We start from the raw sequence: 54,626 nt of genomic DNA on the forward strand, positions 1-54,626 counted from the left end.
GCGCCCTACCATGTGTGGGCGGGGCCCCCCCCCCCCCCGGCCCGGGGGGGGGGCCCCGGCCCCCGGGGGGGGGGGCCCCCCGGGGGGGGGCCCCCCCCGCCGCTAACCGCCCGCCAAAGAGCGCTGGACGATTCGATTGCTGCCCTAGGCGAGGACGCGCAGCTTCGAGCCGCTGCGGCCGAAGAGGGCCTTGTCCACGGAGAGGGTGCCCGCGCCGACAAGCGCCACAGCCAGCGCCGCGGCCGCCAGGATCAGGACGAGCTCATAGCCGCCGGTTGCCACAAAAACGCCGGCGGAGGCATGCACCAGAAACAGGGCGCCGAGCATGTCCAGCGCCAGGAGGGCAGCGAACACGCGGGTAAGCACGCCCAGGATCAACGCGACGCCGCCGACGAGTTCGAGAGTGGCGACGATCGGGGCCACTGCCTGGGCCGCGGGGACGCCCATCTGCGTGAAGGCCGCCTGGGTTCCGGCAATGGTGAATTCGCTGAACTTCTGCCAGCCGTGGGCAGCGAACAGGAAGCCTACAATGACGCGCAGGATGGTCCGGGCGGAGGTGGTCAGTGTCGGCTGGTTCATGGGTTGCCCTTTCGGGGTAGGGGCGCTTGGCGGTGCCGCCGAAGCGTTGGAAAGTTGTACCTTCAACTTCTACAGTGACGCCTTTTGGTTGAAATGTCAACCAATGGCAGGCGGTGACGTGGGGGCGCCCGCTAGGGTTAAGTCGTGCCTGCCTCCCCTCCGATCCCCAAGACCCTGCCGCCGTCCGCAGGGCACCGGCGGGAAATCCTCCGCCTCGCCGTTCCTGCTTTCGGCGCCCTGATCGCCGAGCCGCTGTTCCTGCTTGCCGATTCCGCAATCGTTGGCCACCTCGGAGTGGCGGAGCTGGCCGGCGTCGGTCTGGCCTCGGCGGTGCTCCACACGGCGGTGGGTCTCATGGTGTTCCTCGCATATTCCACGACGCCGGCTGTGGCGCGGGCCATCGGCAACGGCCAACTCGCCAAGGCCCTCGCCGCCGGGCGTGACGGCATCTGGCTGGCGCTCCTGCTGGGGATCCTCCTGGCGGTCGTCGGATTCCTGGCGGCCGGGCCGCTTTTGGACCTGATGGGCGCCCGCGGTGAGGTGCACGGATTTGCCGTCGACTACCTGCAGTGGTCCATGCCCGGCCTCGTGGCCATGCTGCTCATCTTTGCCGGCACCGGAGTACTCCGGGGGCTGCAGGACACCCGCACGCCCCTGGCCGTGGCGGCGGCGGGCTTCACGCTTAATATCGTGCTGAACCTGGTCCTCGTCTACGGTCTGGGCTGGTCGGTGACCGGCTCGGCCGCGGGCACGAGCATTGCGCAGTGGGCAATGGCCGCCGTCTACGTGCTGATCGTCCGGCGCAACGCCCGCCGCCAGGGCGTGTCCCTGCTGCCGGACTGGCGCGGCATCCGGGCCCTGACCCGGGTGGGGTCCTGGCTGATGCTGCGCACGCTGAGCCTGCGCATTGCGATTCTTGCCACGGTAGTCGCGGCCACGGCCCAAGGTCCGGTCAATCTTGCCGCGCACCAGCTGGCCATGACCATCTTCACGTTCTTCGCCTTCGCCCTGGACGCCCTCGCCATCGCGGCGCAGGCCCTGATTGGCAAGGAACTCGGGGCGGGCCGGCCGGAGGCGGCACGGGCGCTGACGGGCACCATGACCCGGTGGGGACTGGGCTTTGGCGTTTTGACTGGGGCGCTGCTCGCCGCGGCGGCGCCGTGGGCGGGCGCCCTCTTCACCCCCGACGCCCACGTCCGGGCGGCGCTCACGCTCGCGCTGTGGGTGCTCGCCGCCGGGCAGCCGATCGCCGGCTACGTCTTCGTCCTCGACGGCGTCCTCATCGGCGCGGGGGACGCCCGCTATCTGGCGATCGCCGGCGTCGTCAATCTTGCCGCCTACCTGCCGCTGCTGCTGGCTGTGTCCTGGTCCGGGGTTGGGGGCGGCGAAGGACTGCTCTGGCTCTGGGCCGCCTTCTCGCTGGGCTACATGGCTGCCCGGGCGCTGACGCTGGGCCTCAGGGCACGGACAGGCCGGTGGATGGTCCTCGGCGCGCGCTGAGCTGACCGTTGCCGGCGCACGTCCCGGGCGGGCACGCGCGGTGGCGGCTTCGCACTAAACTGGTCGGGTGACTCTTCCCGCAGCGCCTGACTCGACCCCTGCCCTCCGCGCCGCCACCGATCTGTGGAAGCCCGTGCTGGTCAGGGCCGCTGTCGCGCTCGTTTTCGGTGCGGTGACAGTGTTCTGGGCCTCGCCGTCCGTGGCTGGCATGGGCTGGGCCGGGGGGCTCTACCTCTTGGCCACCGGGGTGGTGCTGATTAGGACCGTGACGAAGTCCGGATACGGGCCGCAGGAGCGGGCCGGCAGGATCCTCTCCGCTGGCGCAGCCGCCCTTGTCGGAGCCGGCGCCGCCGTTGCCCTGATCCCCAGCTCCCCCGTCTTTGGCACGATCGCGGCCGTGGGCCTGGGCGCCGCCGGTGCCGGGGAGCTGCTCGCGGGCATCCTTGGCCGCGGCCGCTCCGTCCTTGCCCGGGACTGGATCGCCTCCGGCGTGATCGGGCTGGGCACTGCGATTGCGCTTCCGTTCTTCATCGGCCTTGGCCCGCACGCACTCCTCGGCGTTGCCGGCGGCGGCGCCATCATCAGCGGTGTCCTGTGGACGCTGTCCGGGCTGACCCTGCGGCATGATGCTCGAGGCGATTCCGCGGAGGCCGTAAACTAGTACCGACAGGTTCTACCCGGCGTAGAACAATTGCGGTAAAGAGACAGCCACGCATCCGCGCGCAGGCTGCAGGAGGAATACACCTTGGCACAGCAGAAACCCGGAGCGCCCCGCAGCTTGCGGACGTCGGTCAAGGGGCCGCTCATGTTCTCCGCGTTCTGGGCCGTGGTGGTTTTCGTCGGCGTCCTGATCTTCGCCTCGGGCGGCAGCGCCCGCTCGCCCCGCTTCGACCTGGCCCTCACCGGCGCCGGGATCGCCTTCATCGTGATCCTCGTGGTGGCGGCAATGCTCTCGATGAGCTACAAGGAGAACGCGGAGCACTTGGGGAAGGGCTCCGGTGTCAACCTCAGTTCCAAACGGAGCCCCGGCCATGGTGGCCCCTCCGCCCAGAACGGCCACGACGCCGCCGGACCCGCCGAGTCCGGCGGCAACGGGCCGACGGGCTAGTCCGAAGCCCCAAGCCTAGAATGAAGCCCCAAGCCTAGAATGTAGAACCTACGGCCCGGCGGCGGCCGGTCCCCGGCGTCAGGACGCGGCCTTCCGGGCCCGGTAGGCGGCCACATGGGCGCGGTTGGCGCAGTTTCCCGTGTCGCAATAGCGCTTCGAACGGTTGCGACTCAGATCCAGCACGACGGCGTCGCAGTCTTCCGCGGCACACACCAGCAGCCGGTCCATTTCTTTGCTCCGGATCACATCAACGATTGCCATGGCCGCCTCCGTGCTCATCCGGTCGGCCAGCGGAGCCTCCGGCGTGGTCGCGTGCAGATGCCAGTCCCACGGATCGTGCTTGACCAGCTGGGGGAGTGCCCGTGCTTCGCGGAGCAGCCGGTTCACGGTTTCGGCGGCTGAGGCCTCCTCCCCCAGCCAGAGACCGGCGAGCTCGCTGCGCAGCCGCCGCACGCTTGCCAGTTCGGCCTCCTCCCGGGTCCGGAAGCCGGTGAATCCCTCGGCCGCCAGGAAGTCGTCCAGGTCCTTCGCGGTGGCCAGGTGCTCTTCGCCGTTGGCTGCGGTGTTGATCAGGTTGACCACGGAGCGCAGGGCAGCTTCCGTGTCAGGGGCAAAGACCATCTTGACTCCTTACCTAGCCGGGCGTAATGTCATGACCATAACCCTACTTTACTCCTGACAGGAGAATGCCCGTGTCTGCCCGCCGCCCCGTCGCCGCCCCCGTTCGAGACCCCGCCGCCCGGCGTCCCGCCTCGAAACCGGGCGGGGCCACGCCGGACACTCGGCACACCGTGCCGGCCGCAGCCGTGTCCGGTTTCATGGCCTCGGGCCTGGGCGTCGCCCTGTTCTCCTCGGCGGTCTTTGGCCTCTCGGGCTCCTTCGCCAAGGCGCTGCTGGAAAGTGGCTGGACACCGGGTGCCGCCGTCACGGCCCGCCTCACCGGGGCCGCGCTGGTTCTGGCGGTCCCCGCCATCGCTGCGTTGCGCGGACGCTGGCACCAGCTCAGGGACAACTGGCTGACGGTCCTGCTCTTCGGAATTATTGGGGTGGCTGCCTGCCAGCTGTTCTACTTCAACGCCGTGTCCCGGCTGTCCGTCGGCGTCGCCCTCCTGCTGGAGTACCTCGCGCCCGTGATCATTGTGCTTTGGCTGTGGGCCGCGAGCCGGAAGCGCCCCCGCCCGCTGACCGTCGGCGGCACGCTGCTGTCGCTGGGCGGGCTCGTCCTGGTCCTGGACCTCACCGGTGCCGTGAAGATCGATCTCATCGGTGTGCTGTGGGGGGTTGCGGCGGCCGTTTGCCTTGCGATCTATTTCTTCATCACGGCCAAGGAAAATGACACCCTTCCGCCGATTGTCCTGGCCTCCGGCGGCCTGATGGTCGGTGCCGCGGTGATGTGGCTCGCCGCCGCCACCGGGCTGGTGCCGATGGCCTTCAGCGCGGCGGACACCCGGCTGGGGCCCTGGATCACCCCGTGGTGGGTCTGCCTGGGCGGCCTGGTGGTCCTGGCCACCGTCGTGGCGTATGTGTCCGGCATCGTCGCCGCGCGGGCACTTGGATCCAAGGTGGCGTCCTTCGTCTCGCTGACCGAAGTGCTCTTCGCCGTCCTTTGGGCGTGGCTGCTGCTCGGCGAGCTGCCCGGGACCATCCAGCTGCTGGGCGGCCTCCTGATCGTCGGAGGCGTCGTTTTGGTCCGCGTGGACGAACTCCGGGCGGACGGGATGCCGGCCGATGGGCTCCGCGCCGCCCCACTCCCGGCACCCCTGCAGGTTCCGCTGCAGCCGCTCGAGCACGCGAACGACGTCGAACGCGTCCCCTAGGAGCCAGCCCGGCCGGCGTTCCGGCGTCGCGGCCGCGGGCCTTCATCCACAGCGGCGAAAAGCCTACAGTGGAGCTATGTGCCGCAACATCCGGACCCTGCATAATTTCGAACCGCACGCCACGTCGGCGGAGGTGGAGGCCGCAGCGCTGCAGTACGTGCGCAAGATCAGCGGCTCCACCAAGCCATCCAAGGCGAACGAGGAAGCCTTCAACCGGGCCGTGCACGAGATTGCGCACGTAACCGAGCACCTGCTCGATTCCCTGGTGACGCATGCCCCGGCCAAGGATCGGGCGGAGGAAGCTGCCAAGGCGCGTGCCAGGGCGGCCGTCCGGTATGGCACCGCCTAGCTGGCAATGCTGGACCGGGCAACCCTGACCGGTAGGCGGGTTGGCGGGCCCTATTTGCCGAAGCTGCGCAGGCGCAGCGAGTTGGCCACCACCAACACGGAGCTGGCCGCCATCGCGGCCCCGGCGATCATCGGGTTCAGCAGGCCCAGGGCCGCCACGGGGATGCCCACGGCATTGTAGAAGAAGGCCCAGAAGAGGTTGGTCTTGATGGTGGCCAGGGTCCGCCGGGAGAGCTCAATTGCCAGTGCCACCTGCCCCAGATCGTTGCCCATGACCGTCAGGTCGGCGGCTTCGATGGCGACGTCGGTCCCGGACCCCATGGCCACGCCAAGGTCCGCTTGGGCAAGGGCCGCGGCGTCGTTGACGCCGTCCCCGGCCATCGCCACGGTGGCGCCGGCCGCCTGCAGGGAACGCACAGCCTGAACCTTGCCCTCCGGCAGCACGCCGGCGAAGACGTCCTCGGGGCGGATCCCGACGGCGGCAGCCACCTGCGCGGCCACCGGGGCGTTGTCCCCGGTCAGGAGCATGGGCCGTAGCCCGAGCCGGCGGAGCCGGTGCACGGCGGCCTTGGAGCCGGGCTTGAGGGAATCGCGCAGGCAGATGATCCCGGCGGGTTCGCCGTCCACGGCAACCCAGATCACGGTGGCGCCGGTCTCCTCGGCGGCGGCCAGCGCCTCCCGCTGCGCGGGGGTCGGGGTGATTCCGTTCTCGTGCAGCCAGCCGGTGCGCCCGGCGGCCACCACCCGGCCGTCGACGGTGCCCAGCACTCCGCCGCCGGGTGCGGAACGGAAGCCGGTGACGGCGTCGATGCCCGCGCTGGTGTTCCCCTGCCCTCCGCCCCTATGCCCTGCGCCCACCACTGCCGTCTCGGCTGCCGCCGCGGCGATCGCGCGGGCGATCGGGTGCTCGGAGGCGTTTTCCACGGCCCCGGCGAGGCGCAGAATGTCAGCCTCGCTGTATGTTCCGAAGCCCTGGATGCGGTCCACGGCAAGCCTGCCTGTGGTGACTGTGCCGGTCTTGTCCAGCAGGATCGTGTCCACGGTCCGGGTGTCTTCGAGGATCTGCGGTCCCTTGATGAGGATGCCGAGCTGGGCGCCGCGGCCGGTTCCCGTCAGCAGCCCTACCGGCGTGGCCAGGCCCAGGGCGCAGGGGCACGCAATGACCAACACGGCGACGGAGGCGGTGAATGCCGCCCGGAGCCCGTCGGGCCCGGGGGCAGGGCCGACGGCCAGCAGCCAGGCCCCGAAGGTGAGGGCCGCGACCGCCAGGACCACCGGGACGAAGACGGCGCTAATTCGGTCCGCGAGCCGGGCAATGGGGGCTTTCCCGGTCTGCGCCGCGGCGACGAGCCGGCCCATCTGGGCCAGGGTCGTTTCCGAACCCACGCGCGTGGCCCGGACCAGGAGCCGGCCCGAGGTGTTGATGGTGGCACCCGTGACCGGGCTGCCCGGACCAACCTCCACCGGCACGGATTCTCCGGTAACGAGCGAGGCGTCCACGGCCGAGGAGCCGTCCAGGACCACGCCGTCCGCGCCGATCTTTTCGCCGGGCCGAACGACGATCTCGTCCCCGATGACCAGCTGCCCGGCGGGGATCTGCTGCTCCCGGCCGTTGCGCACCACGGTGGCGTCCTTGGCGCCAAGGCTGAGCAGGGCCGTGAGGGCATCGCCAGCCTTGCGCTTGGCACTGGCCTCCAGATAGCGGCCCAGCAGCAGGAAAGTGGTGACTACGGACGCAACCTCGAAGTAGAGGCTGCTGGACCTCATGCCCTCCATGGCCGGGGACGCCGTCAGGCCCGGGTCCGCCAGGAGCTGCCCGCTGGAGTACGCATAGGCCGCGATTACGCCTAGGGAAACCAACGTGTCCATGGTTGAGGCCCCATGCCGCGCGTTGATGGCGGCGGCCCGGTGGAACGGCCAGGCCGCCCAGCCGACCACCGGCAGGGCGAGAATGGCCGCCACCCAGCCCCAGTGGGCGAACTGGAAGGCCGGGAACATGGAGATCGCCACTACCGGAACGGTGAGGGTGGCGGCCACGATGAGCCGCGGCCGGAGGGTGCCCTCTGCGGCAACACTCGGGGACATGCCACGGATCATGGCCGTGTAGCCTGCCGCCGCGACGGTGGCGGTGATTTGTTCGTCGCTGATGTTCGCCGGGACGGTGACTCGTGCGGACTCAAGAGGCAGGTTGACGCTGGCGTCGACGCCGTCGAGCTTCCGGAGTTTGCGTTCGATCCGGTTGACGCAGGAGGCGCAGGTCATGCCCTCGATATCGAGGTCGAGGACGCGGCTTCCGGCCTGGCCCAGCGATTGCTCGTTACTCACGGTTCCTTCCTGCCTCACAACGCCTTCCCGTCCCGGCTCTTCTTCGCTGCGCGCCGTCCGCTCGGTGGGGTGCTCAGGCTTCGGTGGCGACCACGAGGTAGCCGGCCTCGGCGACTGCCTCGCCGATCTCGGAGGATGACAGTGCTTCGCTGGACGTGATCGTGACGGTGGAGATGCCGCCGGCGTTGAGGTCCACGTCGACCGTTTCGACACCGGAGAGCGCCTCAAGTTCTTCGCTGACGGAGGACACGCAGTGGCCGCAGGTCATGCCGGATACGTTGACGGTGGTGGAAACGGTGTTCATGGCGTGCTCCTTGTCGGTGGGCGCTGGGTGGTTCCCGGCCCGGGGTGTGGGGGAGGTGCAGGTCCTAGCGCAGGAGACGGCCGATGGCTTCGGTGGCCTCTTTGACTTTGAAATCGATGGCGTCGGCCCGTAATCCGGGATCCGGCTCCGCGGCGGCGCCGACCACGCAGTGGCCGATATGCTCCTCCACAAGTCCCAGGCTTACGGCGTGCAGGGCCTTGGTGACCGCCGCGACCTGGGTGAGGATGTCGATGCAGTATTTGTCCTCGTCGACCATCCTGGCAATGCCGCGCACCTGGCCTTCAATCCGCTTGAGCCGGCGCAGATACGCCTCTTTGTTGGCTGCGTAGCCGTGCTGCTCGTGGGGCGCCAGACCGGCCGCGCGGGGAAGTTCGGACTCGCTCATGCCCCTAACTTATACCCCCTAGGGGTATGGCGCAACCGGCGGAAAATAAAACAGCTCCGGAGTGCGTTATTGGGGGATACGCACTCCGGAGCAGCTAAGGGGTAGGCGGTTCATCCGGCCTACACATTGAGCTTAGTCGGCGGTGGAGGGATAACGCCAGCACCCCGAATAACTACTTTCGCTTTACTTTTCCGCCACCGGCACGATCAGGACCGGGAGCTCCTGGTGGTGGCTCAGCCATGCCGCGACTGAGCCGTTGAGCGCCGCGGAGATGCGGTGGCCGACGCCGCGCTCGGGGGTCCCCACCACGATCATGAGCGCGCCGGCCTCGGCGGCCAGCCTGCCGATCGCCCGGGCCGGGTCGCCCGGCAGGGTGCGCAGGGTCCATTCCACCCCCAGTTCCTCGACGCTGGCACCGATGCCTGATTTCAGCGCCTGGGTCGCCTCCCGGACCTCGGCGTCATCAGCATCCCGATGCAGGGACGAGCGGTGCGCGGTCCGTGCGGGGTCCCATTCCACGAGGTAGCTCGCCTCATCGACGTGCACGCAGATCATTGGCGCGGCGAGGCGCTTCGCAAGCGATGCCGCGGTCTGCAGCACTTCCGGGTGCTGACCGGGAAGCACCCCCACCACTAGGGGTCGCGGGCCGGTGGCGGACTCGGCAGCCATACTTCATTCTGGCGCCGGATTGCCGCCTTGAACAGGGCTTTCCTTTCCGCGGCGGGGGCTGCGGCGCGGCGCGCACGTTCGCCGGGGCATCCCTTGAACACCGCGGGGACAGGGGCCTACGGTGGAAGAACACAGGAGGAGGTGGCCGCCGTGGAGATCTACATGTGGTGGCTGGATCTGGATTTGGCGAGTAAAGAATGGCTTCGGGAAAACCTCCGGGCCGCCGAACTGCCCGAGGCCGTGCTTCGGGGTATCGCCGACGCTGGCGGCCCCGGTCCCGGGCGGGCGTCAGGCGGCGCCCCCGCCTTGACGGCCGCCGACTGGGACTTCATCGAGACGCAGTCGGAGTTCGTCGACTGACGCACCCGCCGGCTGTAGCCCAAGAAAACCATTGCGGCCTTCCGACGCGGGTGGTTGCATGGGGGTCATGGCTACTGCAGAGAGTTATGTGCTGGCGATCGGCACCAAGAAGGGCCTTTGGCTCGCGACCAGCCCGGACCGGAAGGAGTGGTCGCTGTCAGGGCCGCATTTTCTGATGAGCGAAGTGCCCAGCATCGGCATCGACACACGCGGGGGCCGGACCCGGATCATGGTGGGGGTACGCTCCGAGCATTGGGGCCCCACCGTTTTCCATTCCGATGACCTGGGCCGGACGTGGACCGAACCCGAAAACGGTGCCATCTCGTTCCCCGACGGCACCGACGCCGCCCTGGAACGGATCTGGCAGATTTACCCGGACGCCGAGTCCCGCCCGGGGGTCGTGTGGGCCGGCTGCGAGCCGATTTCAGTCTGGAAATCGACCGACGGCGGCGAGCACTTTGAGCTCAACCGCGGCCTCTGGGATCACCCACACCGCGGCGAATGGGGTGCCGGCTACGGCGGCGCCGCGGCCCACTCGATTCTGGTTGATCCGACCGGGGAAAAGGTGCACGTTGCCATGAGCACGGGAGGGGTTTACCGCTCGCTCGACGGCGGAGGCTCCTGGGAACCGCGCAACAGGGGGATCTCCGCCTACTTCATGCCCGATCCAAATCCGGAATTCGGCCAGTGCGTCCACAAGATCGCCGCCGACGCCGCCGTCGACGGCCGGCTGTACGCGCAGAACCACCACGGGGTATACCGCAGCGACGACGACGCCGAATCGTGGGAGTCGATCGCCGAAGGCCTGCCCGCGGACTTTGGCTTTGTGATGCTGACGCATCCGCGTCGGGCCGGAACGGCCTGGGTGATCCCTTTGAAGGCTGACGGCGAGCGTATTCCGCCGGACGGAAAGCTCGCGGTGCACCGGACCGGCGATGCCGGAGCGAGCTGGACGCGGCTCGACGCCGGGCTCCCGGAGGCGGAGTACAACGCCGTCCTGCGCGATGCCGCGTGGGTCGATGCCGCGGAACCGGCCGGCGTGTACTTCGGGACCCGGGGCGGCTGTGTCTACGCCAGCCCGGACGAGGGGGACCACTTCAGCGAGGTGGCCTCGCACCTGCCGGACGTGCTCTGCGTGCGGGCCGCCGCGGTTCCGTCTGCCCTGCTGCCGGACAGGCGATGACGTCAGCCATGCCCGTGCCGGTGGATGCGCCCATCACCGTCGTCCTGCCCAGCGTCCTCCAGCCGCTCGCCGGCGGGCAGTCCATCCTGACTGCGCCCGCCGAGAATGCGGTGACGGTGGAGTGGTTGCTGGATACGGTAACCGGGGACTATCCGGCGCTGTCGCGGCGGCTGCGGGATGAGACCGGAACAGTTCGCCGTCACGTGAATATATACGTCAACGGGAATGAGATCCGGCGGCTGCAGGGTTTGGTCACGACGGTGGCGCCGGGCCAGGAGGTCCTGATCATCCAGTCGGTGGCGGGCGGCTGACGCCTCAGGCGACGCGCCAGACGCTGCATTCGTCCGCGTTGATGGCCTTGCGCATGCCGCTGTGGCGGTCCATGATCCAAACGACGCCGATTCCGGGTGCGGTTTCCTGGACGCTGCCGCGGCGGATCACAACGTCGTCGTAATTCGGGCCCACCCGGAGGCGGGCCTCGATCTCGTCGCCGCGGCGCAGCTGGTCCAGGGCGCGGATGCGGGTCACATGGGCTTTGGCTTCCTTCAACATGGCGGGGGCCTCCCGAACTGGAGCTGGTGCCTGCTCTTGCCGGCCCTTCCAGTGTCCTGCGCCAATGTTGCCGCCGCGTTTCGGCGTGGTTAGGGACGGGTTAGTTCTCGGCGGCGCCGGAGTTTCCCGGTCTCGATCGCGGCTCAGGGAATACGGCGGTCCGCCGGGCGTTGGATCCGGAACCACCGGTAGCCGTAGCGATCCAGCGGGACTTCGAATCCGCCGTCGTCCGCGAGCGGGAGATCCTCGCCGCCGAGCAGATCCCGGAGCACGGCGTCTGCGAACGAGCTTTCCGGTTCGTCCGGCGATGCCGCGCTGGCCGTCACGGACGCCGGCTCGGCCCCGAAGTTGTGGGCCGCAATCACCACCGACCCGTCCCACGTACAACGGTGTAGCAGCACCTGTGCGGACGGCTGCTTGATGAGTTCAAACCGCCCCCAGCCGAGTTCGGGGCACTCCCGGTAGCGCTGGATGAGGGTGGCGACGAAGTTCCACAGCGAGTCCGGATCGCGCTTCGCGGCGGCGGCGTTGATGTTTTTCGGTCCGAAGTATCCCTCCACCGGCTGGGCCGTGAGGTCCTTGGGCGGGGCAGTCGAGAAACCGCCGTTCCCGGTGTCGTCCCACTGCATGGGGGAGCGGACCGCCGAACGGCCCTTCGCCCGGAGGTCTTCACCCATTCCGATCTCCTCCCCGTAGAAGAGCACCGGAGTGCCCGGCAGCGAGAACATCAGCGAATAGACCATCCGGATCCTCGCCGGATCGCCGCCGAGCATCGTCGGAAGCCGGCGGCGCAGCCCGCGGCCGTACATCTGCATGTCCGGGTCCGGACCGAATGCGGCAAAAACCTCAGCGCGCTCCGCATCGCTGAGCTTGTCGAGCGTGAGCTCGTCGTGGTTGCGGACGAACATGGCCCACTGGTTGTCGGGGTTGATTGCCGGGCGGCTGCTCAGCGTCTTCCCCAGCGGGCGGGCGTCCTGCCGCGCCAGGGAGAGGTACATGTTCTGCATCGAGAGGAAGTCGAACTGCATGTTCAACTCGTTGCCGGTCTGCCCGCCGAAGTACTTCAGCTGCTCCTTGTAGGGGAGGTTGACCTCCCCGAGGAGCACGGCGCTGCCATGGCGGCGGTTGAGGAAGCTGCGCAGGGCGCTGAGGTAGTCGTGTGGATTGATTTTCGCCGCTTCGTCCTTCGGTTCGCCGAGCAGCTCCAGGAAGAAGGGGACGGCGTCCAGCCGGAAGCCGTCCAGGCCCAGCTGCAGCCAGAAGCCCATGGACTTGGCGATCTCGTCCCGCACCTTTGGATTCATGACGTTCAGGTCCGGCTGGTGCTTGGAGAACATGTGCAGGAACCACTCGCCGGTTGCCTTGTCCTGCGTCCAGATCGACGTCTCCTCGCCGGGAAACACCACCTGGTCCGAAGTGTCCGGCGGCGTGTCCTTCCGCCAGACGTAGTAGTCGCGGTAAGGGTTGTCCATGGACTTCCGCGCCTGGACAAACCACGGGTGCCGGTCGGACGTGTGGTTGATGACGAAGTCCGCGATCACCCGGATGCCGCGGTCATTGGCCGTGCGGATGAATTCCACGAGGTCCCCGAGGCTGCCGAGCCGCGGATCCACACCGTACATGTCCGTGACGTCGTAGCCGTCGTCCCGGTCCGGGGAGGGATAGAAGGGCATGAGCCAGACGCACGTGACGCCGAGGGCCGCGAGGTAGTCCACGCGCTGGGTCAGGCCGCCGAAATCACCGGTGCCGTCGCCGTCACCGTCCAGAAAGGTTTCCGGGTCGAGGCAGTAGATCACCGCGTTTTTCCACCAGAGGTCGGAAGTCTCTGCAATCCTCACACCGCACCCACCTTTTCGGTCCCGGCCGGGGCGGCCGTCCGGAGCTCCGGGAGGACGTGCTCCGCGAACGCGCCGATGAACGGCTGCTGGTCCTGGCCGACGAAGTGCAGGTACAGCTCCTCGAACCCGAGCTCCAGGTAGCTTGCAAGCCATTCGGCATGCTCTTGCAGATGCGCCGAGACGTTGACGGCCGCCCGCACCTGGTCCTCCGTAACCCCGGCGCTCACCCCGTCGAAATGGGCGGCCGTCGGCAGATCCCACGGGATCGGCGGCGCAAAGACGTTGGTGCGCCATTGGTCCATGGCGATCGCGAGGGCGTCCTGCTCGGTGGGTGCCCAGGACAGGTGGACCTGGAGGACCGCCTTTCCGCGCCCGCCGGCGTCCCGGTAGGCCGCGAGCATCTCCTGCAGCTTTGCCCCGGGTTGGTTCACGGTGACCAGTCCGTCCGCCCACGCCGAGGCCCGGCGGGCTGTTTCGACGCTCACGGCCGGAGCTATCAGCGCCGGCCTGGTCGCCGGAACGTCCCAGAGCCTGACCCGCTCCGCCGTGACGAGCCCGTGGTGGGTCACTTCCTCGCCGGCGTGGAGTCGGCGGATAATGTCGACGCATTCCTCAAGCCGCCGCTGCCGCGTCTCCTTGGGCGGCCACGGCTCGCCGGTGACGTGCTCGTTCATGAATTCCCCGCTGCCCGGCGCCAGCCAAAAACGCCCGGGAAACATGTCCGCAAGGGTGGCCGAGGCGTGCGCGATGATGGCCGGGTGGTAGCGCTGTCCCGGTGCCGTCACCACGCCGAACCGGAGCCCGGTGGTTGCAAGTGCGGCGCCGAGCCAGGACCAGGCGAATCCGGAATGGCCCTGCCGGGCGGACCAGGGCTCGATGTGGTCCGAGCACATGGCGGCATCGAACCCGGCCTGCTCGGCCAGCTGCACATCCTTGAGGAGACGGCCGGGGCTGATCTGTTCGTGCGAAGCGTGGAACCCGATGGTAGCCATCGTTAATGTCTACCGTGGCGGGGCGGGTGTGTCGAGAAATCCGCCCCCGGGACTGGCGGTGCGCCGTCCGCGGCGTAAGAATGGGCGCTATGCGACTGCCGCTGATGCCTCCCATCCCGCCCATGCTGGCCAAGGCCCTCCCCGCACTGCCGGAGAATGACGGCGGGGCGGGGTGGCTCTTCGAGCCCAAATGGGATGGCTTCCGGTCCATCATCTTCCGAGACGGCGACGAAGTGGAGATCGGGAGCCGGAACGGCAAACCGATGACGAGGTATTTCCCCGAGCTCGTTGAGTCCCTCAAAGCGGAGCTGCCGGAGCGCTGTGTGGTGGACGGCGAGATCGTCCTGGTCGCAGCTTCCGGGGACCGACTCGACTTCGACGCGCTCCAGCAGCGGATCCATCCGGCAGCCAGCAGGGTACGGCTGCTGGCCGAGCAGACGCCGGCGCGCTTCGTCGCCTTCGACTTGCTGGCACTCGATGACGAGGATCTGACGGGGCAGCCCTTCGCCGTGCGCCGCCAGGCGCTGGAACGGGCTCTCGCCTCGGTCGCGGCCCCGATCCACCTGACGGCCGCGACGCCTGACCGGGAGACGGCACAGCGCTGGTTCCGGCAGTTCGAGGGCGCCGGACTCGACGGGATCGTGGCCAAGCCACTGGACAGCGCCTACCAGCCGGACAAACGTGCGATGGTCAAGGTCAAGCACGAGCGAACGGCCGACTGTGTACTGGCCGGTTACCGCGTGCACACCTCCGGCCCGGACCGCATCGGTTCGCTGTTGCTGGGGCTGTACGACGACACCGGGGTGCTGGCCAACGTCGGCGTCGTGGGCGCCTTCCCGATGGCCCGGCGCAAGGAGCTTTTCGAGGAACTCCAGGAACTGGTCACCGGCTTCGAACAGCACCCCTGGGCCTGGGCCCGGCAAGAAGCGGGTGCACGGACGCCGCGAAACGCCCAAGGCAGCCGCTGGAGCGGGGGCAAGGACCTGTCCTTCACCCCGCTGCGGCCCGAACGGGTGCTGGAGGTCAAGTACGACCACATGGAAGGCGAACGGTTCCGCCACACGACTCAGTTCGTGCGCTGGCGCCCGGACCGGGACCCGCGCTCCTGCACCTATGACCAGCTCGAGGAGCCGGTGAAGTTCGATCTCGCCGCGGTGCTGGGCGCCGGCAACAGCTAGCGGCGGCCGGTCTCCTCGGCGCTCCTTCCCGGTTGCTTTTCTGGCCGTGCCCCGACACACCGAAAAGCCCGGCGTGTCCTGTGGACACGCCGGGCAGTCGGATCGGCAAGTGGGCGGGAACGCCACGCCCGGCTTAGCGCACGCCGAGTTCCTTGGTGGGAACCTTGAAGGTTTCCTTGGCGGTCAGTGCGGCGACCGTTGCGATCACGCAGATGACGCCGGTGAAGATGGTGATCTGGACCCAGCCGCCGGGCTGGATGCCGCCCATGGCTGCCACGATCGCCGGGGCGAATCCGGCCATCAGGAAGCCGAGCTGGGTGCCGATCGCGAGGCCGGAGAAGCGGACGTTGGTGCTGAACATTTCGGCGTAGAACGAGGGCCAGACGGCGTTGGCCGCGGCGTAGCCGAAGGAGAAGAACGCGATGGCCGCCAGGAACATCAGCGGGACGCTGCCGGACTCGAGGCTGAGCAGGAAGACCGGGGTCAGGACCGCGCTGGACAGCGCTCCGTAGATGAACACCGGCTTGCGGCCGATCCTGTCCGCGAGCTTGCCGAACAGCGGCTGGGTGCCCAGGGCCAGGAAGTTGGCGCCGACGACGAGCCAGAGCGTGGTGGTGCCGTCCACGCCGGCGACGTTCTTGGCGTAGCTGATGGCCAAGGTGCCGAAAACGGTGGACACGGCGGCGATGAAGGCGCAGGCGATGACGCGCAGGACATCGCGCCAGTGGCCCTTGAGGAGGTCGGCAACCGGCAGCTTAGAGATCTGCGCGGTCTTCTTGGCTTCCTCGAAGGCCGGCGGCTCGTGCAGGGTACGGCGGATGAAGAACGCGATGAGCACTACGACGGCGCTGAGCCAGAACGGGATGCGCCAGCCGATGCCGTACTTAATCTCGTCAGGCAGCGCCAGGACCGGGATGAAGACGAGGGCGGCGAGGATCTGGCCGCCCTGGGTTCCGGTCAGGGTCCAGGAGGTGAAGAAGGAGCGGCGGTTGTCCGGGGCGTGCTCCAGCGTCATGGAAGAGGCGCCGGCCTGCTCGCCAGCCGCGGACAGGCCCTGGCAAAGCCGTGCCAGCACCAGCAGTGCCGGCGCCCACCAGCCCACGGTCTTGAAGTCCGGCAGGCAGCCGATGACAAATGTGGAGGCACCCATCAGCAGCAAAGTGAACATGAGGACCTTCCGGCGCCCCGCCCTGTCGCCGAAGTGGCCAAGGATGACCGCGCCCACCGGACGGGCCACGTAGGCGAACCCGAACGTGGCGAAGGACATGATCGCGGCGTTGGTGTCGGCGTCGGGGAAGAAGACGTGCGGGAAGATCAGCGCCGCTGCGGAACCGAAGATGAAGAAGTCGTAATACTCGACGGCGCTGCCGAGGAAGCTTGCAAGGGCCGCCTTCTTCGGCGTCCCGCCCGTGGCGGTGCCCGTCGTGGACGGGAGAGTCTGGCTCATGGTGTTCCTTTGGTGTGACGACGTTGTCGCTGATGGATCAGGAAGGTCTCGACTGCCGCTGGCTCAAGTGTGGTGCAGCCGGGGGGCCGTGGAAAGACCCGGACTTGTAGCCGCATGGTGGGAGCTACGTGTGCGATGTAGCAATCATGGCTGTGAGCGCAGTCACCTGTCAAGAAAAATAATCACCATCTAGAAATAGCTCTCACGATGTGGGAACATCGGGATATGAGTGTGAATCAAGCCACAGAAGAGTCACCCCCTTCCGGATACCGCGCTGAGCCCGCCGGCAAGGCTGCCAAGGCGGCCAGGGAGGAGTCGCGGACGGACATGGTGGGCAAGGCCTTGAGCCTCCTGGTCCTCCTGGGCGACGAGCCGCGGGGCGCCAGCGCCGCGGAAATCTCCCGCCGGGCCGAGCTGCCGTTCAGCACCACATACCGCCTGCTGGGCTCCCTGACCAGGGACGGCTTCGTCGACTATGAGCCGGACGGCCGGCGCTATCATCTGGGCCTGCGCGTCTTCCAGCTGGGCCAGCGCGTCTCCAACCATCACGGCTTCGCGGGCACGGCGTTGCCGATCCTGCGGCGCGTCACCGAGGAGACCGGCGAGGCCACCATTCTTTCCGTGCGTGACGGCAACCACCATCTGACGGTGAACAAGGTGGACGGCCCGCAGACCTTCCGGGTCACCAGCGACCCCGGCCACCTGGGCGCGCTGCACACCACATCGGTGGGCAAGGCGCTGGTGGCCTTCGCCGACGACGCGACCCGCGCGCAGCTGCTCGCTGATCTGCCCCTTGAGTCGCTGACGGAGCATTCCATCACCGACCGCGACGCGTTCCGGGCGGAAATCGAACTGGTCCGGCGCCGCGGTTACGCCACCATGGACGAAGAAAATGAGCTCGGCATGCGGGCTGTCGCCGTTCCGCTGTTCAACGCCCAGGGCCACGCCTTCGCCTCCCTCGCCACCGCCGTGCCGGTGTTCCGGCTGAGCATGGAGGCCCTCGTGGCCCACGTTCCGCTGTTGCAGGCGGCCGCCGCCGAGCTCTCCGCCCGGCTGCCCCAGCAGTGATACCCGCCTTCCGCCCCGGCACGGGCGTCGGCCCGCCCACAATGTTCGATACTCGAACAACCGTGCAATATGTGAACAAAATCTGTACTGTAATGCCTATCACCCGGCCCGCCGGCGGCGCTGCAAGCGTCTCCGCCCGCCGAGTGCCGTTGTCAAAGGAGCTAACCGGATGAGCAATCGAGCAGAGTCCTTCCTCGTGGGCCTGGTGGGAGACGGCGTCACGCCGTCCCTCACGCCCTATATGCATGAACGCGAAGGTGACGTGCAGGGCCTCCGGTATCTTTACCGCCCCATCGACCTCATCGAACTCGGCCTGCCGGGCCAGGCTGTCGGTGAGCTTCTCTCCGGCGCCCGGCGCCTGGGCTTCAACGGCCTGAACATCACCCACCCGTGCAAGCAGCTCGTGCTCGACTACCTTGACGAGGTCTCTGCGGACGCCCGGCGCCTCGGAGCCGTCAACACCGTGGTGATCCGTGACGGCCGCTTCATCGGCCACAACACCGACTTTTCCGGGTTCGCGGCGGCGCTGGCCTCCGGGCTTCCCGCCGCTACCCTGGACCGGGTGGTGCAGCTGGGGGCCGGCGGCGCCGGATCCGCTGTCGCCTATGCCCTTCTCACCGCGGGCGTCCGCGAGCTGGACCTCGTGGACATGGATGCGGCCCGCGGCGCGGCCCGTGCGGCAGAACTGGCCGGGTTCTTCCCAGACCGGACCGTCACCGCCCGGACGACGGCGGAGCTGCCGCGGCTCATGCCGCTGGCCGACGGCCTGGTGCACTGCACCCCCGTGGGCATGGCCGCCCATCCGGGCGTGCCGCTGGACATGTCCCTCGTCCAGTCCCGGCACTGGGTGGCCGACATCGTATACCGGCCGATCGAAACCGAACTGGTCCGCGCGGCCCGGGCCAAGGGCTGCGAGGTGCTCGACGGCGGCCGGATGGCCGTGGGTCAGGCCGCCGACGCCTTCCGGATCTTCACCGGGCGCGAGGCCGACGCCAGCCGGATGCGCTCCCACTTCCTGGAGCTCGTGGCGGCCGAAGAAGTGGCCGCCTGATGCGCACCGGAATCGCCACCGTCTGCCTCGCCGGGACGCTGCGGGAAAAAATGCAGGCCTGCGCCGTGGCCGGCTTCGACGGGATTGAAATCTTCGAACAGGACCTCGTCACATCCCCGCTCAGCCCGGAAGACGTCCGGAAACTGGCCGCCGACCTCGGACTCACCCTGGACCTCTACCAGCCGTTCCGCGACTTCGACAGCGTCGGGGAGGACGTGCTCGGCGCCAACCTGCGCCGGGCGGACGCCAAGTTCCGGCTCATGTCCCGGCTGGGCATGGACACCATGCTGCTCTGCTCCAACGTGGGCACCGCCACGATCGACGACGACGGGCTCCGGGTTGAACAGCTCGCCCGCCTCGCGGAGCTGGGGGGCGAGCACGGCATCAAGGTCGCCTACGAGGCCCTGGCCTGGGGCAAATACGTCAACGACTACGAACACGCCCACCGCTTGGTGGAGGCCGTGGACCACCCGAACCTGGGCACCTGCCTGGATTCCTTCCACATCCTTTCCCGCGACTGGGACACCGCACCGATCGAGGCCTTCAACCCGGACCGGATCTTCTTCGTCCAGGTGGCCGACGCGCCCAAGCTGTCGATGGACGTGCTGTCCTGGAGCCGGCACTACCGGGTGTTCCCGGGTGAGGGGCAGTTCGACCTGGCCAAGTTCATGGGCCATGTGGTCCGCGCCGGCTACAGCGGACCGGTGTCGCTGGAGGTGTTCAACGACGTCTTCCGCCAGTCCGACGTCGAACGCACGGCCGTCGATGCCATGCGGTCCCTGATCTGGCTCGAAGAGCAGAGCGCCAAATGGCTCCAGGCGAACCCGGCGTCCACAGACGGGACGACCGGCAGTGCCGCGGCCGCGCCGAGCCGTGCACTCCGGCGCCGCTACCCGATGGAGCTCGCCACGCTGCCCCGGGTGGCAGAGCCCGCCGGCTTCAACTTCGCCGAGGTCCGGGCCGCGGACACCGCCGGCCTGGAAACTCTCCTCGGCCAGCTGGGGTTCACGTTCAACGGACGCCACCGCACCAAAAACGTGCAGCTGTGGACCATGGGCCACGCCCGCGTCGTCATCAACGAAGAGCCCCTGTCCGTTGCTGCCGGCGCCGCTGCTGCGGGCACCGCCGCCCAGAGGCCACCCGCGGACGCCGCCATTTCGGCGCTGGGCTTCGACGTCGACTCTCCCGTCATCGCCGCCGCCCGCGCCCAGCAGCTCAAGGCCCCCGCGGTGCCGCGCAAGAGTCAGGCCAACGAGGAAGTCTTCCAGGGCTTCGCCGCCCCGGACTCCACCGAGATCTTCCTGTGCCAGGGCAGCCCGGACGGCACGGCGGCGTGGACACGTGAATTCGGCGAAAATCTTCAAGTGCCGGCAGCCGGTCCCGCAGCCGGTTCCGCCGTGATCGACCACGTCAACCTGGCCCAGCCGTGGCAGCACTTTGACGAGGCCGTGCTGTTCTACACGAGCGCCCTCGCGCTGGAACCGCAGCCGTATGCCGAGGTGGCCAGCCCCACCGGACTGGTCCGTTCCCAGGTGATGCTCACCGAGGACCGGGGCGTGCGCCTGGTGCTGAACCTGGCGCCGCTGCTGCAGCAGGAGGGGCCCGCCGCCGGCACCGGGCACCGCCGCACGTACCAGGAACACGTGGCCTTCGCCGTGGATGACCTCGTGGCCACGGCCCGGGCCGCACGGGACCGCGGCCTGGATTTCCTGCAGATCCCGGCGAACTACTACGAGGACCTCGATGCCCGGTTCGCGCTGGACCCGGACTTCCTGGCCACGCTCCGGGAGCTCAACCTGCTCTATGACCGTGACGCCGACGGCGAATTCCTGCATTTCTACACTGCCACGGTAGGCAGCGTGTTCTTCGAGATGGTGGAACGCCGCGGCGCCTACGACGGCTACGGCGCCCCGAACGCGCCCGTGCGGCACGCCGTCCAGTACGACCACGTGCACCAGCTGACCCGCAGTTCCTGAACCCCGCCCGAACAACAAACACACCACTGAAAGGAGGCTGCTGTGCCTGAAGAGCTCAACCTCGACATCTTCAATGCCGACCCGGTCACCGAGGACGTGTCCGACGACGCCACGGAGGCCGCCCCAAAGCACGCCGCTGCTGTCCCGCTCGACGCCGCCGCGGAGTCCCAGTCGGATCTCAGCGCCGAGATGAAGGCGATCGGCGAGGCCTACGCAAAGGCCCTCAAGGACGGCGCCCCGGCCGAGACCCAGCCCCGGCTCGACTACGCCCCGTACCGCAGCAGCGTCCTGCGCCACCCCACGAAGAGCCTGCACCACGCGGACCCGGAAACCATCGAACTGTTCTCGCCGGCGTTCGGGCACATGGACGTCCACGCGCTCGAATCGGACCTGACCATCCAGCACAACGGCGAACCGCTCGGCGAACGCATCGTGGTCTCCGGACGCGTGCTCGACGGTGACGGCCGCCCGGTCGCCAACCAGCTCGTCGAAATCTGGCAGGCCAACTCCGCGGGCCGCTACATCCACAAGCGCGACCAGCACCCGGCACCGATCGACCCCAACTTCACCGGCGTCGGCCGCTGCATCACCGGAGCTGACGGCTCCTACAGCTTCACCACCATCAAGCCCGGCGCCTACCCGTGGAAAAACCACCTCAACGCCTGGCGGCCGGCCCACATCCACTTCTCGCTGTTCGGCACGGAATTCACCCAGCGGATCATCACCCAGATGTACTTTCCGGGGGACCAGCTGTTCCCGCTGGACCCGATCTACCAGTCGATCGTCGACCAGGACGCCCGGGACCGGCTCGTGGCCACGTACAACCACGAAGACACCCAGCCTGAATGGGCCCTGGCGTACAACTGGGACATCGTCCTGACCGGGCCGAAGCGGACCTGGACCGAAAACGAGGCCCTGGGAGTCGAAGGAGATGACCATGAGTAAGCTCACCCCCACCCCCGGACAGACGGTCGGACCGTTCTACGGCTACGCCCTGCCCTACCCCAAGGACCGCGAGCTGCTGGCCCCCGGATCCCCGGGATCCATCCGCCTCCAGGGCACCGTGTACGACGGTGCCGGCCACCCGATCCCCGACGCAATCCTGGAAATCTGGCAGGCAGACGCCGACGGCAATGTCCCGCAGCGCACGGGATCCCTGGTCCGGGACGGCTACACCTTCACCGGTTTTGGCCGCAGCGCCGTCGGCAACACCGGCGCGTTCACCTTCACCACCGTGAACCCGGGACCCACCGAAGCCGGTGCCGCGCCCTTCATCGCGGTGGCCGTGTTCGCCCGCGGCCTGATGAACCGCCTCTTCACCCGGGTCTACCTGCCGGAGGATGAGGCGGCCCTGGCCAAGGACCCGCTGCTCAGCTCGCTGGAACCGGACCGCCGCCAAACCCTGATCGCACGCCGGGATCCCGACGGCGGGCTGACCTGGGACATCCGCCTCCAAGGCGACGGCGAGACAGTGTTCTTGGATTTCAGCGGCGCCGAGGGTGCCGAGAAGTGACTTCCTTCGAAACCGACGGCGACGCCGGCCTGCACGGGGACTTTGGTCTGCTCAGCCCCGTGTCGGCGTCGCCTCTGGTGGCAGCGCTGACGGGGGACCGGGCGGTGCTCGCAGCTCTCCTGAAGGTCGAGGCTGCCTGGGCCGCCGTCCTCGACGATGCGGGCCTCGCCCCCGCCGGCTCCGCCGCGTTGGTGGCAGCCGCCGCGGACGTGGAGCGGTACGACGCCGCGGGCATCGCCGTGCGCGCACAGGGCGGCGGGAACCCCGTCATCCCGCTGCTCGCCGACCTCCGTGAACAAGTCAGGGCGCTCGATACCGATCGTCTTGGCGCCGTGCAGGCCGTCCACACCTCGCTGACCAGCCAGGACGTCCTCGACTCCGCCCTGATGGTGTTGGCCGCCGGGGCGGTGCGCCAACTCGGCTCCCAGCTCACGGCTGCGACGTCCGCCCTCGCCGGCCTGGCCGAAGCCCATGCGCAGACCCTCTGCGTGGCCCGCAGCCTGACCCAGCACTCGCTGCCTTTCAGCTTCGGGTTGCGGGCCGCGCAGTGGTTCGCCGGGCTGGCCGCGGCCGCCCGCCGGCTCGAAGCCCTCGAGTTGCCGGTGCAGACCGGCGGCGCCGCCGGAACCCTCGCCGCCGGCACGCTGCTGACGGAAAAACTGGGGCCGACGGGAGGAACAGGGCTGACCCCGTTTGACCTCGCGGACCGGCTGGCCGCCCGCCTGGGCCTCGCCGCCGTTCCGGCCCCCTGGCACACCAACCGCCTTGCCGTGACCTCGCTCGGCGACGCACTGGCTGCCGTGACGGACGCGGCCGGAAAGATCGCCGCCGACGTCCTGTTCCTGAGCCGGCCGGAAGTGGCCGAACTCGCGGAACCGCGGGCCGCGGGCCGGGGCGTATCCTCGGCCATGCCGCAAAAACAGAACCCCGTGCTGTCCGTGCTGATCCGCAGCGCCGCCCTGCAGGCCCCGGCCCTGGCCGCGCAGTTGCACCTCGCGGCCGCCAATTTCAACGATGAACGCCCCGACGGCGCCTGGCACACGGAGTGGACGGCCCTGCGCCAGCTCCTGCGGCTGGCGCTCGGCGCGGCGGGACAGCTCCGCGAACTGGCCGAGGGCCTGCAGGTCTACCCCGCGGCCATGCGCCGCAATCTCGACCTCGCCGGCCCGCTGCTGCTCTCCGAAGCCGTCAACGCGACTGTTGCGCCGCTACTGGACTCCGCCCGCATCGCCGAGGGCGCCGATCCCGGTTCCGGCTCGAGCGGCAAACAACGCCTGCAGAACGTGGTGGACCGCACGCTTCGGGCACCGGCGGCGGACCAGGCGGCCACCTACCGGAAACTGCTCCGCGAGGCCGTCCCCGAAGAACTGCTGACCGACGCCGGGATTGAGGAGCTTCTGGACCCGGCGAACTACGTCGGCCAAGCAACAGCCATCACCCGGCGGATTCTCGCGGCCTACCCGGAATTCACCGCCCGCCAGGCCGCCGCCGCCCACCCACCCCGGAACGGAGCTTCCCATGGCTAGACCTACCGTCAAAGCAGTCCTGCTCTCACCCCAGCGCCCGCTCGGCGAGAAACCCCTCCTCGTCGTGGGGCCCTCGCTCGGGACGTCCTCCCTGCTCTGGAGCCAGGCCGGTGCCGTGCTGGGCAACGACTTCGACGTCGTCGCCTGGGACCTGCCCGGACACGGCGTCTCGCCCGCGGCGCAGGAAACCTTCACCGTCGCCGAACTCGCCGACGCCGTGATCGCCCTGGTCGATTCGATCGCCCCGGGGACGCGTTTCCACTATGCCGGGGTGTCCCTTGGCGGGGCCACCGGTCTGCAACTGGCCATCAAGCACGGCGACCGGCTCAAGAGCCTCTCCGTGCAGTGTTCCGGCGCGAAGATCGGCACTCCCGAAGGGTGGCTTGAGCGGGCCGAAACCGTGCGCACACAGGGAACCCCGGTGATGGTCCAGGGTTCCGCGGAGCGCTGGTTCGCGCCGGGGTTCATGGACCGCCAGCCGGAAGCCAGCAGCCGGCTCCTGCACACGCTCCGGGATGCGGACCGCTTCAGCTACGCCTTCTGCTGCGAGGCCCTGGCCGGCTTCGACGTGCGGGACCAGCTCGGCACCATCCGCGTCCCCACGCAGGTCATTGCCGGCGTCCTCGATTCCGTGGCCACGCCGACGATGGCCGAGGAAGTGGCCGCAGGCATCACCTCCGGCGGCGGCACCGCCACGGCACTCAGCCTGGAGGGCGTGGCACACCTGGCGCCCTTCGAGGCACCGGGCCACATCGCCGACCTCCTCAAGAGCCTCATCAGCTGGACCGAAACCCAGGGAGCGGACGCATGACCGGCTCCGAGCGCAGCGGATTCGAGCGGCACGGGGTAGTCCAGCCCGGCGCGACCAGCCAGGAAATTTACGACGGCGGCATGAAAGTGCGCCGCGAGGTCCTCGGTGCCGCGCACGTGGACCGCGCCAATGCCAACAAGGATTCCTTCACCGAGGACTTTCAGGACATGATTACCCGGATCGCCTGGGGCGGCATCTGGACCCGACCCGGGATCAGCCGACAGATGCGCTCGGCAGTCACCATCACCGCCATGGTGGCGCACGGGCACTGGGAAGAACTGGCCATGCACATCCGAGCCGCCGTCAGCAACGGCCTGAGCCGGGACGAGATCAAGGAAATCCTGCTCCAGACCGCCATCTACTGTGGGGTCCCCTCCGCCAACACCGCCTTTAAGACCGCCCAGCAGGTTTTCCGTTCCATGGACGAGACTGCCGGGGGCGATTCAGAAACGGACAAAAAATCATGAACCAGGCTTACATTTACGACGCCGTCCGGACGCCCTTCGGCAAGTTCGGCTCCGGCCTCGCCGCCGTCCGCCCGGACGACCTCGCCGCGCATGTCATCGGGGAGATCGTAAAGCGCGCCCCCCAGCTCGACGTCGAACGGATCGACGAGGTGGTGTTCGGCAACGCCAACGGCGCGGGCGAGGAAAACCGCAACATCGCCCGGATGGGCACCCTCCTGGCGGGGCTGCCGGTCTCCATCCCGGGAACCACGGTCAACCGGCTGTGCGGCTCGTCGCTGGACGCGGCGATCATCGCGTCCCGGCAGGTCAACACCGGCGACGCCGACCTCATGCTGGTCGGCGGGGCCGAATCCATGTCCCGCGCCCCCTGGGTGCTGCCCAAGACGGAGAAGCCCTACCCCGCCGGGGACCTGACCCTGGCCTCCACCACGCTGGGCTGGCGGCTGGTGAACCAGTCCATGCCCAAGGAGTGGACCATCTCCCTGGGAGAAGCCACAGAGCGGCTGCGCGAGAAGTACGGGGTGACCCGCGAGGCGCAGGACGAGTTCGCCGCTGCCTCCCACAACCTCTCCGCCGCGGCCTGGGACGAGGGCTTCTACGACAACCTCGTGGCACCGGTCCCGGGCACCGACCTGGTCCGCGACGAGGGAATCCGTGCCGGTTCCTCGGCCGAGAAACTCGCCGGTCTCAAGACCGTGTTCCGGGCCGAAAACGGCACCGTCACCGCCGGGAACGCGTCGCCGCTCTCCGACGGCGCCTCCGCGGCGTGGATCGGCTCCGAAAACGCCGCCGGGCTGCTCGGCCTGGAGCCGCTGGCCCGCGTCGCCGGCCGCGGCGCGCACGCCAACGACCCCCAGTACTTCGGCTACGCCCCCGTGGAGGCGGCGAACAAGGCCCTCGCGAAGGCCGGCATCGGCTGGGACCAGGTGGGCGCCGTCGAACTGAACGAGGCGTTCGCCGCCCAGTCCCTGGCCTGCATCAGCGCCTGGGGCATCGACCCGGGGATCGTGAACCGGCACGGCGGCGCGATCGCCATGGGCCACCCGCTGGGCGCCTCCGGCGCCCGGATCCTGGGCACCCTGGCCCGGTCCCTGCAGGCCTCCGGGCAGCGCTGGGGCGTCGCCGCGATCTGCATCGGCGTGGGCCAGGGCCTCGCCGTCGTCCTCGAAAACGTCACCACCGCCCGCGGGCATAACCCGTCGGCATAGGAAGGGCAGAGTCATGCTGAAGTTTATTGACACGGTCGGCGAGGCCGTGGCCGGGATCAAGGACGGTTCCACCGTGATGATCGGCGGGTTCGGCAACGCCGGGCAGCCGTTCGAACTGATCGACGCGCTGCTGGAGTGCGGCGCCACGAACCTGACCGTGGTGAACAACAATGCCGGCCAGGGTGACCAGGGCCTGGCCCTGCTGATCAAGGAGGGCCGGGTGCAGAAGATGATCTGCTCCTTCCCGCGGCAGTCCGACTCCTGGCACTTCGACGCCAAGTACCGCGCGGGCGAGATCGAGCTCGAACTCGTTCCGCAGGGCAACCTCGCCGAGCGGATCCGCGCCGCGGGAGCCGGGATCGGCGGCTTCTTCACGCCCACCGGGTACGGCACCATGCTGGCCGAGGGCAAGGAAACCCGGATCCTCGACGGCATCGGCCAGGTCTTCGAGACCCCCATCCACGCCGACGTCGCCCTGATCAAGGCGCTCACGGCCGACGGCGCCGGGAACCTCGTCTACCGCAAGACCGCCCGGAACTTCGGCCCCATCATGGCCGCCGCGGCCAGGCACACCATCGCCCAGGTCTCCGAAATCGTCCCCACCGGCGCCCTGGACCCGGAGACCATCGTCACCCCCGGCATCTACGTCAACAGCATCGTCCGCGTGGCCGCCGCCGCGGCCGCCGGCAAGACAGAAAGCGTGGCCTGAGATGAGCATCCCGACAAATGACCAGGCCGGCACCCGCGCCGGTATCCAGACGTCCGATGCGCCGCTGGGCCGGGACGACCTCGCCCGCCTCGTGGCCCGCGACATCGCCCCCGGCTCGTTCGTGAACCTCGGCATCGGCCAGCCCACCCTGGTCTCGAACTACCTCAAGCCGGAGCAGAACATCACGCTGCACACCGAGAACGGCATGCTCGGCATGGGACCCGTTGCCACCGGGGACCAGATCGACGGCGACCTCATCAACGCCGGCAAGATCCCGGTCACCGAGCTGCCCGGGGCGTCCTACTTCCACCACGCAGACTCGTTCGCGATCATGCGCGGCGGACATTTGGACATCTGCGTGCTCGGCGCCTTCCAGGTCTCCGCGACCGGGGACCTGGCCAACTGGCACACCGGGGCGCCCGACGCCATCCCCGCCGTCGGCGGTGCGATGGACCTCGCCACCGGCGCCAAGGACGTCTTCGTGATGATGACCCTGCTGACCCGCGACGGTGCGTCCAAGATCGTCGAGGCCTGCACCTACCCGCTCACCGGCATCGGCTGCGTCACCCGCGTCTACACCGACAAAGCCGTCTTCCTGACCGGCCCCGACGGCGTCCAGGTCCGCGAGACCTTCGGCTGCACGTTCGAGGAACTCCAGGACATGGTCCCCGTACCGCTGACGGCCGCGCCCGCGGACGGACGCTGACGGCCCCGCGCCCGGGGTGCCAGCGCGGAGTACTCGTGTACGGATAAAGTGATGCGGGACCGGGAGGCAAGTGATGATTGAGGCAGGCAGGAGTGGCGGCGCGCCCGCGGCCAGCGACCAGTATGTGCAGTCGCTGGCGCGCGGGCTCGCCGTGATCCGTGCCTTCGACACCGACCACCCCAAGATGACCCTGACCGAGGTCGCGGCCCGGACTGAACTGACCCGGGCCACGGCCCGGCGGTTCCTGCACACCCTCGTGGAGCTGGGCTACGTCCGGACCGACGGCAAGATCTTCGCCCTAACCGCCAAAGTACTGCAGCTCGGCTACGCCTACTTGTCCGGGCTGTCCCTGCCGCAGCTCGCCCAGCCCCACTTGGAGGAGCTCTCGCTCGAATTGGGGGAATCGACGTCGGCCGCGGTGCTCGAGGGCACCGACATTGCCTACGTCGCCCGGGTTTCCACCCGGCGGATCATGACGGTCGGGATCACGGTAGGCACCCGGTTCCCCGCCTACGCGACTTCGATGGGCCGGGTGCTCCTCGCGGCCCTGCCGCCGGCGAGGCTCAACGACTACCTCGCGGCCGCCCAGATCCGGCCGCTCACGCCCGGAGCCATCGGCACGCGGACGGCCCTCCTGGCCGAACTGGACAAGGTCAGTGGCCAAGGCTGGTGCCTGCTGGACCAGGAACTGGAGCTGGGACTGATGTCCGTCGCGGCGCCCGTCCGCGACGGGCCCAAGGTTGTTGCGGCGGTGAACGTCTCGCTGCAGGCCCAGACGGTGGCCGCACAACCCGACCCCCAGGGCTACCTCAAGATGGTCCGCGAGGCGACGCTGGCCACGGCGGAACTCATCTCCAAGGACCTGACCTCTGCCCGGTAGGGCCCGAGGCGCCCCTTCGGTCCGCGCCATCCTGCCGTTCTTCTGGTGCCAGTGCGGCTAGGATTTCACTGGCTAGGATGTCGCAGCCTGGCACGTTCCGCCCACCTGCCCTCAAAGGACGCCATGCCCGAGAACAACACCACACCTTCACGACGCGCCGCTGTGGTCATCAACCCCGCGAAGTCGGTGGGTGAAGCTCTGAAAGGCGCCATCTTCCGGCTGTGTGAAACCCAGGGGTGGGCGGAACCGCTCTGGCTCGAAACCACCGTGGAGGATCCGGGCGCCGGCCAGACGCGTGAAGCCCTCGAGGCCGGGGTTGACGTCGTCATCGCCGCCGGCGGCGACGGGACCGTCCGTTGCGTGGCGGAGGTGCTGGCCGGCACCGGAACACCGATCGGACTTGTGCCGCTGGGGACTGGCAACCTCCTGGCCCGCAACCTGGGCGTGGACATCGCCGACCCGGTTTCCGCCTGTTTTGACGTACTGAACGGCAGCGAACAGTCGGTGGACGTGGTCACGGCCCGGCTGGACGGCTCGCAGCAGGATCAGGTCTTCCTTGTGATGGCAGGGCTGGGATACGACGCCGCCATCATGGCGGACACCGTCGATGTCCTCAAAGACCGGATGGGCTGGCTCGCCTACGTGGAGGCCGGCATCCGGAAACTGCCCGGAAAGCCCGTCAAGGCGACGATCAGTGTCGACGGCGGCCGCCCCGTCCACCGCCGGGTCCGCAGCGTCATGATCGGCAACTGCGGCCGGCTCATGGGTGGCATCGAAATCTTCCCGGAAGCCAAATTCGACGACGGGATCCTCGACTTGCTGGTTCTGGCACCGCGCGGCAGGCTCGGCTGGCTGGGCGTCGTTGCGGGCATTTTCGGCAGCAACAAACGCGAGACCGAGTCCGTGGAGTATTTCAGGGGCTCCTCGGCGGAGATCCGCCTGGAAGTCGAACAGGAATTCCAGTTGGACGGCGACCACTTGGGCACCGGAAAGCGCCTGACCGTGCGCGCGGAGCCGGACGCCTTAAAGGTCCGGATGACCGCACCGAAGGCCTAGTGCACCGCCGTCCGGTGCGCCAGGATTTCGGCGAGTTCGGCCAGCCGGTGGGCGCGGGCGGACTCGGCCGGTGTGAACGGCTCGCCGGGCCGGTAAAACGTAATCGGCCCGTCCCACGCCGTCGGGATCTTCAGGACCATTCCGTCCCCCGCCGCGGCCGGCGCCTCGATGCCGCCAGCCGACGGTCCCGGAAGGATCCGGGCCCGCAGCAGTTCGGCGACGGCCATCGGCAGCTCATCCGGGCTGGCGGCGATCCGGGCAGCCAGGCTCAGGGCCCCGGTTTGCCCGTCGGCCATGGCCAGGGCCGTGGTTGGCCACACGTGCGGGTCTATCCCGCCGCCCCCGCGCAACGCGCGCAGCAGCTCGGCCTCACGAACTTCACCCGGCGCGGAGAGCACGAACTCGTCCAACACGCCGCCGGCCACGGGATGGACGTGGATGCTGAGGATGTTTGTGTCCAGCCCGGCCAGGGCCTGCGTGACCTTCTGCAGCGAGCCGGGCTTGTCCCGCAGCACTGTCCGCGCCCGCCAGAGGGCAGGCGCGGTAACGAGCCGCCTACGGTGCCGCAGGGCCGGTGCGTGCAGCCAGGCCCTGAGCATCCTGGCTGCCGACGGTTCGGCAACCCAGATCACGAGGATGGTCGCGGTCATGGTCAACACCAGGACCTTGGCGGCATAGGGCAGGTGCATGCCCACCACGGCGGCATGCACCAGCAACTCGATGGGCAGCATCACGGCGATGTTGGCCAGGGTCAGCCGCGCCTTGGTCGGTTCGGGCATCTGGCCGCAGACTTCACAGCTCAATTCGGAGGTACCCGGGGACGGGGCTTTGCGGTCGCTTTTGCTGGAGGCTGGGCGCGTCATGCTCCCATGATTCCCGCTGGCTGTTTCGGCGGGATTGCGGCCCTGTGACGGTTTGGGTCCGCCTGCGGGTAGCCCCTGGTGCGGCTAGCGGCTAGCGGCGTGCCGGGGGCTGTCCTCGTGGTCGTCCGTTTCCGCGTCCGCGCTCCCCGCCGCGGCTCCCACTGCGCCGGTGCGGCCGCCGTTGGGGTCCGGACCGGCGAGGCGCTCCAGCAGATCCCGGATCTCGGCCAGCAGGGCCGTGTCGGCCGGAATCGGTGCTTCCTCCGGCTGTTCGGTTGGGCTCAGCCTGCCTTTGACCATGCTGTTGATCTTGTTCATGGGGGCCACGAAGATGAAGTACACCACCGCGGCGGTAATCAGGAAGGTCAGGAAGGCGGTGACGACCGCGCCGATGTTGACGAAGGTTTTGTCATTGCCCGGCCAGATGTGGAAGCCCAGTCCGTCAGTCTCGACCCCGCCCACCGCGGCGATGACCGGGTTCACGACGTTGGATGTGAAGGCGGCAACCAAGGCAGTGAAGGCGGTACCGACGACGACGGCGATGGACAGTTCGATCACGTTGCCGCGCAGGATGAAATCCTTGAATCCTTTGAGCATGGAAACCTCCGGTGGGTGCTGTTGCTTCAACCGATAGACGCTATCAGCTTGCGGGTGCCGGGCAGATTCCGATGAACGGATTCCGGCTAAGTACGCCGCTCCAAACCGGCGTAGTGTCCACTGTGGATGCCAATGCCGCCGTCGTACCACGCAGACTGCAACGAAAGGCGCCCGGCGCATGACAACTACCCCGTGGGAATGGCAGTGAAGACTGGCACAGTGAAGCTGTTTGCCGACATGTTCACCATCGCGCCAGCCAACAAGGACCACCAGGTCGCCTTCCGCTGCGCCGTGGGCGTCTTTGTCCCGCTGATCACCCTGGTGCTGCTGGGCCGCCTGGACCTGGCCATCTTTGCCTCCTTTGGCGCCTTCGCCGGAATCTATGGCCGCAACGAGCCGCATGCCAGGCGGCTGCGGCTCCAGATGCGGGCCGGCGGGCTCATGCTTGTGGTGATTTTCCTCGCCGCCCTCACCGCGCGTGTGGACGCGCTGGTCGGGCTTTCGGCGGCCGGCACGACGTGGCTCCTGGTCGCGGCGACCACCGTGGTGGCGGGCGCCTGCTCCCTCGTGGTCGCTTGGTGGCGGCTGCGTCCTTCGGGTTCGCTGTTCCATATCTTCGCGTTTGCGGCGATCGCGTCAATTCCCAACCAGCCGCCGCTATGGGAATGCATGCTGGTGGCGGTGCTCACGGTGGCGTTCTGCCTGCTGGTCGGCCTGTCCTCACGCGTGGCCCGGAGCCGCCGGACCCCGTGGGTAAGCCCGAAACGCGTCAGCCTGACGCCCGCTGAAAAGCGCGCAGCGTGGCAGGAGAGCGGCGGCTACGTCGTGGCGGCCGGCCTGGCGGGAACGCTGGGGACCCTGGCCGGCCAGTGGATCGGGATTGGCCACAACTACTGGGCAATGGTGGCCGCCGTCGTTCCGCTCGTAGGGCACACCACCAGGCACCGGGTCAGCCGGGGCCTGCAACGAATTGCGGGCACCGCCCTCGGGCTGGTGCTGCTCGCCGGGATCCTGCTCCTGGAGCCGAACCCCTGGCAGACGGTGCTGGTGATTGCCGCCTGCCAGTTCGGCGCGGAGATGTTCATCGCGCGGCAGTACATGCTGGCGCAGGTCTTCGTCACCCCGCTGGCCCTGACCTCGACACTTCTCGTGGCACCGGTGCCGCCCGGCATCCTGCTCCGCGACAGAATCGTGGAGACCATCATCGGCGCGGCCGTCGGCATCGCCGTCGTGCTGGCGCCCGGCGCGTGGCGCCGCCTGAAGGGCCGCCGCGGCTAGGTTCCCCGGCGCGCCCCGCCTACGAGTGTCCGACGCCGGCGCCGGCACGGGTCGTTGCGGCGGTGGTCTGCGGGACGAAGGCGAGAGCGAGGACAGCGAGGACCGCGGCGGCGGCGAAGACGTAGAAGCCCCAAGGGTAGGCGATGCCGGCGGCGACCAGCGCGCCGGTGACGGCCGGGCCCAGGATCGCCCCCAGCCGGCCTACGCCCGCGGCGAAGCCCAGGGCGGTGCCGCGCAGGCGGACGGGGAAGAGCTGGCTGACCCAGGCGTAGACGAGGACCTGTGAGCTGAAGACGAACACGCCGGTGACAAAGACTGCCGCGTAGAGCACGATTTCGTTCTGGATCTGGATACTGAGCGCGGCGAGGAACACGGCGGAGAGGCCAAACCATAGCAGCACGATCTTCTTCGTGCCGTGCCGGTCCGCCAGGACGCCGGCAATCAGCAGGCCCACCACGGCGCCAACATTGAGCACCAGGAGCAGGGCGAGGCCTGCGTTCAAGCTGTAGCCGGCGGAGGCCATGAGCTGCGGCAGCCAGGTGTTCAGGCCGTACACGAGCAGCAGCCCCATGAAGGACGCGACGGCCACACCGGCCGCGATCAGTGGGTAGGGCTTGCGGCCCAGGTCGCGGAAGCTGGCACGCTCTTCCTCCGGGACGGCCGTCGAGGTGCCTGCTGTGGCCGCCGGGGGGACGTGGTGCACCGGCGGGAGGGTTTCCGGAAGCTTGAACCACAGGAAGGGGGCCAGGGCCAAGCCTGCGAGGCCACCTACCACGAACATGGTCCGCCAGCTCGGAATCACCATGAGGGCCAGGAACGCGGTGGCCACGGCGCCGACGTGGTAGCCGGTCATGGTCCGGGTGGTGGACTTCCCGGCCGTTCCGGCAGGTGCGTAGTCGTTCATATACGCCAGCGCGGCGGGCAGGCAGGCGCCCAGGCCGAGGCCGGCGAGCAGCCGGAACGTGCTGAACCATGCCACATCCGGGGCGAAGACGACGGCGATCGTAAAGACGGAGAACCATGTCACGCAGGCCACCAGCAGGTTTCGCCGGCCCCAGCGGTCCGACATCGGGGCGATGAACAGCGCGCCGAGCCCCACGCCCACCAGGGAGATGGTGGCCGCGAACGTCGCTCCGACTGCGTCGAAACCAAGTTCCCGCGACTTGATGAGGACGGGGATGACCGTGCCCAGCACCACCAGGTCAAAGCCGTCCAGCACCATGGCCAGCCAGCAGAGCCACACGGGCCACCGTGATTTGTTTTCCAACGACGTCGTTGACATTGCTACCTCGGGGCTGTTCTCTGCGTGGTTTCGACGCGGCAGGCGTCGGCCGAGCTTTTGCTGACGTGAGAGTTTTACCACTCGGGGGTGTTGCATGGAACACTTAAAACCATTCAACGGAAGGGAAATCGTGGCCAACTCGAACTCCGGCGACTCAGTGGTGGACCGGGTCCTGCGGCTCATTGCCGCCTTTCCGGAGGGAGTCACTGCCTTGCAGCTTTCGGAACTCGCTGCCCGGGCCGGACTGCCCCTGACCACGGCGCACCGGCTGGTCCGGCAGTTGGCCGGCCATGGAGTGTTCGAAGTGGGCCCCGGCGGCTCGATCAGCCTCGGCCTGCGGCTCTGGGAGCTCGCCAACCGCAGTTCGCCGACCCTGGAGCTCCGCGAGGCCGCCCTGCCCTTCATGGAGGACATCCAGCAGGTCCTAAACCAGAACGTGAACCTTGCCGTGCTGGACGGCCGGGAGGCGCTTTTTGTGGAGCGGCTGTCCCGCCGCGGCTCCGTCGCCAACCGGGCGCAGGTGGCCGGCCGGATGCCCGCGCATGTGTCCTCGGCCGGGCTGGTGCTCATGGCCCACCAGCCGGCCGCCGTTCAGGCCGAGTACGTCGAAAGCTTCAGCGACCCCACCGGAAGGCTGGCCGGGGAGGACCTTCGAGTCCTCCTCGGCGAAGCAGCCCGCGAGGGCTTTGCCCAGCTGGCAGGCGTCGTCGACCCGGACACGTGGGGGATCGCCGTCCCCGTGCTGGACCGCAGGAAGCGCGCTGTGGCGGCACTCGGCGTCGTGGTTCCCCTCCGCGAGATGCGCCTCCAGGCGCTCGTTCCCGTTCTCCAGACGGCAGCCCGGGGAATTGGGCGACGTCTCGGGGAGGCACGGGAGACCGCCGTGATCCATTCAACGGAAGGGCTGTAACGCATATCACGCCCCGGGGGGCACACTGTTAGCCAGACAAGCAAACCGGCCCCGGCTCCCGGCTGACTCCCGGGCAGGGGCCCCGCAATGAAGCGAGAAGCACATGGCACAGCGCAAAGTCCTCACCACGCAGGTCGCGATCATGGGTGCCGGCCCGGCCGGGCTCATGCTGTCCCACCTGCTGGCCAAGGCCGGGATTGAATCCACCGTCATCGAGATCCGCAGCCACCAGGAGATCTCCGAGACCGTGCGCGCCGGCATCCTGGAGCACGGCTCCGTCAAGATGCTCCTGGACAGCGGGGTCTCCGACCGGGTCCTGCGCGACGGCGACCGTCATGACGGCATCGAACTGCGCTTCAACGACGAAAGCCACCGGATCGACTTTCAGGACCTCGTCGGGGAGTCGGTCTGGCTCTACCCACAGACCGACGTGTTCCTGGATCTCTCCGGGCGCCGGAAGGCCGACGGCGGGGACGTCCGCTACAGCGTCACGGACACCTCCGTCCACGATATCGAAGCCAATCCCAAGGTCTGGTTCACGGACACGGACGGCGTCGAATACGAACTCCAGGCCGACTTCATCGTTGGGGCCGACGGCTCCCGCAGCCACTGCCGCTTCCAGGTCCCCGAGGCGCAGCGGAAGTGGTACTTCCACGAATACCCGTTCGCCTGGTTCGGCATCCTCGCCGAGGCACCCCGCAGCTCGGACGAACTGATCTACGCCAACTCCGCGAATGGCTTCGCCCTGATCAGCCAGCGGACCGAGACCGTCCAGCGCATGTACTTCCAGTGCGACCCCAACGAGGATGTCGCCAACTGGAGCGAGGACCGCATCTGGGACGCCTTCCGCAGCCGCGTCAACGGCAACGGCTTCGAGCTCAAGGAAGGTCCGGTCATCGACAAGATGGTCCTGAAGTTCCGCAGCTTTGTCCACGCCCCGATGCGGCACGGCAAGCTTTTCCTCGCCGGCGACGCCGCGCACACCGTCCCGCCCACCGGGGCCAAGGGCCTGAACCTGGCGCTGCACGATGTCAAGGTGCTCTTCGAAGGCCTGGACAGCTTCTACTCGACCGGCTCCACGGTGCTGATTGATGCCTACAGCGACCGGGCCCTGGACCGCGTCTGGAAGGCCCAGCAGTTCTCCTACTGGATGACGTCCATGCTGCACACCCCGGCCGACGCCGACGACTTCTCCCGGGCCCGCCAGCTCGGCGAACTGAACACTGTGGTGTCCTCCCGGCACGGCCGCGCCTACCTCGCGGAGGCGTACACCGGCTGGCCGGGCGCGCACTAACGGCACTCGAGCACGACGCCGTTGCGGACGCATCTCTCCGTCGACACGCACCGGGGCCAGGACTAGCCTTTAACCGTCCCAGCACAACCCGACAAGGATGACGGAGAGGTGTCCGACCATGGGAGCCGCAGAGAATGTTGAACTGGTCCGGCGAGGATACACGGCCTTCAACGCAGGGGATATGGCGAACCTCAGCAAGCTGTTCACCGAGGATGCAGTCTGGTACGTACCCGGAAGCGGCGCGCTGTCCGGAGTCAAACAGGGTCGCGACGAGATCCTGGCCTACTTCGGTGAACTGGCAGCGCGCACCCAAGGTTCCTTCCAAACCAAACTCGAGGACGTCGCCGGCGGGGAAAACTACACGGTAGCGATCCAGCAAAGCCACGGAAAAAACAACACCAAAACCCTGGATATGACCACGGTGATCACGTTCGTGGTCCGCGACGGAAAGGTCACCGAGGGACGGGAGTTCTTCGAGGATACGGCCAGGGCGGACGACTTCTGGACTTAGCTCTGGAGGCAGCAAAGGCATCACGCACCGGCCGCGGGGCGGGGACATGACCGCGGGGCCCCTGCCGGGCAGGACGGCCAGGACCCCGGTTTCCATCATCGGCGGCGGCATCGCCGGGCTCGCCCTCGCAGCGCGCCTGGATACCCGGCGCTTCGAGGTCACCGTCAGTGAACAGCGGGTGGGGCTTCCCGCCGTCGGGACGTCCCTGGCCATGTGGCCGGCGGCGCAGCGGGCCCTCGCCGCCGTGGGCATCCTCGACGCGGTCAGGACCGCCAGTCCCGCAGTCGGAGGCGTGGCCGTGCGGGACCCTGCCGGGAGGGTCCTGACCACGGCCCGGGCCACCGGGCTATTCGGGGTGTCCCGAATTGACCTTATCCGGGAGCTCGACGCCGCGGTTCCGGCCGGCGTCCACCGCGCAGCCGGCCACATCGACGGCGCGCAATGCAGTGAAGCAGGCTTGGTGATAGGGGCCGACGGCGTTCACAGCGTGGTTCGCCGCGACTGCTGGGTCGCGCGGTCGGCGGCACGGCTCACCCCGTACTTGGCGGTCCGCGGAGTGGTGCCCGTGCCGCTGTGGAGGGAACACTCAGGCGAGTACTGGGGCCGCGGGCACCTTTTCGGGATCGGGCCCGCGGCCGCCGGAACGAACTGGTACGCGGCGTTCCGCTCCGGACGGGAACCCGGCAGCTTCAGTGTCGCCGACGTCCTGGCCGAAACCAGAGAACGGTACGCCTGCTTTGCGCCGGCGGTCCGCGAGGTCCTGGCCGCCGCAGCGCCGGAGACGTCCCTGGCCCAGCGGGTCTGGATCACTCCGCCCCTCTGGCGCTACGTCCGCGGAAGGGTGGTGCTGGTGGGAGATGCCGCCCACGCCATGACACCGAATCTTGGCCGCGGCGCCTGCGAGGCCCTGGTGGACGCTGTGACTTTGGCGGAGCTGCTCAACCGCCGCCCCCTGGACGAGGCGCTGGCCGCGTATGACCGCTCGCGGCGCCTGCGCACGCAGGCCGTGCGGGCAGCGTCGTCGGCGGTGATGCGGCTAGCGCTGGCGGAGCGTGCGCAGCCGGTGCGGGACGCGCTGCTGGGCCTGGCCGGTCGGCAGCTGCCCGGATTCCGTTAGTCCTGATCCAGCTTGTCAGTCCTGGTCGAGGGTTTCGGTCAGGTGGTGCGTGGGAATCCGGTCCCGGTCATAGGTGATCTCGGTGTACCCGTGCGGTTCCGGTTTGCCGGACGGGCCCAGGTTCACGAAGACGATCTCTTCAATGGTCAGGATGCTGCGGCGCGTGATCATGTTCCGGACTTCGGCGCGCATGGTCAGCGATGTCCGGCCGAAACGAGTGGCGGTCAGACCCATTTCAATCAGATCGCCCTGCACGGCGGAGCTGACGAAGTTGATTTCAGAAATGTATTTGGTGACGGCCCGGCCGTTGCCCAGCTGCAGAATGGCGTAGATGGCCGCCTCCTCGTCGATCCACTTCAGCAGGCTTCCGCCGAACAGCGTGCCGTTCGCGTTGAGGTCCTCGGGCCGCACCCATTTGCGGGTGCGGAAAGTTATGTCGGCCGGTTCCATAGAGCGAGACTAGCCGACGCCGGAGCAGCGGTCCGAGTGTGACGGGCAGGGCAGGCGCCGTCCGGACGTCACCCGGCCGCTGCCCTGGCGTCAGGCCATGGCGGTGTGCGCCGCACTGTGCGAATCGATGGCCTTCGAGTAGCAGTACGAGTGCTCCACACCCACGTAGGGTCCGAAGTTCGGCACCGGCTCGAACCCGGCATTCTGGTAGAACTGCCGCCCGTCCGTCTGCACCGAACCCGCCTCGGCCGTCAGGGTGGTGATTCCCAGAGCATGCGCCTGCGCTTCCAAGGCGGCGAGGATGGAGCTGGCCACACCCGAGCCCCGGGTGTACGGGAGCACGTAGAGCCGCTTGATTTCGGCGGTGTGCTCGTCCAGCATCCGCAGGCCGCCGCAGCCCACCGGCTGGCCGGAGGCCTTGTCATACGCAACCAGAAACACCGCGGTGTCAGCTTCCGACGGCGGCGGCCCGGGTTCGTGGTCCCTGCGGCCGAAACGGGCGTCGAGTTCCGCCTGCTGCGCGGCGCGCAGGTCCGCGCCAACGGGGTTGGCCCATGTGACCTGGCGTATATTAAGCCGCGGATTTGTCTGCATCACTGCCTCGATTCGCCGAAGTGTTATGCAGTGTAAGGCTAGGCACCGGCGGTTTCAGCTGTGTTTCCCGCCGGTAAGCGTTGCGCTACAACGGCCGGCCGGTGGGATCCTCCGCCGTCGGATCCGCCAATGCCAGACCGCCTACAGGACTGTCATCCCAGTGGATAAGCTCCCAGCCATTGCCGGGATCGCCTTCCAGCGCCACGATGCCGGTATTGTCCAGAACGTGGCGGATGGCAAAGTCCGGTTCGATGTTGGCCGCCCGCAGGCCGGCCCACACTCGGATGGCCGCGCCGTGGCTGACCAGCGCTACGGCGCCCGCATCCGCCGCTCCGTTCGCCCGTGCCGCTACTTTGGCGATCGCAGCGTCATAGCGCTCGAAGAAGTCCCGGCCGCTGGGACCGGCAGGCATCCGGCGGCCCAGGTCGCCGTCCGCCCAGGAAAAAATAGTGCCCAGGTACCGTTTGTGCGATTCGTGGTCCGTCCGCTTCTCCAGCGCCCCGGCCTCGATCTCGTGAATGCCCTGAAGCACCTCGATTTCCAGCCCGTGCACCCGAGCGAGCGGCGCCGCCGTGATCTGCGTCCGGAGCAAAGTGGACGCGTAGATGGTGTGGATCGGCTCGTTGGCCAGCGACCGGGCCATCGCCTCGGCCTGCCGCTCGCCCAGTTCTGTCAGCCCGGGGCCGGGGTGGGCAGTGTCCAGTTGCCCTGCGACGTTCCCGGGCGTCTGGCCGTGGCGGATGAGCAGGAGCCTCATTTGAGGTGGTCCACCAGCTTGTCGGCGATGCCGGTGTAGCTGCCGGGGGTGAGGGCCAGCAGCCGTGCCTCCGCGTCCGCGGACAGGCCCAAGCCCTGGACGAACTCCTGCATCCGGGCGCCGTCCACGCGGTGCCCGCGGGTCAGGTCCTTGAGCCGCTCGTACGGGTTTTCCATGCCCTCGACGCCGGCGATGGCCTCCGCGCGCATGACCATCTGGATGGCCTCACCGAGGACCTCCCAGTTCGTGTCCAGATCGGCGGCCAGCACGTCGTCGGCGACCTTAAGCCGGTCCAGGCCCTTGGCGACGTTCGAGATGGCAAGCAGCGAATGGCCAAACGCCACGCCGATGTTGCGCTGCGAGGAGGAATCGGTCAGGTCGCGCTGCCAGCGGGACGTGACCAGCGTGGAACCCAGCACGTCCAGCAGGCCGGAGGAGATCTCGAGGTTGGCCTCGGCGTTTTCGAAACGGATCGGGTTCACCTTATGCGGCATGGTCGAGGAGCCGGTGGCGCCCGCCACCGGGATCTGCACGAAGTAACCGATCGAGATGTAGCTCCAGATGTCGGTGCAGACGTTGTGCAGAATGCGGTTGAAGCGTGCGACGTCGGCATAGAGTTCCGCCTGCCAGTCGTGGCTTTCGATCTGCGTGGTCAGCGGGTTCCACGTCAGGCCGAGGCCTTCGACGAAGCTCTTCGCGACGTGTTCCCAGTCGGCGCCGGGGACGGAGGCGACGTGGGCGGCGTAAGTGCCCGTGGCACCGTTGATCTTGCCGAGGTATTCGGTCCGGGCAATCCGGTCCAGCTGGCGGCCCAGGCGGTGCGCAATGACAGCCAGTTCCTTGCCCAGTGTGGTGGGCGTGGCAGGCTGGCCGTGTGTGCGGGAGAGCATCGGCACGGCGCGGTTGTCCTCCGCCATCTGGCTGATCTGCGCCACGAGGGCCCGGGCTGCCGGGAGCCAGACGTCTTCCACGGCACCCTTGACGCCGAGAGCGTAGGAGAGGTTGTTGATGTCCTCCGACGTGCAGCCGAAGTGGACCATGGCGGTCAGGTGGTCGATCCCGATGCCGGGCAGGCGACGGCCGATATAGTACTCGACGGCCTTGACGTCGTGGACCGTAACCGCCTCGATCTCGGCTAATTCAGCGACGGAGGCGGCGTCGAACTCGGTGACGATCGTGCGCAGCTGCTCCCGCTGTTCGGCCGTGAGCGGGCCGGCGCCGGGCAGGACGCTGTTGCCGGTCAGATGGATCAGCCACTCGACCTCCACAGCCACGCGGTCACGGTTCAGGGCCGCTTCGGAAAGGTAGTCCACCAGGGGCGCGACCGCGGACTGGTAGCGGCCGTCCAGCGGGCCGAGCGCGATCTGGTGGTCGGACGCGGCTAGAGCCAGGCGTCCGGACGGCGTGCGGGTATCAGCTGTGGCGGCAGTTTCAGGCATAGGCCGATTCTTTCACGAAGTGCGGCCGGGCCTTAAGTGTGCCGGCTCGTGTGACCTTGCCTGGCCGATTGCCCGGCGGCCATGGGTTGTTGTCCACATAGCCGGACGGCACTATTCAACAGGGGATGGCTGCCCATTAGCGTCGGCTACATGCCCAGCGAAATGCGACCCAGCGGAATGCAGACCAGCGGAATGCAGGCCAGCGGCATGCCCAGTGGAATGCGGCCCAGCGGCATGCCCAGTGGGATGCACCCCCGACCGTCCGGCAACGTGGCTGTCCTTGACGCAAGGGCGGCCGAGGCCGCCGATTCCCTCGCGTGCGCCTCACGCTGTTACGAGGTCCAGCAGCTCGCCGCCCGCGTTGCGCGGTGCGCCGACGAGGCGGACGCCGTGCTCGCCAGCCTGACCCGCCTTGAGCTGCAGACCTGGCAATCGCCAGCCGGGCGCGCCTACCGTCTGAGCATCGCCCTGCAGGCTGCGTCGCTGCGGCGCAGCCGCAGCGGGCTGCAGGAGGCTGCGGCTACGGTGCTCCGGCACGCCCAGAACGTGGCCCTGTCGGCGGGCCGCCTAGGCTCCTGATGGCCGACGCGACTCCGGCCGACTCCGGCGGCACACCCCGGGTCACGGCGCCACCGGATGACGGAAGCCTGCGGATTCGGGGTGGCATAGGAGGGATCAGCTTCCAGTTCGAGGAACTGCTGGCTGGCGCCGCGGCGCTGGAGGGGCTGGTCCGGCAGCTGCAGTCGGTCGAAGTGGAGGCTGACGCCGTCCGTCACGCACTTTTCCCGTATCAGTCCGACTCCTATGCCAGCGGCAGCAACGCCATCATTGCGGTGGGAGAGGCCGGGCGGGACGTTGGCCGTGTCCGGTCGCAGCTTCAGCGCATGGGCGACGACGTCCGGGCCAGCCATCGGGAGTACGAATACGCCGAGGCCCGCAATTCCCTGTTGCTGCGTTTGGGGCTCCACGGCCCCGTGTACGGCCAGGCCCCGGAGCCTTTCGCGCTCCCCGACGTGCGCGGCACCGTCGAGGGATGGGTAGCGATGATGCCCGGGAGTCTGGCAGCGCTGCTGGGGCTGCCCGCGCCCGTGGCGGCGGCGGTTGGAGCCCTGCAGGGGCCCACTGACGTCCGACGACTGGTCCGCGACGCCTCGGAGGCGCCTGGGCTCGGGTTTCTCAAGCCCCGGCCAGTCAGCATCGCGGGCCAGGACACGTTCACGGCCAATGTCGACCTCTCACCGGCCGGGCTGTTGCGGCGGGCCGGAGCGGTGGGGGAGCCGGGCGGCCGGATCGAGGTGATCGAAGTCGACGGGGCCGACCGGCGCTCGTGGGTGGTGATCATTCCCGGAACCCAGCTCGGCGGCGCGCCGGAAGGCACCAACCCCTTTGATCTCGCCGGAATCGCCGAGGCATTGGGCTATGACTCGGCGTGGACCGCTGCAGCGATCCGGGGTTCCCTGGAGCAGGCAGGTGCCCGGCCCGGTGATCAGCTCGTGGCCGTGGGCTACAGCCAGGGCGGGATCCACGCGATGAACCTCAGCAAGGACCCGGCCCTTCTGGCCGAATACGATCTCCGGTTCGTGCTGACGGCAGGGTCACCGGTGGGCGGCATCAGCCCGGGGCCGGGCGTGTCCAGCCTGCATCTGGAACATGAGCAGGACTGGGTGCCGGGGGCGGACGGAGTGGTCAATCCCGATACCAGGGGCCGGGTGACCGTGACGCTGACGAACCCGCTAACTGTGCCGCCGCCGAAGGAGTTCGGCCTGGGCCCGGGGCACCGCCTGGAAAATTACGCCGACGGCGCCGCGCTCGTCTCGGCGAGCCGGGACGCCACGCTCCGGGATTCGACGGCGACCCTGGCCGCCGTGGTGGGAACCGGCGGGGTTGCAACAGTGACCAGATTCTCGCTCCGGCGTGAGGCGGGGCCCTCGCCGCGGGGCGTGCCAGCGGTGCCGGGAGCCCGGCCCGGGCCGGGAGCTCCTAGCGGTCGAGTGCGGGAAGGAAGCTCGCCACGAGGGATACGAGGCTGATGATGATGGCGGCGAACACTGCAGTCCAAAAGAACGAGTCGATGGTGAAGTGCACCGTTGTGTAGCTGCTGATCCAAGAGGTCAGGTAGAGCATCGCGGCATTGATCACCACGGTGAAAAGGCCCAAGGTGAGGATGGTGATCGGCAACGACAAGATGCTGACGATTGGCTTGACGAAGGCGTTGACAAGGCCGAAGATCAAGCCGATGAACAAGTAGCCCAAGATGATGCTGAGGGTGCCGTCGCCGGAGGTTGAGATGTCCAGCCCCGTGAGAATCCAGCAGGCGATCGCCAGGGCCAGTCCGTTGATGATGACTCGCACGATAAATGAGCGCATGGCTTCATGCTGTCATACACCCCGCCGCGGCGGCAGGGACCATATCCCCCTCTGGCGGGCATCCTCTGCGGCGGCCCCACGTCCTCTCCGCCGCACGGGCCGGAAGCGCGGCAGGGACCCGAAGTAGGCTAGGTGGCATGACTTCATCAGAGAACACGGCCGGGGGCATCAAGCCCCGTCCGGTGGTTGACCTTCTCCCCCGCTACGCGGCAGGAAAACCGCCCGTCCCCGTCGAGGGCCTGGTCAGCTACAAGCTTTCCTCGAACGAGAACCCGCTGCCCCCGATCCCTGCAGTGCAGCAGGCCATCGCGGCGCAGACCGACTTCAACCGCTACCCCGACCCGCTCAGCAGCAAGCTGCGTGAATCGCTGGCCCGGTTCCTCGATGTTCCCGCAGAGGACATCGTCACGGGCGCCGGCAGCCTGGGCGCCTTGAACCAACTGCTGACAACCTTCGCCGGCCAAAACGATGACGGCAAGGCCGACGAAGTCATCTACGCCTGGCGTTCGTTCGAGGCTTACCCGATCTGCGTCGGCCTGGCCGGCGCCGAGAGCGTGCGCATCCCGCTGACGGCAGATGGGCGCCATGACCTTGACGCCATGGCCGCGGCGGTTACCGCGCGGACCCGGATGATCCTGCTGTGCACGCCCAACAACCCGACCGGGCCCATCCTGACCACCGAGGAAACGGAGCGCTTCATCAAGGCGGTTCCCGCGGATGTTGTGGTGGTGATCGATGAGGCCTATCAGGAATTCGTCCGCGCCGGGGACGCGGTGGATGGCATCGCCATGTACCGCAAGTACCCCAACGTCGTCGTCCTGCGCACGTTTTCCAAGGCGCACGGCCTCGCCGGCCTCCGGGTAGGCTACAGCGTCTCCCGGCCGGACCTGACCCAGCACCTGCGGGTCGCCGCCACACCCTTCGCGGTGTCCCAGATCGCCGAGACCGCCGCCGTCACGTCACTGGAGCATTTCGCTGATGTTGTAGAAAGGGTACAAAGCCTGGTCGATGAGCGGGACCGGGTCACGGCCGGACTGCGGGAGCTGGGGTGGTTCGTTCCGGAGGCCCAGGGCAACTTTGTTTGGCTCAATCTGGGGTCCAACAGCGCAGAATTCGCCGCATTGGCGGGGGAACGGGCGCTGTCCCTGCGCGCGTTCGGCGACGAGGGGGTTCGGGTCAGCATCGGCGAACCGGAAGCCAACACCCGTTTCCTGGAGCTGTGTGCAACCTATACAAAACCGCCACGGCGTTCCTAGCGGTTAACGTGACGGGCTCAGGACGCCCCGTGCGGATAAAGTAAGGACCAGTAAGCCAAAATATATGCCGGACATGGAATACATTCCCGATCCGGCATATATCCCAGCGATTGCGGCGCATTCGGATGCGGCAAGCAAGGAGACGGTATGGGCGCCACACATCTGCCCTCTACCGAGTTCGACGGAACCGGCGTGGATGACCAGCTAGAGGCGGAAGCCGAGGCCCGACTGGGCGCTCCCGCGGAACCGATGGTGCAGCTGCTGGGCCCCGACGGCTCCCTGGGCTCGGACCCGGTTTTCTCGAAGTACGCCGAAAAGCTCGATCCCGAGACCCTGCGCGGGTTTTACGCCGACATGGCGAAAATCCGCCGTTTCGACCTGGAAGCCACCGCCCTCCAGCGGCAGGGCCAGCTTGCTCTCTGGGTTCCGCTCACGGGGCAGGAGGCGGCGCAGATCGGCTCCGGCCGGGCCAGCCAGCCGCAGGATTACATTTTCCCGACCTACCGGGAGCACGGGGTCGCCCTGACGCGCAACGTGGACCTTGCCGAACTGCTGCGGCAGTTCCGGGGCGTCTCCAACGGCGGCTGGAATCCCAAGGACACGAACTTCCACCTCTACACGCTGGTCCTTGCCGCCCAGACACCGCACGCCGTCGGCTACGCCATGGGCGTCCAGCGGGACCAGAAACTGGCTGCCGCCAACGGTGCCGCCGGCACCGAGTCGGGCCAGTCCGCGGAGCCCAAGGCCGCCGTCATGGTGTACTTCGGTGACGGCGCCAGCTCCGAGGGCGATGTCCACGAATCGATGGTGTTCGCCTCGTCCTATCAGGCGCCGGTGGTCTTCTTCTGCCAGAACAACCACTGGGCCATCTCCGTACCGAGTTCCGTTCAGACCCGCATCCCGCTCGCCAACCGGGCCAAGGGCTACGGCTTCCCCGGCATTCGGGTGGACGGCAACGACGTGATTGCCGTCCACGCCGTCACCGAGTGGGCACTGGAGCAGGCCCGCGAGGGCCACGGTCCTGTCCTGATCGAGGCGTTCACTTACCGGGTCGGCGCGCACACGACGGCCGACGACCCCACCAAGTACCGCGGGTCCGACGAAGAAAGCCTGTGGCGCGCGAAGGATCCGCTGGAGCGGCTGGAGAAATACCTCCGGGCCGAGGGCCTCGCGGACGATACCTTCTTCGAAAAGGTCCGGGCAGACGGCGACGACCTCGCCGCCTATGTGCGAAAGACAACCCACGACCTCGAAACCCCGGACATCCGGACCGCGTTCGCCAACACCTACGTGGAGGCCCACCCGCTGGTGGCCGAAGAACTGGCCTGGTTCGAGGCCTACAGCGCCGGGTTCGCCGACGAGGACAGCACCTCACAGGCAGAAACTGCCGAGACAGACAGGGCGGCCCGCTAATGACCACCATGACCATTGCGAAAGCCATCAATGAGGGCCTGCGGGCCACGCTGAACAACCATCCCCGCTCGCTGCTGATGGGCGAGGACATTGGTGCCCTTGGCGGCGTCTACCGGGTCACCGACGGGCTGGTCGGTGAGTTCGGCGCCGACCGCGTCGTCGATACCCCGCTGGCGGAATCCGGCATTATCGGAACCGCGATCGGACTCTCCCTGCGCGGCTACCAGCCTGTTTGCGAAATCCAGTTCGATGGCTTCGTGTTCCCCGGTTTCAACCAGATCACCACCCAGCTCGCCAAAATGCACTCGCGGAGCAACGGCAACCTGACCGTTCCCGTCGTTATCCGGATCCCGTACGGCGGCGGCATCGGTTCGATCGAACATCACTCGGAATCGCCGGAGGCGCTCTTCGCGCACACCGCCGGGCTGCGCATCATCACGCCGTCCAATCCGCACGATGCGTACTGGATGATCCAGCAGGCCGTCGACTGCCAGGACCCCGTCATCGTCTTCGAGCCCAAGCGCCGCTACTGGCTCAAGGGCGAGGTGGACACGGACAGCCCCGGGGCGTCCGCGGACCCCTTCAAGGCGCATGTGCTCCGGGAGGGAACCGACGCCACCGTCGTCGTGTACGGGCCGCTCGTGCCGGTGGCCCTTGCCGCGGCCGAAGCCGCTGCCGAAGACGGCCACAGCGTAGAAGTGGTCGATCTCCGTTCCATCTCACCGATCGACTTCGACACCATCACCGCCTCGGTCCACAAGACCGGCCGGCTGATCGTGGCCCACGAGGCACCGACCTTCGGCGGCATTGGTGGTGAGATCGCTGCCCGGATCAGCGAGCGGGCCTTCCATTCGCTCGAGGCCCCCGTCATCCGTGTCGGCGGGTTCCATATGCCCTACCCCGTGGCCAAGGTCGAGGAAGACTACCTGCCCGACATCGACCGCATCCTTGAGGCGCTGGACCGCGCCCTCGCGTACTAACGAGGACCCATGACGCTCAACAAGTTCAACCTCCCCGACGTCGGCGAAGGGCTGACGGAGGCCGAAATCGTCTCCTGGAAGGTCAAGGAGGGCGACACTGTCGCAGTCAACGACGTCCTGTGCGAGATCGAGACGGCCAAGTCCCTCGTCGAACTGCCCTCGCCGTTCGCAGGGACCGTCGCGGAACTGCTGGTTCCCGAAGGGGTCACGGTGGAGGTCGGTTCACCGATCATCAGCGTCAGCGACGCACCCGCTGCCTCGGCGCCCGGCGTTGAGACGACTTCCGTCGCGGCGCCCGGCGTTGAGACGACCGCCGTCGCGGCGCCCATGTACGGAAAACTGCCAGCCGACTCGTCCGATGCCGCCGGACCGGCCGGCGGCCCGCTGGTCGGTTCCGGACCGAAGGCCGACGCCGTCAAGCGCCGGCGCCGGATTTCCGCCCCGGCAGCCGCAGGTAAGCAGACCCCGGTTCAGCAAATTCCCGCCACCCCCGTACCCCCGGCGGTCCCCGTTGCCCCCGGCATCCCGGCCGGCCGCCCGGCCGAGGCGGCAGCAGTTCCCGCCGATGCCATTGACACGCGCCCCACGTTCGGCGGTGCCATCAGCGGCCTGGTCGGCAAGGTCCTGGCCAAGCCGCCGGTCCGAAAAATCGCCCGTGACCTAGGGATCAACCTGGCCGACGTCGTGCCCACCGGCGCCCGCGGTGAGGTGACCCGTGAGGACCTGGTGAGCTACCAGGCCCAGCGCGACGCCGAGCTGGACAAGGCGGACTCGTTCTGGGGCAAGTCCGGCCGCCCGCAGGACCAGCGCATCGAGCGGATACCGGTCAAGGGGGTCCGCAAGGCCACCGCCAGGGCCATGGTCGAATCCGCCTTCGCTGCGCCGCATGTGAGCATTTTCGTGGACGTCGACGCCAGCCGCACCATGGAATTCGTCAAGCGGCTCAAGGCCTCCCGCGATTTCGAGGGCATCAAGATCTCCCCGTTGCTCATCCTCGCCAAGGCTGTCATTTGGGCGGCGGCGCGCAACCCCAGCGTCAACGCCACCTGGGTGGACAACCCGGACGGCAGCGATTCCGCGGAGATCCACGTCAAGCACTTCATGAACCTGGGCATCGCAGCCGCCACACCGCGCGGATTGATGGTGCCGAACATCAAGAATGCGCAGGACCTTTCGCTCAAGCAGCTCGCTGTGGCCTTGAACGAGCTTGCCACCACGGCGCGGGCTGGCAAGACGCAGCCGGCCCAGATGCAGGGCGGCACGCTCACCGTGACCAACATCGGCGCCCTCGGCATCGATACAGGCACCCCGATCATCAATCCGGGCGAGGTCGCGATCGTGGCGTTCGGCACCATCAAGCAAAAACCTTGGGTCCTGGACGGCGAAGTCATTCCGCGCTGGATCACCACCCTCGGCGGCTCCTTCGACCACCGGGTAGTGGACGGTGACCTTTCGGCCCGCTTCATGGCCGACGTCGCGGCCATCCTGGAAGAGCCGGCCCTGCTCCTGGATTGACGCACCCCGGGACCGCAGACCGCAGCCCGCAGCGTTCCTTCCCAGTTACTTCGGCATCCGCAGCCCCGCACCCGCGGGATACCGCGGTTTCCCCGGCCGCCGCGACGTCCCGCGGCCGGCAACTGGGACGGAGCGTTGGACCCGTGCCGCGGTCAACAGGCAAAAACGGAACCCCGCCGCTGAAGTGTTCAGCGGCGGGGTTCCGGCAGTTATCGGGCTGTGGCGCCCGGCGGTGGCCTAGTATCCCGAGTAAGTGGTCAGCAGCTGGGCCACGGCGGGATCGCTGCTGAGTCCGGCGAGGGCGGTGGAGGCGGCAAGCGCCAGGCCGCTCAGGGCCACGCCGAGCGCGCTGACCCCGGTGAGGAACTTCCAGTCCTCGCGGAGAACACTGCGGAAGGTGTCGGGCATGCGCAGGCCCGGCGCGATCAGGTTGGGGGCGCTGTCGGTTGATCCGTCGTCCAGGAAAGCGACCACGCGCCCGGCGCTGCGGTCCACCCGCATGGTGCTGATGTGGTTGCCGTGGCGGGCGAGCAGGATGTCGTGGCCGACCATTTGCCGGCGCTGAAGAGTGATCATGGGGTTCCCCCTGGTAGGTGGATTCTTGGATGTCCGCACCATCGCAGGGCAGTTCCCATTTTACCGAGCCGGTCCTGTCCGGAACCGCCATCTGCCGGTGAGGCTGCCCACGGAAGGGGGTGATGCTCGTCAAGCCCGGCAGCCAGTTAAGCCGCGCCGTCCTGTGCCGGAGACTCACCGCGGCACTAGAGTGGCACCAGCCGTCCAGCCCGGCGGTCGCGGATCAAAGGAGATGTTGCGTGTTCACAGGCCCCTACCCCGACGTTGATATTCCCGACCTCGGCATCTACGACTACCTCTTCGGCGGACTGGGGGAGGAGGATCTGGACCGCGTCGCCATCGTCGACGGCACCAGCGGCGCGGAAACCACCTATCGTGCGCTGCGCGGACAGATTGATGCCCTTGCCGGTGCCGTCGCGGCCCGGGGCCTCGGAGTGCACGGCGTGGCAGCTATCCTGTGCCCCAACATCCCCGCCTTTGCCACGGTCTTTCACGGCCTGCTGCGGGCCGGCGCGACAGTGACCACGATCAACTCGCTGTACACGGCGGACGAGATCGCCAGCCAGCTGACCGACGCCGGCGCGGACTGGCTGTTCACCGTCTCGGCCCTGCTGCCCGCCGCGCGGGAGGCTGCCGAACGGACCGGGATTCCCGCGGACCGGCTCGTGGTGCTCGACGGCGCCGACGGACACCCCTCGCTGGGTGACTTGCTGGCGGCGGCTGCGCCGGCGCCGCGCATCTCCTTCGATCCCGCCACCCATGTGGCCGTGCTGCCGTACTCGTCCGGCACCACCGGCCGGCCCAAGGGCGTCATGCTCAGCCACCGGAACCTGGTCGCCAACGTGGAACAGTCCAGGGGGCTGCTCGGCGTCGGACCCGACGACCGGCTGCTGGCGTTGCTCCCGTTCTTCCACATTTACGGCCTGACGGTGCTGCTGAACCTGGCGCTGCGCCAGCGGGCCAGGCTCGTCACGATGCCCCGGTTCGAGCTCCCCGAGTTCCTCGGCATCATCCAGGAGCACCGGTGCAGCTACCTGTTTATCGCCCCGCCGGTGGCGGTGGCGCTGACTAAGAGCCCGCTGGTCGCGGAGTACGACCTTAGCTCGGTGCACACCGCCCTTTCCGGTGCTGCGCCGTTGGACGGGGAGCTGGGCGCCCGCCTGGCCGAACGCCTCCGGTGCCGGGTTCTGCAGGGCTACGGTATGACCGAAATGAGCCCGGTGTCGCACCTGATCCCGTGCACCGCGGGGGACCTTCCGGTCAGTTCGGTGGGGTACACGGTGCCCAATATGCAGTGCCGCCTCGTGGATCCGGCCACGGGGGCGGACATCGTGGTTCCCGCGGAAGGAACCAGCGCGCCCGGCCACCTGCTGTGCCGCGGGCCGAACGTGATGCTCGGGTATCTGAACCAGCCGCAGGAAACCGCGGACGCCCTGGACGCCCAGGGCTTCCTGCGCACAGGCGACATCGCCACGGTGCGGGCTGACGGCGTCGTGACGATCGTGGACCGGCTCAAGGAACTGATCAAGTACAAGGGCTACCAGATCGCCCCGGCAGAGCTTGAGGCACTGCTCCTGACCCACCCCGGCATTGCCGACGCCGCCGTGATCGGATCGCTCGACGCCGATGGCCAGGAAGTCCCGTTGGCGTTCGTCGTCCGCCAGCCCGGACCGGAGGGCGACGAACTGGACGAGGCCGCCGTCACGGCCTTTGTGGCCGCCAAGGTGGCGCCGTTCAAGAAGGTCCGCCGCGTGGAGTTCATCGAAACCGTGCCGAAGTCCTCCTCAGGAAAAATCCTGCGCCGGAAACTGAAGGCCGCAGAGCCAGCCTAGTCGGCGTCGGTTTTGGCGATGTAGACGTCGCACGGGGCGCCGTGGGCCACGCTGTTCGCAACGCTGCCCAGGACGCGGCCGATCCCCTGCATGCGCCGGTTGCCTACCACGATCATCCGGGCACCGGTCCGTTCGGCTTCCCGGATCAAGGCCTCGGCGGGCTTGCCGCGGGCAGCCGCGTAGGTGACAGTGGTGTCTGGACTGCGCAGGCCGTCGGCCACCGTCCGCGCGACTTTCTCCGCGTTGCCGGCGTCGGACACGATCCACTGGTCACTGCCGCTGCCGAAGACCTCAGTCCGGTCGCTGTCGAAGGCGCTGACCACGTGGAGCGTGGCCCCCATGGACGCCGCGAGGTCACGCGCGGTGTGCGCTGCCCGCAGCGCCGTCTCACTGCCGTCGACGCCGACAACGATAATTCCAGTCATGGACCGCTCCTCTTTTCAGTAAGTTCAGCTGTTCGGTAAGTTCGGCTGTTAGGTAAGTGTGGCTGTTCGGTAAGTAGGGCAGTTCTGTATGGATCCGGCGTCCGGGCTACCGGGCGGCGATGGCTTCCTGCAGGACAGGGGCGAGCCGTCGTACGCCCTCGCGGATCGCTTCGGGCGGCACCGCGCTGAAGGCCAGCCGAATCTTGTTCGAGGGGTCGTCCGAATGGGTGAATGCCGCTCCCGGAATGAAGACCACGCCCGCGTCGATCGCCTTCTTCAGCAGTGGGTAGGTGTCCACCCCCTCGGGCAGCGTGACCCAGACGAAGAAGCCGCCCTCGGGGCGCGTCCAGCTCAGCCCGTCGGGCATGAATTCCGCCAGGGCCGCCAGCATGGCGTCGCAGCGTTCCTGGTACAGCCCGCGGTACGTCTCGATCTGGCCCCGCCAGTCGTAGTCGCGAAGGTAGGCGGAGACCAGCATCTGGTTGAGCGTCGGCGGGCACAAGGTGACCGCCTCCGACGCCAGGTAGTAGCGGCGCTGCAGGTGGGCCGGGACGAGGGCCCAGCCGATCCGCAGTCCCGGGGCGAAGATCTTCGAGAACGAGCCCATGTAGATCACGTCGTCCGGGTTGGCAGCCCGCAGGGGGGTCAGCGGCTTGCCGTCGAAACGCAGAAGGCCGTAAGGATTGTCCTCCAGCACCAATATATTCGCACGACGGCATATATCAACGACTGCCTGCCGGCGTTCCGGCGAGAGGGTGATGCCTGAGGGGTTGTTGAAGCTGGGGATGGTGTAGAGGAACTTGATGCTCTTGCCCGCGGTCTGGAGGGCGGCGATTTTGGCCTCCAGCAGGTCCGGGATGATGCCGTCCCCGTCCATCGGCACGGTCTCGACCCCCACCTGATAGGCCTCGAAGGTGTTAAGGGCGCCGACGTACGTCGGGTCCTCCACCAGCACAACGTCGCCCGGGTTGCAGAAGACCTTGGTGGCCACGTCCTGTGCGGACTGCGAGCCGGCGGTGATCACGATGTTCGCGGGGTCGGCGTCGAGGATCCCTTCGGCGGCCATGACCTCGCAGATCTGGCCGCGGAGCTCCTCGGTGCCTTGGCCGCCGCCGTACTGGAGGGCGGTCATTCCCTGTTCGGCGATGATCTTCTCGGCAGTACGGCCCAGGCGCTCCAGCGGCAAGGACTGCAGGTAGGGGCTGCCGCCGGCGAGGGAAACGAGGCCGGGGCGCATCGAGATGTCGAAGACATCCCGGACTGCCGACTGCTTGATGTTGGCTGCGCGCTCCGAGAAGAGGATCTCGTGGCGGTGGGCGGACGTAGCCGCACGTTCGATTGCGTCAATGGCCTCGGCCGGAAGGACTGCTGCGGCGGCATCAAGTGTTTCGTGGGTCACAAAGCCTAGAGTACTACCCGTGTTGTCCGAGAGGCAACGATTGTTTCCACATCGCCCCGGGCTGCCGACGGCGCCGCCGGCCGGGCCGGGTGACGGCACCGTCAGGCCAGCGTCCAGTCCCGGATCTCCTCCGGGTCCTCGCCGTGCTCGCGGGTATGGTCCCGTGCCTCCATCCGCCGGTCCTGCAGCGACTGGCGCAGCAGTGAATGCCGCTCGCGCAGCCCCTCCACCCGGTCGATGACGTCGATGGCCAGCTGAAAACGGTCGATGCCGTTGAGCATGGCCATGTCGAAAGGCGTCGTGGTGGTGCCCTCTTCCGTGTACCCGCGCACATGGAGCCGCTCCTGGCTGCCGTGCCGGTACGTGAGCCGGTGGATCAGCGCGGGATAGCCGTGGTAGGCGAAGATGATCGGCCTGTCAGCTGTGAAGATCCCCTCGAAGTCACGTACGGCGAGTCCGTGGGGGTGCTCGCTGTCTGCCTGGAGCCGCATCAGGTCCACCACGTTGACCACCCTGATCAACAGGTCCGGGACGCCGTCCGCGAGGAGGCGTGCCGCCGCGACTGTTTCGATGGTTGGGACGTCGCCCGCGCAGGCCAGAACGACGTCGGGCTCCTCACCTGGGATTTCCGTGCCGGCGAAGTCCCAGATGCCCAGCCCCCGCCGGCTGTGGTGCTCTGCTTCGGCCGGGGTGAGCCAGGTAGGCGATGGTTGTTTGCCGCTGACCACGATGTTGACGTAATCCCGGGATCGCAGGCAGTGGTCCATGACGGCCAGGAGGGTGTTCGCGTCCGGGGGCAGGTACACCCGGATGATCTCGGCTTTCTTGTTGACAGCATGGTCAATGAAACCGGGGTCCTGGTGCGAAAACCCGTTGTGGTCCTGCTGCCACACGTGCGAGGAGAGCAGGTAATTCAGTGATGCGACGGGCCGCCGCCACGGCAGATCGCGATGGACCTTGAGCCACTTGGCGTGCTGGTTGAACATCGAATCGACGATGTGGATGAACGCCTCGTAGCAGTTGAAGATGCCGTGCCGGCCGGTCAGCAGATACCCCTCAAGCCATCCCTGGCACAGGTGTTCGCTGAGGACCTCCCGCACCCGGCCGGCCCGGGCCAGATGCTCGTCGACGTCCTCGATCCGGGACTCCCACACCTTATCCGACACGTCGAACACATCTTGCAGCCGGTTCGATGCCGTTTCGTCCGGGCCGAACAGCAGGAAATTGTCCGGGTTGTCCGAGATCACGTCGCGGAGCCAGCCCCCCAGGGTGACCATGGGACTGACCCGGTCAGCTCCCGGCGTGCCGACCTCGACGGCGTGTCCGGCGTAGTCCGGCAAGGCCAGGGAGCGCAGCAGCGCTCCGCCGTTGGCGTGCGGCGTCGCGCTCATCCGCAGGCCGCCGGTTGGGGCGTTCGCCGCGACATCAGGCCGAAGCCTGCCGTGTTCGTCAAAGAGTTCAGCCGGACAGTAGGACGTCAGCCAGCTTTCCAGCTGGGCAAGGTGCTCAGGGTTGGTGCGGACCTCGGACAAAGGCACTTGGTGGCTTCGCCATGTGCCCTCAACCTGCTGGCCATCCACTGTGCGGGGACCGGTCCAGCCTTTGGGCGAACGCAGCACGATCATCGGCCACCGCGCGGCATCGGCGTCGTTCGGGGCGTTGTTTGACGCCCCATCGTCTGCTGCAGTGCGGCGCTCGGCCTGAATGGCACGGATTTCGGCAAGGCAATTGTCCAGAACGGCGGCGAAGTCGCGGTGCGCCTTGGCGGTGTCCCCCGGATCGTCCACGGACACAAAATGCGGCTCGTGGCCGTAGCCGCGGAGCAACTGCTCGAGCTGGCGTTCCGGCATCCGGGCGAGGATGGTCGGATTGGCGATTTTGTAGCCGTTCAGGTGCAGGATGGGCAGCACGGCGCCGTCCGCCACGGGATCCAGGAAATTGTGCGAGTGCCAGCTGGCCGCCAGCGGCCCGGTTTCGGCTTCGCCGTCACCGATCACGACGGCGGTAATCAGCTGCGGGTTGTCGAAGACCGACCCGTAGGCGTGCGCGAGTGAATATCCGAGCTCTCCGCCTTCACTGATGGATCCGGGCGTCTCGGGGGCCGCGTGGCTGGGCACGCCGCCCGGGTAGGAGAACTGCCGGAAGAGCTCTGCCAGGCCGCGCTCGTCGTCGCCGACATGATCGTAGGTCTCCG

At 68.2% G+C, this 54,626-nt stretch carries 56 protein-coding genes (1 of these 56 running past the window's edge); 34 read left to right on the top strand and 22 right to left on the bottom strand.

Features of this window, described 5'->3' with window-relative positions; translation table 11 throughout:
* Window positions 1-144 precede the first annotated feature (144 nt).
* Window positions 145-579 (bottom strand): DoxX family protein, encoded by a 435-nt coding sequence (locus ACFVVK_RS15045; RefSeq protein WP_390268437.1) that lies wholly within the window; start codon window positions 577-579, stop codon window positions 145-147.
* Between the two features lie 144 nt (window positions 580-723).
* Between ACFVVK_RS15045 and ACFVVK_RS15050 the strand changes: the two genes are divergently transcribed.
* From ACFVVK_RS15050 to ACFVVK_RS15060, 3 genes are all read left to right on the top strand, one after another.
* Complete coding sequence (locus ACFVVK_RS15050) at window positions 724-2,079, top strand: MATE family efflux transporter (protein WP_390268440.1); 1,356 nt, start codon at window positions 724-726, stop codon at window positions 2,077-2,079.
* A gap of 67 nt (window positions 2,080-2,146) precedes the next feature.
* On the top strand, window positions 2,147-2,740 hold the full coding sequence (locus ACFVVK_RS15055; RefSeq protein ID WP_390268443.1) for a hypothetical protein: 594 nt from the start codon (window positions 2,147-2,149) through the stop codon (window positions 2,738-2,740).
* An 84-nt stretch (window positions 2,741-2,824) separates the two neighbouring features.
* Window positions 2,825-3,187, top strand: a complete 363-nt coding sequence (locus tag ACFVVK_RS15060; RefSeq protein WP_390268446.1) for a hypothetical protein — start codon at window positions 2,825-2,827, stop codon at window positions 3,185-3,187.
* 78 nt (window positions 3,188-3,265) lie between these two features.
* On the opposite strand, the gene ACFVVK_RS15065 is transcribed toward ACFVVK_RS15060, so the two are convergent.
* On the bottom strand, window positions 3,266-3,808 hold the full coding sequence (locus ACFVVK_RS15065) for a CGNR zinc finger domain-containing protein (RefSeq protein WP_390268449.1): 543 nt from the start codon (window positions 3,806-3,808) through the stop codon (window positions 3,266-3,268).
* 197 nt (window positions 3,809-4,005) lie between these two features.
* Between ACFVVK_RS15065 and ACFVVK_RS15070 the strand changes: the two genes are divergently transcribed.
* Window positions 4,006-5,004: a DMT family transporter gene (locus ACFVVK_RS15070; RefSeq protein ID WP_390268804.1), complete on the top strand. Its 999-nt coding sequence runs from the start codon at window positions 4,006-4,008 to the stop codon at window positions 5,002-5,004.
* A gap of 76 nt (window positions 5,005-5,080) precedes the next feature.
* Window positions 5,081-5,353: a DUF2277 domain-containing protein gene (locus ACFVVK_RS15075; protein ID WP_390268452.1), complete on the top strand. Its 273-nt coding sequence runs from the start codon at window positions 5,081-5,083 to the stop codon at window positions 5,351-5,353.
* A 50-nt stretch (window positions 5,354-5,403) separates the two neighbouring features.
* Here ACFVVK_RS15075 and ACFVVK_RS15080 read toward each other — a convergent pair whose 3' ends face one another.
* The 4 genes from ACFVVK_RS15080 to ACFVVK_RS15095 all read right to left on the bottom strand — a co-directional run bounded on the left by ACFVVK_RS15080 (window position 5,404) and on the right by ACFVVK_RS15095 (window position 9,056).
* Entirely contained in the window at window positions 5,404-7,677 is a 2,274-nt protein-coding gene (locus ACFVVK_RS15080) for a heavy metal translocating P-type ATPase (protein ID WP_390268454.1), read from the bottom strand.
* Window positions 7,678-7,750: 73 nt separating this feature from the next.
* Window positions 7,751-7,981: a heavy-metal-associated domain-containing protein gene (locus tag ACFVVK_RS15085; RefSeq protein WP_390268457.1), complete on the bottom strand. Its 231-nt coding sequence runs from the start codon at window positions 7,979-7,981 to the stop codon at window positions 7,751-7,753.
* Between the two features lie 64 nt (window positions 7,982-8,045).
* Window positions 8,046-8,387: a metal-sensitive transcriptional regulator gene (locus tag ACFVVK_RS15090; RefSeq protein WP_390268460.1), complete on the bottom strand. Its 342-nt coding sequence runs from the start codon at window positions 8,385-8,387 to the stop codon at window positions 8,046-8,048.
* Window positions 8,388-8,570: 183 nt separating this feature from the next.
* Window positions 8,571-9,056, bottom strand: coding sequence for a universal stress protein (locus ACFVVK_RS15095; RefSeq protein WP_390268463.1), 486 nt, complete (start codon window positions 9,054-9,056; stop codon window positions 8,571-8,573).
* Window positions 9,057-9,206: 150 nt separating this feature from the next.
* Here ACFVVK_RS15095 and ACFVVK_RS15100 point away from each other — a divergent pair, with 150 nt between their 5' ends.
* From ACFVVK_RS15100 to ACFVVK_RS15110, 3 genes are read left to right on the top strand one after another with little or no spacing between them, the layout of a single operon-like run.
* The gene (locus ACFVVK_RS15100) at window positions 9,207-9,416 is read left to right on the top strand and encodes a hypothetical protein (protein WP_390268466.1); all 210 of its coding nucleotides are present in this window, start codon (window positions 9,207-9,209) and stop codon (window positions 9,414-9,416) included.
* 58 nt (window positions 9,417-9,474) lie between these two features.
* Window positions 9,475-10,599, top strand: coding sequence for a WD40/YVTN/BNR-like repeat-containing protein (locus tag ACFVVK_RS15105; RefSeq protein ID WP_390268469.1), 1,125 nt, complete (start codon window positions 9,475-9,477; stop codon window positions 10,597-10,599).
* Entirely contained in the window at window positions 10,596-10,910 is a 315-nt protein-coding gene (locus ACFVVK_RS15110; RefSeq protein ID WP_390268472.1) for a MoaD/ThiS family protein, read from the top strand. The genes ACFVVK_RS15105 and ACFVVK_RS15110 overlap by 4 nt, the downstream gene beginning before the upstream one ends.
* A gap of 4 nt (window positions 10,911-10,914) precedes the next feature.
* Here the strand turns inward: ACFVVK_RS15110 and ACFVVK_RS15115 are convergent, their stop codons facing one another.
* From ACFVVK_RS15115 to ACFVVK_RS15125, 3 genes are all read right to left on the bottom strand, one after another.
* Window positions 10,915-11,151 carry a hypothetical protein gene (locus tag ACFVVK_RS15115; RefSeq protein WP_390268475.1) on the bottom strand — a complete coding sequence of 79 codons (237 nt, stop codon included), beginning with the start codon at window positions 11,149-11,151 and terminating at the stop codon, window positions 10,915-10,917.
* 143 nt (window positions 11,152-11,294) lie between these two features.
* The gene (locus ACFVVK_RS15120) at window positions 11,295-12,989 is read right to left on the bottom strand and encodes an alpha-amylase family protein (protein ID WP_390268477.1); all 1,695 of its coding nucleotides are present in this window, start codon (window positions 12,987-12,989) and stop codon (window positions 11,295-11,297) included.
* Window positions 12,986-13,981 carry a TIGR03885 family FMN-dependent LLM class oxidoreductase gene (locus ACFVVK_RS15125; protein WP_390268480.1) on the bottom strand — a complete coding sequence of 332 codons (996 nt, stop codon included), beginning with the start codon at window positions 13,979-13,981 and terminating at the stop codon, window positions 12,986-12,988. The genes ACFVVK_RS15120 and ACFVVK_RS15125 overlap by 4 nt, the downstream gene beginning before the upstream one ends.
* Before the next feature lie 89 nt (window positions 13,982-14,070).
* Here ACFVVK_RS15125 and ACFVVK_RS15130 point away from each other — a divergent pair, with 89 nt between their 5' ends.
* Complete coding sequence (locus ACFVVK_RS15130) at window positions 14,071-15,159, top strand: ATP-dependent DNA ligase (RefSeq protein ID WP_390268483.1); 1,089 nt, start codon at window positions 14,071-14,073, stop codon at window positions 15,157-15,159.
* Window positions 15,160-15,292: 133 nt separating this feature from the next.
* Here the strand turns inward: ACFVVK_RS15130 and ACFVVK_RS15135 are convergent, their stop codons facing one another.
* Window positions 15,293-16,606 carry an MFS transporter gene (locus ACFVVK_RS15135; protein WP_390268486.1) on the bottom strand — a complete coding sequence of 438 codons (1,314 nt, stop codon included), beginning with the start codon at window positions 16,604-16,606 and terminating at the stop codon, window positions 15,293-15,295.
* Window positions 16,607-16,831: 225 nt separating this feature from the next.
* Between ACFVVK_RS15135 and ACFVVK_RS15140 the strand changes: the two genes are divergently transcribed.
* The 13 genes from ACFVVK_RS15140 (at window position 16,832) to ACFVVK_RS15200 (ending at window position 29,577) form a co-directional block, all read left to right on the top strand.
* Window positions 16,832-17,674, top strand: a complete 843-nt coding sequence (locus ACFVVK_RS15140) for an IclR family transcriptional regulator (RefSeq protein WP_390268489.1) — start codon at window positions 16,832-16,834, stop codon at window positions 17,672-17,674.
* 169 nt (window positions 17,675-17,843) lie between these two features.
* Entirely contained in the window at window positions 17,844-18,725 is an 882-nt protein-coding gene (locus ACFVVK_RS15145; protein WP_390268492.1) for a shikimate dehydrogenase, read from the top strand.
* Window positions 18,725-20,701, top strand: coding sequence for a bifunctional sugar phosphate isomerase/epimerase/4-hydroxyphenylpyruvate dioxygenase family protein (locus ACFVVK_RS15150; protein WP_390268494.1), 1,977 nt, complete (start codon window positions 18,725-18,727; stop codon window positions 20,699-20,701). The genes ACFVVK_RS15145 and ACFVVK_RS15150 overlap by 1 nt, the downstream gene beginning before the upstream one ends.
* 42 nt (window positions 20,702-20,743) lie before the next feature.
* The gene (gene pcaH, locus ACFVVK_RS15155; protein WP_390268497.1) at window positions 20,744-21,646 is read left to right on the top strand and encodes a protocatechuate 3,4-dioxygenase subunit beta; all 903 of its coding nucleotides are present in this window, start codon (window positions 20,744-20,746) and stop codon (window positions 21,644-21,646) included.
* Window positions 21,639-22,214, top strand: coding sequence for a protocatechuate 3,4-dioxygenase subunit alpha (pcaG, locus tag ACFVVK_RS15160; protein WP_390268500.1), 576 nt, complete (start codon window positions 21,639-21,641; stop codon window positions 22,212-22,214). Before pcaH ends, pcaG begins: the two co-directional genes overlap by 8 nt.
* Window positions 22,211-23,740 (top strand): lyase family protein, encoded by a 1,530-nt coding sequence (locus tag ACFVVK_RS15165; RefSeq protein ID WP_390268503.1) that lies wholly within the window; start codon window positions 22,211-22,213, stop codon window positions 23,738-23,740. The genes pcaG and ACFVVK_RS15165 overlap by 4 nt, the downstream gene beginning before the upstream one ends.
* On the top strand, window positions 23,733-24,551 hold the full coding sequence (locus ACFVVK_RS15170) for an alpha/beta fold hydrolase (protein ID WP_390268505.1): 819 nt from the start codon (window positions 23,733-23,735) through the stop codon (window positions 24,549-24,551). The genes ACFVVK_RS15165 and ACFVVK_RS15170 overlap by 8 nt, the downstream gene beginning before the upstream one ends.
* The gene (pcaC, locus tag ACFVVK_RS15175) at window positions 24,548-25,018 is read left to right on the top strand and encodes a 4-carboxymuconolactone decarboxylase (protein ID WP_390268508.1); all 471 of its coding nucleotides are present in this window, start codon (window positions 24,548-24,550) and stop codon (window positions 25,016-25,018) included. The genes ACFVVK_RS15170 and pcaC overlap by 4 nt, the downstream gene beginning before the upstream one ends.
* Window positions 25,015-26,226: a thiolase family protein gene (locus tag ACFVVK_RS15180; RefSeq protein WP_390268511.1), complete on the top strand. Its 1,212-nt coding sequence runs from the start codon at window positions 25,015-25,017 to the stop codon at window positions 26,224-26,226. The genes pcaC and ACFVVK_RS15180 overlap by 4 nt, the downstream gene beginning before the upstream one ends.
* A 13-nt stretch (window positions 26,227-26,239) precedes the next feature.
* On the top strand, window positions 26,240-26,935 hold the full coding sequence (locus ACFVVK_RS15185) for a 3-oxoacid CoA-transferase subunit A (RefSeq protein ID WP_390268514.1): 696 nt from the start codon (window positions 26,240-26,242) through the stop codon (window positions 26,933-26,935).
* 1 nt (window position 26,936) lies between these two features.
* Window positions 26,937-27,641: a 3-oxoacid CoA-transferase subunit B gene (locus ACFVVK_RS15190; RefSeq protein ID WP_390268516.1), complete on the top strand. Its 705-nt coding sequence runs from the start codon at window positions 26,937-26,939 to the stop codon at window positions 27,639-27,641.
* Window positions 27,642-27,714: 73 nt separating this feature from the next.
* The gene (locus tag ACFVVK_RS15195; protein ID WP_390268807.1) at window positions 27,715-28,521 is read left to right on the top strand and encodes an IclR family transcriptional regulator C-terminal domain-containing protein; all 807 of its coding nucleotides are present in this window, start codon (window positions 27,715-27,717) and stop codon (window positions 28,519-28,521) included.
* Between the two features lie 123 nt (window positions 28,522-28,644).
* Window positions 28,645-29,577 carry a diacylglycerol/lipid kinase family protein gene (locus tag ACFVVK_RS15200; protein WP_390268519.1) on the top strand — a complete coding sequence of 311 codons (933 nt, stop codon included), beginning with the start codon at window positions 28,645-28,647 and terminating at the stop codon, window positions 29,575-29,577.
* On the opposite strand, the gene ACFVVK_RS15205 is transcribed toward ACFVVK_RS15200, so the two are convergent.
* Window positions 29,574-30,440: an ACT domain-containing protein gene (locus ACFVVK_RS15205; protein ID WP_390268522.1), complete on the bottom strand. Its 867-nt coding sequence runs from the start codon at window positions 30,438-30,440 to the stop codon at window positions 29,574-29,576. The two genes, ACFVVK_RS15200 and ACFVVK_RS15205, sit on opposite strands and share 4 nt — an antisense overlap.
* Window positions 30,441-30,524: 84 nt before the next feature.
* The gene (gene mscL, locus ACFVVK_RS15210; protein WP_390268525.1) at window positions 30,525-31,037 is read right to left on the bottom strand and encodes a large conductance mechanosensitive channel protein MscL; all 513 of its coding nucleotides are present in this window, start codon (window positions 31,035-31,037) and stop codon (window positions 30,525-30,527) included.
* Window positions 31,038-31,256: 219 nt separating this feature from the next.
* Here mscL and ACFVVK_RS15215 point away from each other — a divergent pair, with 219 nt between their 5' ends.
* Window positions 31,257-32,315 (top strand): FUSC family protein, encoded by a 1,059-nt coding sequence (locus tag ACFVVK_RS15215; RefSeq protein ID WP_390268528.1) that lies wholly within the window; start codon window positions 31,257-31,259, stop codon window positions 32,313-32,315.
* Window positions 32,316-32,334: 19 nt separating this feature from the next.
* On the opposite strand, the gene ACFVVK_RS15220 is transcribed toward ACFVVK_RS15215, so the two are convergent.
* The gene (locus tag ACFVVK_RS15220; RefSeq protein WP_390268531.1) at window positions 32,335-33,597 is read right to left on the bottom strand and encodes an MFS transporter; all 1,263 of its coding nucleotides are present in this window, start codon (window positions 33,595-33,597) and stop codon (window positions 32,335-32,337) included.
* 130 nt (window positions 33,598-33,727) lie between these two features.
* Here ACFVVK_RS15220 and ACFVVK_RS15225 point away from each other — a divergent pair, with 130 nt between their 5' ends.
* From ACFVVK_RS15225 to ACFVVK_RS15240, 4 genes are all read left to right on the top strand, one after another.
* The gene (locus tag ACFVVK_RS15225; protein WP_390268534.1) at window positions 33,728-34,507 is read left to right on the top strand and encodes an IclR family transcriptional regulator; all 780 of its coding nucleotides are present in this window, start codon (window positions 33,728-33,730) and stop codon (window positions 34,505-34,507) included.
* Between the two features lie 103 nt (window positions 34,508-34,610).
* Window positions 34,611-35,801 (top strand): 4-hydroxybenzoate 3-monooxygenase, encoded by a 1,191-nt coding sequence (locus ACFVVK_RS15230; protein ID WP_390268537.1) that lies wholly within the window; start codon window positions 34,611-34,613, stop codon window positions 35,799-35,801.
* A gap of 118 nt (window positions 35,802-35,919) precedes the next feature.
* Window positions 35,920-36,312 carry a nuclear transport factor 2 family protein gene (locus tag ACFVVK_RS15235; RefSeq protein ID WP_390268540.1) on the top strand — a complete coding sequence of 131 codons (393 nt, stop codon included), beginning with the start codon at window positions 35,920-35,922 and terminating at the stop codon, window positions 36,310-36,312.
* A gap of 46 nt (window positions 36,313-36,358) precedes the next feature.
* Window positions 36,359-37,429 carry an FAD-dependent monooxygenase gene (locus ACFVVK_RS15240; protein ID WP_390268543.1) on the top strand — a complete coding sequence of 357 codons (1,071 nt, stop codon included), beginning with the start codon at window positions 36,359-36,361 and terminating at the stop codon, window positions 37,427-37,429.
* A 15-nt stretch (window positions 37,430-37,444) separates the two neighbouring features.
* On the opposite strand, the gene ACFVVK_RS15245 is transcribed toward ACFVVK_RS15240, so the two are convergent.
* The 4 genes from ACFVVK_RS15245 to purB all read right to left on the bottom strand — a co-directional run bounded on the left by ACFVVK_RS15245 (window position 37,445) and on the right by purB (window position 40,669).
* Window positions 37,445-37,879 (bottom strand): acyl-CoA thioesterase, encoded by a 435-nt coding sequence (locus tag ACFVVK_RS15245; protein WP_390268546.1) that lies wholly within the window; start codon window positions 37,877-37,879, stop codon window positions 37,445-37,447.
* A 90-nt stretch (window positions 37,880-37,969) separates the two neighbouring features.
* A complete protein-coding gene (locus ACFVVK_RS15250; protein WP_390268809.1) occupies window positions 37,970-38,473 on the bottom strand; it encodes a GNAT family N-acetyltransferase in 504 nt (167 codons plus the stop codon).
* Between the two features lie 85 nt (window positions 38,474-38,558).
* Window positions 38,559-39,230: a histidine phosphatase family protein gene (locus ACFVVK_RS15255; RefSeq protein ID WP_390268549.1), complete on the bottom strand. Its 672-nt coding sequence runs from the start codon at window positions 39,228-39,230 to the stop codon at window positions 38,559-38,561.
* Window positions 39,227-40,669, bottom strand: coding sequence for an adenylosuccinate lyase (gene purB / locus ACFVVK_RS15260; protein ID WP_390268551.1), 1,443 nt, complete (start codon window positions 40,667-40,669; stop codon window positions 39,227-39,229). Before purB ends, ACFVVK_RS15255 begins: the two co-directional genes overlap by 4 nt.
* A 150-nt stretch (window positions 40,670-40,819) precedes the next feature.
* Between purB and ACFVVK_RS15265 the strand changes: the two genes are divergently transcribed.
* A complete protein-coding gene (locus ACFVVK_RS15265) occupies window positions 40,820-41,248 on the top strand; it encodes a hypothetical protein (protein ID WP_390268553.1) in 429 nt (142 codons plus the stop codon).
* Complete coding sequence (locus tag ACFVVK_RS15270) at window positions 41,248-42,699, top strand: hypothetical protein (RefSeq protein ID WP_390268555.1); 1,452 nt, start codon at window positions 41,248-41,250, stop codon at window positions 42,697-42,699. Before ACFVVK_RS15265 ends, ACFVVK_RS15270 begins: the two co-directional genes overlap by 1 nt.
* On the opposite strand, the gene ACFVVK_RS15275 is transcribed toward ACFVVK_RS15270, so the two are convergent.
* Window positions 42,650-43,036 carry a phage holin family protein gene (locus ACFVVK_RS15275; RefSeq protein ID WP_390268558.1) on the bottom strand — a complete coding sequence of 129 codons (387 nt, stop codon included), beginning with the start codon at window positions 43,034-43,036 and terminating at the stop codon, window positions 42,650-42,652. The genes ACFVVK_RS15270 and ACFVVK_RS15275 overlap by 50 nt on opposite strands.
* Window positions 43,037-43,173: 137 nt before the next feature.
* Between ACFVVK_RS15275 and ACFVVK_RS15280 the strand changes: the two genes are divergently transcribed.
* The 4 genes from ACFVVK_RS15280 to ACFVVK_RS15295 all read left to right on the top strand — a co-directional run bounded on the left by ACFVVK_RS15280 (window position 43,174) and on the right by ACFVVK_RS15295 (window position 48,200).
* Window positions 43,174-44,292: a histidinol-phosphate transaminase gene (locus ACFVVK_RS15280; protein ID WP_390268560.1), complete on the top strand. Its 1,119-nt coding sequence runs from the start codon at window positions 43,174-43,176 to the stop codon at window positions 44,290-44,292.
* A 147-nt stretch (window positions 44,293-44,439) separates the two neighbouring features.
* Complete coding sequence (locus ACFVVK_RS15285) at window positions 44,440-45,705, top strand: thiamine pyrophosphate-dependent dehydrogenase E1 component subunit alpha (protein ID WP_390268563.1); 1,266 nt, start codon at window positions 44,440-44,442, stop codon at window positions 45,703-45,705.
* Window positions 45,705-46,685, top strand: a complete 981-nt coding sequence (locus ACFVVK_RS15290) for an alpha-ketoacid dehydrogenase subunit beta (RefSeq protein WP_390268565.1) — start codon at window positions 45,705-45,707, stop codon at window positions 46,683-46,685. Before ACFVVK_RS15285 ends, ACFVVK_RS15290 begins: the two co-directional genes overlap by 1 nt.
* A 9-nt stretch (window positions 46,686-46,694) precedes the next feature.
* Window positions 46,695-48,200: a dihydrolipoamide acetyltransferase family protein gene (locus ACFVVK_RS15295; RefSeq protein ID WP_390268568.1), complete on the top strand. Its 1,506-nt coding sequence runs from the start codon at window positions 46,695-46,697 to the stop codon at window positions 48,198-48,200.
* 237 nt (window positions 48,201-48,437) lie between these two features.
* Here ACFVVK_RS15295 and ACFVVK_RS15300 read toward each other — a convergent pair whose 3' ends face one another.
* Complete coding sequence (locus ACFVVK_RS15300) at window positions 48,438-48,776, bottom strand: hypothetical protein (protein WP_390268570.1); 339 nt, start codon at window positions 48,774-48,776, stop codon at window positions 48,438-48,440.
* A 239-nt stretch (window positions 48,777-49,015) separates the two neighbouring features.
* Between ACFVVK_RS15300 and ACFVVK_RS15305 the strand changes: the two genes are divergently transcribed.
* Entirely contained in the window at window positions 49,016-50,608 is a 1,593-nt protein-coding gene (locus tag ACFVVK_RS15305; RefSeq protein WP_390268573.1) for an AMP-binding protein, read from the top strand.
* Here ACFVVK_RS15305 and ACFVVK_RS15310 read toward each other — a convergent pair.
* From ACFVVK_RS15310 to ACFVVK_RS15320, 3 genes are all read right to left on the bottom strand, one after another.
* A complete protein-coding gene (locus tag ACFVVK_RS15310) occupies window positions 50,605-51,033 on the bottom strand; it encodes a universal stress protein (protein WP_390268576.1) in 429 nt (142 codons plus the stop codon). The genes ACFVVK_RS15305 and ACFVVK_RS15310 overlap by 4 nt on opposite strands.
* A gap of 106 nt (window positions 51,034-51,139) precedes the next feature.
* Window positions 51,140-52,432: a PLP-dependent aminotransferase family protein gene (locus ACFVVK_RS15315; protein ID WP_390268579.1), complete on the bottom strand. Its 1,293-nt coding sequence runs from the start codon at window positions 52,430-52,432 to the stop codon at window positions 51,140-51,142.
* Between the two features lie 101 nt (window positions 52,433-52,533).
* Window positions 52,534-54,626, bottom strand: the 3' portion of a protein-coding gene (locus ACFVVK_RS15320) for a phosphoketolase (protein WP_390268582.1). It continues 364 nt past the right edge of the window; the window shows 2,093 of its 2,457 coding nt (coding positions 365-2,457); its start codon lies off the right edge, out of view — the gene reads right to left on this strand; the stop codon is at window positions 52,534-52,536.

Source organism: Arthrobacter sp. NPDC058192, from assembly GCF_042883665.1.
Classification (GTDB): domain Bacteria; phylum Actinomycetota; class Actinomycetes; order Actinomycetales; family Micrococcaceae; genus Arthrobacter.

Coding starts and splice junctions, on each gene's coding strand:
- ACFVVK_RS15045 (WP_390268437.1), bottom strand. CDS start 579: ATGAACCAGCCGACACTGACCACCTCCGCCCGGACCATCCTGCGCGTC.
- ACFVVK_RS15065 (WP_390268449.1), bottom strand. CDS start 3,808: ATGGTCTTTGCCCCTGACACGGAAGCTGCCCTGCGCTCCGTGGTCAAC.
- ACFVVK_RS15070 (WP_390268804.1), top strand. CDS start 4,006: ATGGCCTCGGGCCTGGGCGTCGCCCTGTTCTCCTCGGCGGTCTTTGGC.
- ACFVVK_RS15075 (WP_390268452.1), top strand. CDS start 5,081: ATGTGCCGCAACATCCGGACCCTGCATAATTTCGAACCGCACGCCACG.
- ACFVVK_RS15085 (WP_390268457.1), bottom strand. CDS start 7,981: ATGAACACCGTTTCCACCACCGTCAACGTATCCGGCATGACCTGCGGC.
- ACFVVK_RS15090 (WP_390268460.1), bottom strand. CDS start 8,387: ATGAGCGAGTCCGAACTTCCCCGCGCGGCCGGTCTGGCGCCCCACGAG.
- ACFVVK_RS15095 (WP_390268463.1), bottom strand. CDS start 9,056: ATGGCTGCCGAGTCCGCCACCGGCCCGCGACCCCTAGTGGTGGGGGTG.
- ACFVVK_RS15105 (WP_390268469.1), top strand. CDS start 9,475: ATGGGGGTCATGGCTACTGCAGAGAGTTATGTGCTGGCGATCGGCACC.
- ACFVVK_RS15110 (WP_390268472.1), top strand. CDS start 10,596: ATGACGTCAGCCATGCCCGTGCCGGTGGATGCGCCCATCACCGTCGTC.
- ACFVVK_RS15115 (WP_390268475.1), bottom strand. CDS start 11,151: ATGTTGAAGGAAGCCAAAGCCCATGTGACCCGCATCCGCGCCCTGGAC.
- ACFVVK_RS15125 (WP_390268480.1), bottom strand. CDS start 13,981: ATGGCTACCATCGGGTTCCACGCTTCGCACGAACAGATCAGCCCCGGC.
- ACFVVK_RS15130 (WP_390268483.1), top strand. CDS start 14,071: ATGCGACTGCCGCTGATGCCTCCCATCCCGCCCATGCTGGCCAAGGCC.
- ACFVVK_RS15135 (WP_390268486.1), bottom strand. CDS start 16,606: ATGAGCCAGACTCTCCCGTCCACGACGGGCACCGCCACGGGCGGGACG.
- ACFVVK_RS15140 (WP_390268489.1), top strand. CDS start 16,832: ATGAGTGTGAATCAAGCCACAGAAGAGTCACCCCCTTCCGGATACCGC.
- ACFVVK_RS15145 (WP_390268492.1), top strand. CDS start 17,844: ATGAGCAATCGAGCAGAGTCCTTCCTCGTGGGCCTGGTGGGAGACGGC.
- ACFVVK_RS15150 (WP_390268494.1), top strand. CDS start 18,725: ATGCGCACCGGAATCGCCACCGTCTGCCTCGCCGGGACGCTGCGGGAA.
- pcaG (WP_390268500.1), top strand. CDS start 21,639: ATGAGTAAGCTCACCCCCACCCCCGGACAGACGGTCGGACCGTTCTAC.
- ACFVVK_RS15170 (WP_390268505.1), top strand. CDS start 23,733: ATGGCTAGACCTACCGTCAAAGCAGTCCTGCTCTCACCCCAGCGCCCG.
- pcaC (WP_390268508.1), top strand. CDS start 24,548: ATGACCGGCTCCGAGCGCAGCGGATTCGAGCGGCACGGGGTAGTCCAG.
- ACFVVK_RS15180 (WP_390268511.1), top strand. CDS start 25,015: ATGAACCAGGCTTACATTTACGACGCCGTCCGGACGCCCTTCGGCAAG.
- ACFVVK_RS15185 (WP_390268514.1), top strand. CDS start 26,240: ATGCTGAAGTTTATTGACACGGTCGGCGAGGCCGTGGCCGGGATCAAG.
- ACFVVK_RS15190 (WP_390268516.1), top strand. CDS start 26,937: ATGAGCATCCCGACAAATGACCAGGCCGGCACCCGCGCCGGTATCCAG.
- ACFVVK_RS15195 (WP_390268807.1), top strand. CDS start 27,715: ATGATTGAGGCAGGCAGGAGTGGCGGCGCGCCCGCGGCCAGCGACCAG.
- ACFVVK_RS15200 (WP_390268519.1), top strand. CDS start 28,645: ATGCCCGAGAACAACACCACACCTTCACGACGCGCCGCTGTGGTCATC.
- ACFVVK_RS15205 (WP_390268522.1), bottom strand. CDS start 30,440: ATGACGCGCCCAGCCTCCAGCAAAAGCGACCGCAAAGCCCCGTCCCCG.
- mscL (WP_390268525.1), bottom strand. CDS start 31,037: ATGCTCAAAGGATTCAAGGATTTCATCCTGCGCGGCAACGTGATCGAA.
- ACFVVK_RS15220 (WP_390268531.1), bottom strand. CDS start 33,597: ATGTCAACGACGTCGTTGGAAAACAAATCACGGTGGCCCGTGTGGCTC.
- ACFVVK_RS15230 (WP_390268537.1), top strand. CDS start 34,611: ATGGCACAGCGCAAAGTCCTCACCACGCAGGTCGCGATCATGGGTGCC.
- ACFVVK_RS15235 (WP_390268540.1), top strand. CDS start 35,920: ATGGGAGCCGCAGAGAATGTTGAACTGGTCCGGCGAGGATACACGGCC.
- ACFVVK_RS15240 (WP_390268543.1), top strand. CDS start 36,359: ATGACCGCGGGGCCCCTGCCGGGCAGGACGGCCAGGACCCCGGTTTCC.
- ACFVVK_RS15245 (WP_390268546.1), bottom strand. CDS start 37,879: ATGGAACCGGCCGACATAACTTTCCGCACCCGCAAATGGGTGCGGCCC.
- ACFVVK_RS15250 (WP_390268809.1), bottom strand. CDS start 38,473: ATGCAGACAAATCCGCGGCTTAATATACGCCAGGTCACATGGGCCAAC.
- ACFVVK_RS15255 (WP_390268549.1), bottom strand. CDS start 39,230: ATGAGGCTCCTGCTCATCCGCCACGGCCAGACGCCCGGGAACGTCGCA.
- purB (WP_390268551.1), bottom strand. CDS start 40,669: ATGCCTGAAACTGCCGCCACAGCTGATACCCGCACGCCGTCCGGACGC.
- ACFVVK_RS15265 (WP_390268553.1), top strand. CDS start 40,820: ATGCCCAGCGAAATGCGACCCAGCGGAATGCAGACCAGCGGAATGCAG.
- ACFVVK_RS15270 (WP_390268555.1), top strand. CDS start 41,248: ATGGCCGACGCGACTCCGGCCGACTCCGGCGGCACACCCCGGGTCACG.
- ACFVVK_RS15275 (WP_390268558.1), bottom strand. CDS start 43,036: ATGCGCTCATTTATCGTGCGAGTCATCATCAACGGACTGGCCCTGGCG.
- ACFVVK_RS15280 (WP_390268560.1), top strand. CDS start 43,174: ATGACTTCATCAGAGAACACGGCCGGGGGCATCAAGCCCCGTCCGGTG.
- ACFVVK_RS15285 (WP_390268563.1), top strand. CDS start 44,440: ATGGGCGCCACACATCTGCCCTCTACCGAGTTCGACGGAACCGGCGTG.
- ACFVVK_RS15290 (WP_390268565.1), top strand. CDS start 45,705: ATGACCACCATGACCATTGCGAAAGCCATCAATGAGGGCCTGCGGGCC.
- ACFVVK_RS15295 (WP_390268568.1), top strand. CDS start 46,695: ATGACGCTCAACAAGTTCAACCTCCCCGACGTCGGCGAAGGGCTGACG.
- ACFVVK_RS15300 (WP_390268570.1), bottom strand. CDS start 48,776: ATGATCACTCTTCAGCGCCGGCAAATGGTCGGCCACGACATCCTGCTC.
- ACFVVK_RS15310 (WP_390268576.1), bottom strand. CDS start 51,033: ATGACTGGAATTATCGTTGTCGGCGTCGACGGCAGTGAGACGGCGCTG.